This window comes from Paenibacillus sp. FSL K6-1330 (assembly GCF_037976825.1).
GTDB lineage: Bacteria > Bacillota > Bacilli > Paenibacillales > Paenibacillaceae > Paenibacillus_AQ.
Window position 1 is genome coordinate 7,255,369 of the sequence record NZ_CP150269.1, and the last position, 57,671, is coordinate 7,313,039.

43 protein-coding genes (2 of these 43 only partly in view) are annotated in these 57,671 nt (G+C 48.9%); 23 read left to right on the forward strand and 20 right to left on the reverse strand.

The annotated features are described in order from the left end of the window. The 4 genes from NYE54_RS33090 to NYE54_RS33105 form a co-directional block, all read left to right on the forward strand. Positions 1-1,047 carry the 3' portion of a DUF418 domain-containing protein gene (locus NYE54_RS33090; RefSeq protein ID WP_339268959.1) on the forward strand. Its footprint begins 90 nt before the window's first position, so the window shows 1,047 of its 1,137 coding nt (coding positions 91-1,137); the start codon falls outside the window, past its left edge; its stop codon occupies positions 1,045-1,047. 19 nt (positions 1,048-1,066) lie between these two features. Further along, a complete protein-coding gene (locus NYE54_RS33095; protein WP_339268961.1) occupies positions 1,067-2,188 on the forward strand; it encodes a sensor histidine kinase in 1,122 nt (373 codons plus the stop codon). Next, entirely contained in the window at positions 2,185-2,790 is a 606-nt protein-coding gene (locus NYE54_RS33100) for a response regulator transcription factor (RefSeq protein WP_339268963.1), read from the forward strand. Before NYE54_RS33095 ends, NYE54_RS33100 begins: the two co-directional genes overlap by 4 nt. A 205-nt stretch (positions 2,791-2,995) precedes the next feature. Beyond that, positions 2,996-3,373, forward strand: a complete 378-nt coding sequence (locus NYE54_RS33105) for a hypothetical protein (RefSeq protein WP_339268965.1) — start codon at positions 2,996-2,998, stop codon at positions 3,371-3,373. 103 nt (positions 3,374-3,476) lie between these two features. Here NYE54_RS33105 and NYE54_RS33110 read toward each other — a convergent pair whose 3' ends face one another. Beyond that, positions 3,477-4,100: a class D sortase gene (locus NYE54_RS33110; RefSeq protein ID WP_339268966.1), complete on the reverse strand. Its 624-nt coding sequence runs from the start codon at positions 4,098-4,100 to the stop codon at positions 3,477-3,479. A gap of 565 nt (positions 4,101-4,665) precedes the next feature. Between NYE54_RS33110 and NYE54_RS33115 the strand changes: the two genes are divergently transcribed. The 4 genes from NYE54_RS33115 to NYE54_RS33130 all read left to right on the forward strand — a co-directional run bounded on the left by NYE54_RS33115 (position 4,666) and on the right by NYE54_RS33130 (position 15,343). After that, positions 4,666-9,078 carry an isopeptide-forming domain-containing fimbrial protein gene (locus NYE54_RS33115; protein WP_339268968.1) on the forward strand — a complete coding sequence of 1,471 codons (4,413 nt, stop codon included), beginning with the start codon at positions 4,666-4,668 and terminating at the stop codon, positions 9,076-9,078. A gap of 201 nt (positions 9,079-9,279) precedes the next feature. Then, positions 9,280-10,785, forward strand: a complete 1,506-nt coding sequence (locus NYE54_RS33120; protein WP_339268970.1) for an acetylhydrolase — start codon at positions 9,280-9,282, stop codon at positions 10,783-10,785. Between the two features lie 271 nt (positions 10,786-11,056). Then, positions 11,057-14,479: an S-layer homology domain-containing protein gene (locus NYE54_RS33125; RefSeq protein ID WP_339268972.1), complete on the forward strand. Its 3,423-nt coding sequence runs from the start codon at positions 11,057-11,059 to the stop codon at positions 14,477-14,479. A 168-nt stretch (positions 14,480-14,647) separates the two neighbouring features. After that, positions 14,648-15,343 carry an aquaporin gene (locus NYE54_RS33130; RefSeq protein WP_339268974.1) on the forward strand — a complete coding sequence of 232 codons (696 nt, stop codon included), beginning with the start codon at positions 14,648-14,650 and terminating at the stop codon, positions 15,341-15,343. Between the two features lie 114 nt (positions 15,344-15,457). Here NYE54_RS33130 and NYE54_RS33135 read toward each other — a convergent pair whose 3' ends face one another. Next, positions 15,458-17,617, reverse strand: coding sequence for a serine hydrolase domain-containing protein (locus NYE54_RS33135; protein ID WP_339268976.1), 2,160 nt, complete (start codon positions 17,615-17,617; stop codon positions 15,458-15,460). A gap of 291 nt (positions 17,618-17,908) precedes the next feature. Between NYE54_RS33135 and NYE54_RS33140 the strand changes: the two genes are divergently transcribed. Continuing rightward, a complete protein-coding gene (locus NYE54_RS33140) occupies positions 17,909-19,702 on the forward strand; it encodes a hybrid sensor histidine kinase/response regulator transcription factor (protein ID WP_339268978.1) in 1,794 nt (597 codons plus the stop codon). 108 nt (positions 19,703-19,810) lie between these two features. Here the strand turns inward: NYE54_RS33140 and NYE54_RS33145 are convergent, their stop codons facing one another. The 7 genes from NYE54_RS33145 to NYE54_RS33175 all read right to left on the reverse strand — a co-directional run bounded on the left by NYE54_RS33145 (position 19,811) and on the right by NYE54_RS33175 (position 33,429). Then, positions 19,811-22,948: an ATP-binding protein gene (locus tag NYE54_RS33145; RefSeq protein ID WP_339268979.1), complete on the reverse strand. Its 3,138-nt coding sequence runs from the start codon at positions 22,946-22,948 to the stop codon at positions 19,811-19,813. A 362-nt stretch (positions 22,949-23,310) separates the two neighbouring features. After that, on the reverse strand, positions 23,311-26,091 hold the full coding sequence (locus tag NYE54_RS33150; protein WP_339268981.1) for a discoidin domain-containing protein: 2,781 nt from the start codon (positions 26,089-26,091) through the stop codon (positions 23,311-23,313). A 94-nt stretch (positions 26,092-26,185) separates the two neighbouring features. Further along, complete coding sequence (locus NYE54_RS33155) at positions 26,186-27,706, reverse strand: ABC transporter substrate-binding protein (RefSeq protein WP_339268983.1); 1,521 nt, start codon at positions 27,704-27,706, stop codon at positions 26,186-26,188. A 128-nt stretch (positions 27,707-27,834) separates the two neighbouring features. Further along, positions 27,835-28,782 carry a carbohydrate ABC transporter permease gene (locus tag NYE54_RS33160; protein ID WP_076323682.1) on the reverse strand — a complete coding sequence of 316 codons (948 nt, stop codon included), beginning with the start codon at positions 28,780-28,782 and terminating at the stop codon, positions 27,835-27,837. 21 nt (positions 28,783-28,803) lie between these two features. After that, a complete protein-coding gene (locus tag NYE54_RS33165; protein WP_098749518.1) occupies positions 28,804-29,733 on the reverse strand; it encodes a sugar ABC transporter permease in 930 nt (309 codons plus the stop codon). A gap of 250 nt (positions 29,734-29,983) precedes the next feature. Further along, complete coding sequence (locus NYE54_RS33170; RefSeq protein ID WP_339268985.1) at positions 29,984-31,531, reverse strand: response regulator transcription factor; 1,548 nt, start codon at positions 31,529-31,531, stop codon at positions 29,984-29,986. Further along, positions 31,528-33,429, reverse strand: coding sequence for a sensor histidine kinase (locus NYE54_RS33175; protein WP_339268987.1), 1,902 nt, complete (start codon positions 33,427-33,429; stop codon positions 31,528-31,530). Before NYE54_RS33175 ends, NYE54_RS33170 begins: the two co-directional genes overlap by 4 nt. A gap of 322 nt (positions 33,430-33,751) precedes the next feature. Between NYE54_RS33175 and NYE54_RS33180 the strand changes: the two genes are divergently transcribed. Together NYE54_RS33180 and NYE54_RS33185 are read left to right on the forward strand one after the other, a co-directional pair. After that, entirely contained in the window at positions 33,752-34,825 is a 1,074-nt protein-coding gene (locus NYE54_RS33180) for a hypothetical protein (protein ID WP_339268989.1), read from the forward strand. A gap of 233 nt (positions 34,826-35,058) precedes the next feature. After that, entirely contained in the window at positions 35,059-37,692 is a 2,634-nt protein-coding gene (locus NYE54_RS33185) for a family 16 glycosylhydrolase (protein ID WP_339268990.1), read from the forward strand. Positions 37,693-37,891: 199 nt separating this feature from the next. Here NYE54_RS33185 and NYE54_RS33190 read toward each other — a convergent pair whose 3' ends face one another. After that, positions 37,892-38,407 (reverse strand): hypothetical protein, encoded by a 516-nt coding sequence (locus NYE54_RS33190; protein ID WP_339268991.1) that lies wholly within the window; start codon positions 38,405-38,407, stop codon positions 37,892-37,894. Between the two features lie 392 nt (positions 38,408-38,799). On the opposite strand from NYE54_RS33190, the gene NYE54_RS33195 reads away from it, so the two are divergent. The 8 genes from NYE54_RS33195 (at position 38,800) to NYE54_RS33230 (ending at position 46,142) form a co-directional block, all read left to right on the forward strand. Then, on the forward strand, positions 38,800-40,251 hold the full coding sequence (locus NYE54_RS33195) for a helix-turn-helix domain-containing protein (protein WP_339268992.1): 1,452 nt from the start codon (positions 38,800-38,802) through the stop codon (positions 40,249-40,251). Positions 40,252-40,386: 135 nt separating this feature from the next. Then, positions 40,387-41,097, forward strand: coding sequence for a purine-nucleoside phosphorylase (deoD, locus tag NYE54_RS33200; protein ID WP_339268994.1), 711 nt, complete (start codon positions 40,387-40,389; stop codon positions 41,095-41,097). Positions 41,098-41,148: 51 nt separating this feature from the next. Next, positions 41,149-41,748, forward strand: a complete 600-nt coding sequence (locus NYE54_RS33205) for an ECF transporter S component (RefSeq protein ID WP_015738050.1) — start codon at positions 41,149-41,151, stop codon at positions 41,746-41,748. 44 nt (positions 41,749-41,792) lie between these two features. Continuing rightward, positions 41,793-42,542: an energy-coupling factor transporter transmembrane component T gene (locus tag NYE54_RS33210; protein WP_076323673.1), complete on the forward strand. Its 750-nt coding sequence runs from the start codon at positions 41,793-41,795 to the stop codon at positions 42,540-42,542. Further along, a complete protein-coding gene (locus NYE54_RS33215) occupies positions 42,539-43,399 on the forward strand; it encodes an ABC transporter ATP-binding protein (protein WP_339268996.1) in 861 nt (286 codons plus the stop codon). Before NYE54_RS33210 ends, NYE54_RS33215 begins: the two co-directional genes overlap by 4 nt. Continuing rightward, positions 43,396-44,202 (forward strand): ABC transporter ATP-binding protein, encoded by an 807-nt coding sequence (locus tag NYE54_RS33220; RefSeq protein WP_339268998.1) that lies wholly within the window; start codon positions 43,396-43,398, stop codon positions 44,200-44,202. The genes NYE54_RS33215 and NYE54_RS33220 overlap by 4 nt, the downstream gene beginning before the upstream one ends. 23 nt (positions 44,203-44,225) lie before the next feature. Then, positions 44,226-45,179 (forward strand): nucleoside hydrolase, encoded by a 954-nt coding sequence (locus NYE54_RS33225; protein ID WP_339268999.1) that lies wholly within the window; start codon positions 44,226-44,228, stop codon positions 45,177-45,179. Between the two features lie 27 nt (positions 45,180-45,206). Beyond that, positions 45,207-46,142: a nucleoside hydrolase gene (locus tag NYE54_RS33230; RefSeq protein ID WP_339269000.1), complete on the forward strand. Its 936-nt coding sequence runs from the start codon at positions 45,207-45,209 to the stop codon at positions 46,140-46,142. Between the two features lie 42 nt (positions 46,143-46,184). Here NYE54_RS33230 and NYE54_RS33235 read toward each other — a convergent pair whose 3' ends face one another. The 7 genes from NYE54_RS33235 to NYE54_RS33265 form a co-directional block, all read right to left on the reverse strand. After that, positions 46,185-46,784 (reverse strand): uracil-DNA glycosylase, encoded by a 600-nt coding sequence (locus tag NYE54_RS33235; protein WP_339269002.1) that lies wholly within the window; start codon positions 46,782-46,784, stop codon positions 46,185-46,187. A gap of 326 nt (positions 46,785-47,110) precedes the next feature. Beyond that, positions 47,111-48,856, reverse strand: coding sequence for a S8 family serine peptidase (locus NYE54_RS33240; protein ID WP_339269004.1), 1,746 nt, complete (start codon positions 48,854-48,856; stop codon positions 47,111-47,113). A 503-nt stretch (positions 48,857-49,359) separates the two neighbouring features. Beyond that, positions 49,360-50,136: an AAC(3) family N-acetyltransferase gene (locus NYE54_RS33245; protein ID WP_339269006.1), complete on the reverse strand. Its 777-nt coding sequence runs from the start codon at positions 50,134-50,136 to the stop codon at positions 49,360-49,362. A gap of 788 nt (positions 50,137-50,924) precedes the next feature. Next, positions 50,925-51,266 (reverse strand): helix-turn-helix transcriptional regulator, encoded by a 342-nt coding sequence (locus NYE54_RS33250; RefSeq protein WP_339269008.1) that lies wholly within the window; start codon positions 51,264-51,266, stop codon positions 50,925-50,927. Between the two features lie 28 nt (positions 51,267-51,294). Further along, the gene (locus NYE54_RS33255; RefSeq protein ID WP_100541269.1) at positions 51,295-51,873 is read right to left on the reverse strand and encodes a TMEM175 family protein; all 579 of its coding nucleotides are present in this window, start codon (positions 51,871-51,873) and stop codon (positions 51,295-51,297) included. A 290-nt stretch (positions 51,874-52,163) separates the two neighbouring features. Beyond that, positions 52,164-52,313, reverse strand: a complete 150-nt coding sequence (locus NYE54_RS33260; RefSeq protein ID WP_339269011.1) for a hypothetical protein — start codon at positions 52,311-52,313, stop codon at positions 52,164-52,166. A gap of 147 nt (positions 52,314-52,460) precedes the next feature. Beyond that, positions 52,461-52,823: a winged helix-turn-helix transcriptional regulator gene (locus tag NYE54_RS33265; RefSeq protein WP_076323660.1), complete on the reverse strand. Its 363-nt coding sequence runs from the start codon at positions 52,821-52,823 to the stop codon at positions 52,461-52,463. Positions 52,824-52,968: 145 nt separating this feature from the next. Between NYE54_RS33265 and NYE54_RS33270 the strand changes: the two genes are divergently transcribed. After that, a complete protein-coding gene (locus NYE54_RS33270; RefSeq protein ID WP_339269013.1) occupies positions 52,969-53,322 on the forward strand; it encodes a DoxX family protein in 354 nt (117 codons plus the stop codon). 69 nt (positions 53,323-53,391) lie between these two features. Here the strand turns inward: NYE54_RS33270 and NYE54_RS33275 are convergent, their stop codons facing one another. After that, on the reverse strand, positions 53,392-53,853 hold the full coding sequence (locus tag NYE54_RS33275; protein WP_339269015.1) for a GDSL-type esterase/lipase family protein: 462 nt from the start codon (positions 53,851-53,853) through the stop codon (positions 53,392-53,394). 25 nt (positions 53,854-53,878) lie between these two features. Here NYE54_RS33275 and NYE54_RS33280 point away from each other — a divergent pair, with 25 nt between their 5' ends. Further along, a complete protein-coding gene (locus tag NYE54_RS33280; protein WP_339273749.1) occupies positions 53,879-54,154 on the forward strand; it encodes a helix-turn-helix domain-containing protein in 276 nt (91 codons plus the stop codon). A gap of 177 nt (positions 54,155-54,331) precedes the next feature. Here the strand turns inward: NYE54_RS33280 and NYE54_RS33285 are convergent, their stop codons facing one another. Next, entirely contained in the window at positions 54,332-54,877 is a 546-nt protein-coding gene (locus NYE54_RS33285; protein ID WP_339269017.1) for a hypothetical protein, read from the reverse strand. Between the two features lie 309 nt (positions 54,878-55,186). Here NYE54_RS33285 and NYE54_RS33290 point away from each other — a divergent pair, with 309 nt between their 5' ends. Next, entirely contained in the window at positions 55,187-55,708 is a 522-nt protein-coding gene (locus NYE54_RS33290) for a cupin domain-containing protein (RefSeq protein WP_339269018.1), read from the forward strand. 646 nt (positions 55,709-56,354) lie between these two features. Here NYE54_RS33290 and NYE54_RS33295 read toward each other — a convergent pair. Next, positions 56,355-57,275 (reverse strand): alpha/beta fold hydrolase, encoded by a 921-nt coding sequence (locus NYE54_RS33295; protein WP_339269020.1) that lies wholly within the window; start codon positions 57,273-57,275, stop codon positions 56,355-56,357. Between the two features lie 356 nt (positions 57,276-57,631). Here NYE54_RS33295 and NYE54_RS33300 point away from each other — a divergent pair, with 356 nt between their 5' ends. Next, positions 57,632-57,671, forward strand: partial view of a MarR family transcriptional regulator gene (locus NYE54_RS33300; protein ID WP_339269022.1) — the start only. 401 nt of this gene lie beyond the right edge of the window; 40 of the gene's 441 nt are visible here — the first part of the coding sequence; the start codon lies at positions 57,632-57,634; its stop codon lies off the right edge, out of view.

Consider the following 57,671-nt stretch of genomic DNA (forward strand, 5'->3'; position numbering starts at 1 on the left):
GCACATGCGGGGGACCTCAACTACATTACAACATTTGATCATTCCGGTTGGTGGGGAGCGAATGACTTACTTCGAATGATCGTCTTATTCCTGGTGAATGGGAAGCTGCTCGGACTGCTGACAATCATGTTTGGTGTCGGCTTGGAAATGAAGTATCGGCAGGCCAAGCGCAAGGGAAAGCCGTGGCCGGGTGTTTATTTATGGGCCGTCCTGTTTCTGGTCCTCGAAGGCCTGCTGCATTTTATATTGGTCATGGAGTATGACATCTTAATGAGCTATGGAGTTACCGCAATCATTGCAGCCTTCATCGTAAAGGGTGGCGACCGGCTCATCGCCCGCACGATGAACGTGATCGGCAGCGTCTTCGCCATTGCAATTCTGGCCCTCGCGGCACTGATGCTGGCAAGCGGCGCAAGCGTATCGCTGGGCAGTTTTGGCGATGTCGTTGCTCTCTATCAAGAAGGCACTTGGGTGGAGCAAGTTCAATATCGGCTGGCGAACTTCCTTCCGCTGCGAATGGAGGCCATCCTCGTGATTCCGACCAATGTGTTTCTGTTCCTGCTGGGGGTTCGCTTCATGCGGGCAGGGGTATTCTCCCCGGATGAGAACGGCAAAAAGCTGCGGAGTACACTATTTAAGCTTGGGATATATGTCGGTGTGCCGCTCAACTTGCTCATTTTTATCCCCGGCGGCGCTTTCGATCTACCGGTGCGCTATTTATTCGCCCCGCTGATGTCCATGGGGTATATAGCAATCATGGCGAGAATGATACAATATACGAAATGGGAATGGCTATGGCGCCGTCTGGAGAACGTCGGAAAAATGTCGCTAAGCTGCTATGTGCTCCAGAACATCCTCGCATCCGCTGTTTTTTACGGCTGGGGGTTGGGGCTTGCCGGCAAGCTGAATTCAGCGGCCATTATCGCCATCTGGCTGGTAATCTCCGCATTTCTGCTGGGCATGTCGTCCCTATGGCTCCGCGGCTTCAAGCTGGGACCCATGGAGACCATCCGCAAACAGGCGGTAGGTTTCTTCGAATCAAGATAGCCAAAGTTGGGGGCTTGATATGTTCTATAAGTTGTACCCGAGGGATCAGATCAAAAGTTATTTGCTCATCGATATCGTACTGACCGTATTCTTATGCTACCGGGTGTTTCGTTCGGATACGGCGCTGGGACTGTGGGGCAGCCTTTTGCTGCTCCTGCTGTTCCTTGTTTCGTTCTATGTCGCGCTGTGGCGCCGGGGCGGCTGGCTACTGGCTGCCGTGCTGACGGGCCTGTTCGCGGTAGGCGTACTCGGGGTGTATACGGGGCCGAGCACCATGCTGTTCGGGATCATTTTTGCCGACTTGCTGGGCCGGTCCAAGTCCAAGGTGCATATCGCCATCGGCTGTGCAGCCATTGCCCTATCATTCCTGCTCGTGTTCGTTTTCCGAAAGGAACCGCTGCTCGAAACGTCCAATGCCATTTACCTTCCGGTCATGATCATTCAGTCGGTATATCCGATCGTCATCTACATTAAGGAGAAAGCGAAAAGCCTGCAGGGGGAGCTGGATGAAGCCAACGAGCAGATCGCAAAGTATATCCAGCAGGAGGAGCGACAGCGAATCGCTAGGGATCTCCACGATACCTTGGGACAGACCCTCATGATGATCAAAATGAAGAGCGAGCTGGCGAAGAAATGGGTGGATAAGGATGCTGCCCAAGCCAAGCGAGAGCTAAGCGAGATTCTGGATACCACCCGAACCGCCCTGAAGCAAGTGAGGGAGCTGGTATCCGATATGAAGTTCATCTCTCTGGCAAGCGAGCTGGAGCATGCGGCCAAGCTGCTGCATACGGCGGGAATTTCGCTGAGTATCGAGAATCCGGAGAAGCCCCCGCTGTTATCCAGCGTAGAGGAAACGATGCTTGCGCTTTGTGTCCGGGAAGCCATGACCAATATCATCAAGCATAGCCCGGCCAAGCGGTGCACCATTAGGCTGGAAACGAAGGAACATGCCTTCGGAATCTACATCGCGGATGATGGCGTGGGGCCGGCAGGGAACAGCGACGGAAACGGCATCCCGTCGATCATGGAGCGGATGAAGACGCTGGGCGGCTCTTTCGCCATCGCCCCTTCGCCTGAGGGAGGCACCAGGGTATCCTTAAATCTCCCCCTTCGCCGACATGAAAAGGAGGACGCTTCATGATTCGAATCGTCATTGCGGAAGATCAAAAAATGCTTCGCGGCGCATTCGCCTCACTGCTTAATTTCGAAGATGACATCGAGGTCGTGGCCGAGGTGCCTGACGGGCAGCAAGCCTGGGACGCGATCCAGCAGCATCAGCCGGACGTGTGCCTGCTCGATATCGAGATGCCTCATATCAGCGGCCTGGAATTGGCCGAGTCCATACGTCAAGCAGCTCTGCCCTGCAAAATCATGATCGTTACGACCTTCGCGCGCCCGGGTTATTTGCAAAAAGCGATGGATGCGCAGGTGGAGGGCTATCTGTTAAAGGACGAGCCGATCGATTTCTTGATCGCAGCCATCCGGCGGGTCATGAAGGGCGAGCGGGTTGTGAGCACCGATCTAGCGGCCGCACTATTCATGAAGGAAGAGAATCCGCTCAGCGAACGGGAAATCGAAATGCTTCGCTTAACCAAGGAAGGCATGACCACCGGCGAGATCAGCAATGCCCTATTCCTGACGAGAGGAACTGTTCGCAACTACCTCTCCTCAGCCATACAGAAGCTTGCGGCCGAATCCCGGCAGCAGGCCGTGGCAATCGCCGAGGATAAAGGATGGCTGTAAACATCCTCGGACACAGCGCCCCTTGTTTATGACTTTAAGGAGGAGATCGAAATGAAAGCTTTGGCCCAAACGACAACCAGCATTCCATGGTAGCGGTTGACGACCGCCTATGGAAGAGGAACGGACATTCCGCGGCTCATGGAAACCGGGAAGTATGAGGAATTGGCCAACCTGATCGAGCACCAAGGGACCCTCGCCGTGGGCCTTGCTTATACTCCTGCGGAAGCTTGCCAAGCGGACACCAGCTCAGGTCTCCTCGGAGGAAGTTGAGCTGTACTTGGCCGTAGCCTCTGCTATAACCGTGGAGTATATGGAATCGCAGCATACGATGGAGACGATGGACAAGCTGCTGGACTTAAGGTACTTATGGCCGGAGAACGAGGAAGAAGATGAATCGCGATGGGAGGAAGAGACGCCGCCTGGCTATGAGTCGGAGGTCTTTATCAGCTATTATTACTTCAGTTATGTGCTGCTAAGGGAGGCGATGCCTCTTTTCACCGCGATGATGAACGGTAACGATAAGCTTGCTCCTGCCATTGCTGAGCTGCTGCTCCTGCTTGAACCCGAAGGTGCTGGTGAGTAGCGTTGTGCATGTTCAGCGAAAAGCTCGAAGGGTCGAAAAGTATACATTCTTTAGATGCTAAAACAACGCAGCCTCATAAGCTGCGTTGTTTTTGTATCCCAATCTATCCATGATCACCGACCGGGTAAGCATAGAAAATATAACGCTCCGGCGCATTTCCCACATAGCGAAACGGATAGCAAGTCGAAATGACCAGCACCTCGGTTCCCATAGAACGAATAACCGATGTATCGTCTTTATCTACGATATCCGTGCTTTGAATCTCATATTCAAATGTACCATAAGGCAGTTTTACGATAAAACGATCCCCTACCGACAACTTGTCGAAATTTCGAAATACTGTGTCCCGATGTCCAGACAGTAAGATCTGCTCATTATCCATCGGAAAAGCGGTACCGCTGTAATGTCCGACGCCTCTCTCGAGCATCTCTTCATCCGTACCTTCGATGATCGGAAGTTCTGCTTCCAGCTTGGGGATTTGAAGCATTCCGATCACATCATTCGGTTTCGGATCAAACTTGGATTTGTCTATTAAGTGATCCTGATAGGATACAGGATCCGCACGTTGTTCATTCGAATAATCTGTTGTGTCTGACTGACCAATCAGCTTATTGGCTTCCGCCATAGCTTCCTTTAAGTTTGCCTGATGTTCGACATATTGAATGACAGCGAAAGTCACGATCCCCATACCGGCAAGCAGCAAGAGTATACCTGCTATTCTTCGCATGTTCTCTCCTTCCAATCTGCTTTAATATGTCAGTCGGCGACTGCCGGTTAGACAATAGCCAACTAGAGTTCTTTGGATTAACTATATTTTTACAATGATATCTTACTGTTTCTTATTCTTAAAATCCAGCTGAAGGCTATACTTCTCCAACATAATAAGCCAAAAGTAATGTATCCCCCTAGTGGTAATCCACCCCTCTGTTCTATGGATTTGCTTCACCTGAGCCTATATTAGGTTTAGGCTGAGACCAACCACTGCCCCCCACTGGCAAAGTAATTCCAACGTTATCAATTGAAACCGTCCGGAGACCAACTACCTATAAAGACAGCCTGTTTTAGCATGACATCTTTGTAGTTTTTTGTCGAATAAAGTATGGGCCAAACGTCCATTTTTTGCTGGTTATATATGGTACTCCGGGAATATTGTCGATAAATGGTTGCTAGCTTATACTTGACGGGAAATTGTATAAATTTGGAGATAAAAGGAGTGGTGCCGGAAACAGGAGATGAGCATATCGCACTAAAGCTCCGGTGATTCGAAACATAACGATTGGAGGGAGACAAAATTGCATTCTATCCGCTCGGCAGCAAGAAAGAACATACTTAAACAGTTTTTCATTCAATTTTCCGTCTTTTTGGTTATCCTTGGCGGGTTACAGCCTGGTTTGACAATACCGGTTCAGGCTGCAGGAGGAATAACCATCAATGATACCGACTCCTATGCGACGGTCAGAGATAGTAACAACTCTCTGTTCATTTATCAGTTTGATGGACAATCGCCATCGGGTAACCCAACAGGATCCATCACCATCAATGGCATTTTTGACGGGATAGGTTTGGATAGAAAAAACGGTGTTTTTTATGGTCTTAAGCCCAGTACCGGAGAAATCCATAAAATTATGCCCGATGGAACGAGTATCCTGGCCGCAACGAACAACGGGTGGATAGTAGTCGGTGCTGGAGGAGTAAGCCCTGACGGTACGAAATTCACGTTCAATGTTCAGAGAACCGTCTCGGGAGTAACCGAACGTGAGATTCGGAATCTGGATTTGAATACATTGAATATATCTACGCTTACAAGTTTAGATACAGATATACGTGATCTCGTATATGATCAGGAAGGATCTATCTATTATATTCGAGCCGGCGACGAAGCCTTTGTCAGAATGAATCCTGAAACGTCGGAGAATCAGGTCCTTGGTAAATTCCAACTGGCGGACGGTTCCAACCCCATTACATGGGGAAGCGGTATCAGTATGCTGTCGGATGGAAAATTACTGATTTCGGATGCTTACGGAACTTTGTATGTAGGCAATCCGGAAAACAATTTACTGACTTTGGTGGGGCAGGTCCCGGGAATTAATATGCTTTGGGATCTTGCTTCAGGAGCATATCCTACATATGCACCGAAGCTGAATGTTGAAAAATCGATCGACGGTTCAGATAAAAGCAGTGAGATCAATCCGGGGCAATCCTTTTCGTACACGCTGAAAGTGACGAATAACGGAAATGTCTCCGCAAGCGGCACCGTATTGAAGGATGTGCTCCCAGAGGGTACGGAGTATATTCCGGACAGCACGACGTTGAATGCCGAAGAGGTCGCGGATCTAAACGGAACGAGCCCTTTGTTTGCCAATGAAGGGATGCTCGTTAAGTCTCCTGGCAGGTCGGCCATAGATGGTTCCTTATTTGTTGGAGAGGACGAGGCTGCCATTGTGACGTTTCAGGTGAAGGCAAAAGATGATGCGATTGCCGGCACCAAGATCACGAATACGGCCACCGTGTCTTCAAATGAGACGGGAACCGTTAAATCCAATGAGGTCGTATCGACGGTTACGTCGGGGTCAATTCCTCCAGCTGTGTGTCCTGCTCCAGTAGCCATGATTAACGGCAGCTTTGAAGAAGGCGCTGTCAAAGGAACTGCTGTTAATGGGTCGGGACTCTACTATTATGAATCCGAAGTGCCCGGCTGGAAGACGACGGATGATGCTAACGGTTATCCAGTCATTGAGATATGGGATTGGGCACGGAATGCTCCTTCAAATGTCAAGAGCTGGCCAGCCCCACCTGATGGGGGGAAGTGGGCAGAATTAAATGCTTTTGACAATGGTATGCTGTACCAGGATGTGAAGACAACGCCTGGACAAACCATCTATTGGCGTTTATCCCATATGGGGCGGTACGGGGTCGACACCATGCAGCTTCGCATCGGTGCGGCAACGGCTAACCCTTACGATACCAAAGTTCAACAACAAATCACGGATGGAAACACCGCTTGGGGAACCTATACGGGCACTTACACGGTCCCGGCAGGACAAACGGTAACCCGCTTCGGTTTTGAAGCCGTTAGTACAGCTGGCGGAAACATAGGAGCAGGCAACTTCATCGATGACATCTTCCTTGGAACGACGCCATGCGTGACGGCCAACAAGACTGCATCTCCGCAGGAAGTCAATGCCGGTGATGAAGTAACCTATGAGATTCAGATCAAGAACGAAGGCGGAGACATTGCCGCCGATGCAAGCGTGACGGATCTGATTCCGGAAAGCACGGAATACGTTCCGGGTTCCATGAAATTAATTCAAGGCTCGGCCACTAAGGACCTGACGGATGCAGACGATACCGATGAAGGTTACTTCGACGGTAGCAAGGTCAGCATTCAATTAGGAAACCTCGCGAATAAGAGCCAATTGGCAAATGGCGTGACCGTGCAATTTAAAGTTAAGGTTTTAGCGAGCTCCGCCAATCAGCAAATTAATAACAAGGCACAAATTAGCTATAACAACTTACTAACAGGCGATACGGAAAACAAGGAATCGAACGAAACCACAACACCGGTCCGTTTCAATCCGCCTGTTCTGGAGTCCAACAAAACGGCCGTCCTTCAAACCAAGGCTGCCGGAAACACGGACCCTGACCATCCTGAAGTCGGCGATACGCTTCGGTACACCATTCAGGCACGGAACACGGTCGATAACAGCTTCGTCAGCAGTCTTGTTATCTCAGACGATATACCGGCTGGGCTTCAATATGTGTCGGGCAGCTTGAAGGTAGACGGCTCTTCAGTAACGGATGCCGCAGGAGATGCTGACGGCGGTCTTTATACCGATGGCCAGGTAATCGGCCTATTGGGGGATATCACGGATACGGCTTGGCACACGCTTGAATTCGATGCGATTATCGAGTCTGGACAAGCCGGAAAAAATATCCGCAACATCGCTGTCGCTGGCGGCGAGAATGTCAACACGCCGAGCCAAGCCGAGGAAGTCGTTCAGGTCTACCCACGCCATCCGGTTCTGGAATCAGAGAAGTTCGCAACGAACCTCGAAGCTGGCAAGGCCACGTTCGAGGTCGGTGATACGGTTGCCTACACGATTCAGACGAGAACGGTGACAAGCGACACATATATATCGAATTTGAAGATTACGGATACCTTGCCGGAAGGGCTGGAATACGTACCGGGAACTTTAAAGGTAGACGGCACTTCCGTCACCGATAATGAAGGCGACGATAACGGCCATTACGTAACCGGCGCCGTTTACGGCGGATTTGGCGACATCCGGGATATGGATTGGCATAAGCTTGAATTTAATGCCGTTATCCAAACCGGACAAGCCGGCGAAGACATACGAAATATTGCATCGGTCAGCGGTGACAATATCCAAGTTCCGAGCACGCCGGAAGAAGAAATTAAGGTCTATCCGCGCAAACCGGTCATCGTTTCGGAGAAGTCCGCAACGAACCTCGAAGCGGGCAAGGATACGTTTGAAGTCGGCGATACCGCTATCTATTCGATACGGACAAGAACGGTAATAGGCGATACGTATATGGCCAACCTGGTCATCTCCGATACGCTGCCGGCAGGCTTGGAATATATTCCGGGCAGCTTGAAGGTAGACGGCGTTTCCGTCACCGATGACAAGGATAGCGACAAAGGCCAATATGCTTCCGGTCAGGTCGTTGGTCACGTTGGAGATGTATGGGATACGAAATGGCATACGCTAGAGTTCCGGGCGAAGATCGTAGCAAACGCCGGAGAGTCGATCCGAAATACGGGAGAGATTACCGGGGATAACATCGATCAGCCGAGCAGGCCAACGGATGAGATTGTGGTTGAGAACGGTGGAACTCCGCCGGTGGACCCACCTGTCGATCCGCCGGTCACGCCTCCAGTGAATCCACCGGTAGATCCAGATCCACCAGTCACACCACCTGTAACACCACCGACTCCGCCTTCCCCAGTCATCGAGTCACGGAAGACGTCGAAGGATACCAATGGCAGAAGCATCGCGGTCGGCGATACGATGGAGTATACGATTTCCGCACGGAATACCATTTCCGGCAGCCATGTATCAAACCTCGTAATTGCTGACATCCTTCCGGAAGGGCTGGCGTATGTAGCAGGCAGCCTGAAGGTGGACGGTGTCTCCGTCACCGATAACGCAGATGGAGACAAAGGCCAATATGTTGGCGGCAAAGTCAGCGGGAACTTCGGACGGATTACAGATACCGAATGGCATACGATCGAGTTCAAGGCAACCGTCAAGGCGGGACAAGCCGGTAAAATGATCGAAAACATCGGTGAAGTCACGGGAGATAACGTGGCAAGACCAGAGAAGCCGTCGGATGCCATCGTAGTTTCGGACGATGAGGGCGATAACAATACGAACCCGGGTGGAACGGGAGATTCCGACGGAGATTCGAATGAAGACCCGAACGGAAATTCGAACGAAGACTCGGATGAAGATTCCAACGGGGATTCGAACACCGGGGCACAAACACCAGACGATCATAACGATTCAACATTAGGCGAATCGGATGCGGCTCCACAAGACCCGGCTCAATCTGGAGATCAGGCAACGAATGAGCCTGAAGGAAATAAATTACCGAATACGGCTACAAATATGTATAGCTACATGGTAGCGGGATGCATCATCCTGCTTGCAGGATTACTTTTGTTGAGAAGAAGAAAGGTATAGCATAACAACAGCTGCCCCCCAAGTGAATGAACTTGGGGGGGCAGTTGTTTTATTGACGGAATTCCCTTAAACGAGCTGAATCATTCATCCTCTACTCGAACGACTACCCCATATTTAAACCATTTTTAAACGGCACTGGCCGTTCGTTTTAACCTTGATCCGTTACGATAAAAGAAAATGGAGCAACAAGGGAGAGAACGTATGCGAGTATTGGAAATGTTGTTGGTCACATCTTGCGTTTTGGTGCTGATGGTCTCACTGTTCCGTAACACAATCAACCGGAAGATAGGGACTATAGCCGGCATCGCTTGCGGTTCACTGTTGGCCGCTCAACTGCTGTTTGAAGGCTATAGGTGGCAGATGATCCCAGTCTATATCGTCGCCGCATTGCTTGTCGCCCTCCTCTTATTTAGGCGAAGTAAGATCACGAAACCGCTGCGTTTCATGATATTAGCCCTATCTATTGTTTTGCTGGGCGTATCGGTTGCCTTATCGGTGCTGCTGCCCGTCTTTCATTTACCTAAGCCCTCAGGTGGGTTCAGTGTAGGGACGGAAACGTTCCATTTTATCGATGCCGACCGGGAAGAAACGTTTACCGAGCAGAAGGGCGACAAGCGAGAGCTGGTCGTTCAGGTATGGTACCCTGCCGCGGCGTCTGGTCGAAGCGGAGAGAAGAATACGGTGTTCCCTAAAGATAGAGGGCTGTTCCATACCTATATGCAAGCTTATTCCGGATATCTGGGCCTTCCCGCTCCCGCCCTCGACTACTGGAAATACAGCCGGGCCAATTCATCTATCCATACCGATTTACATCCGGCGATTAATCCGTATCCAATGGTACTGCTGTCACACGGCATGGGGGTCGGCAGAATTTTGCATACGTCGCAGGCTGAACATCTTGCCAGCCACGGTTATATCGTATTCGCCATCGATCACACTTATAGTACCGTTGTGACCGCTTTTCCAGATAAACGTGTGACCGGTTTCCTTACGGAACAGTCTCAGGATCGGTTATTTGAGGACAGCCGGGCCATTTTACATGTATGGAACGAGGATATCACCTTCGTCGTGGATCAGTTGGAGAAGCTGCATTCCGGTGCCGTCGCCAGCAAATTCAAGGGAATGCTGGATATGGACAACATCGGCATGATGGGTCATTCCTTCGGTGGGGCAGCAGCTTTTGAAGCCGTTTATTCCAACCCGCGAATCAAAGCCGGCGTGAATATGGACGGTACATTGTTCATAACGGAGAACCGGGATGCCATGAAAAAACCGTTTATGTTCATGAAATCGGAAGAGTTTACGAATATAAACGAGAAGCAGGCGAAGTACCGCAAAACCCCAGCCACGGATGCCGAGCTCAAGGAGCTCCGGTTAACACGTGAACAATTCGACAACATTCTGGCGAATCGGGAATTGGAGCTGAAACTGATGGACCGCCTATCGCAACAAGGACAAGGACGGACCATTTATATCGAAGGAACGGGACATTATAACTTCACTGATCTTCAGCTGTACTCTCCGCTCATCGGACTAACCGGCATGACAAGAAGCATTAATGGAACAAGGGGTGCAGAAATCGTCAATCGCTATCTTTTGGAGTTTTTTAACCAGCATTTACGCGGAACCGAGAGTAAGCTTCTGGCTGGTCCTACTGAAGACTACCCGGAAGTGAAGTATCCGAACTCGGTTTATCAAGGAGAATAAATGGAAAGAGAAACGTCCTTCGAATAACGGAGGGCGTTTCTTTATGGGTTTAGCTTTTAAACAACCGTCTTCCCCACCCATCATTCGTCCGAATTTTCAATTATGTGAGCAATTCATGCAAAATGCAACAGCCGATGTAGAGTTCTTGTAGAGATTTGCGTGATACAATTCCATCAAATTCAACCCTACCATATAGAGGAGCAATAACAACCGAGTAAAGACTATTAATTCCTTTAATAGGTTAGAGATCAGAACAGAGAGGATGGGAAATTTGATCAAGCTTTTCAAGAAAAAACAGGCAGCGTTATTCCTGAGCAGTATCCTGGTCATTGGTGGTTTACCAGCAGGATTAGCTCCGAATGTAGTGAGTGCTGCTGAACCACAGGAGGCTTTAATCACCACATCTAACGGTAACACCAGTTATGATCTGATTAACGGGAAAACGACTCCCCCCGTTATTGTAGATTCAGCAGTTACGGTTCAAGAATCCGTCTACACGAAAAACTTGAATGCCGCTACAGTGGTTATTGAAAATTTTGTAGCTGGGGATAAATTGGAGGTATCTCCATCAAGCGGTATAACAGGTAACTACAATTCTACCAATGGTATCCTTACATTAAAGGGTGCAGCTTCGGTTGAAGACTATAAAAAGGTATTGTCTAGCGTTACCTTTTCGACAACCTCCAGCGTGACAACAGCAAGAACGATTCAGTTTACGCTCGGTGATGCTCTTCCTTATGAAGCTAACGGACATTTTTATAAATATGTTGATAAAAAAGCGTCAATTACTTGGGATGTGGCAAAGGCTGATGCCGAGAGCAGCGAATATTTTGGACGGGAAGGGTATTTGGTCACTATAACCAACGATCAAGAAAATACCTTTGTAAAGGAAAAAACATTAGGTATCGGTTGGCTTGGTGCAAAAGATATCGAGCGGGATGCAAGCACACCTAAAAAAAATGGTGACTGGCGCTGGGTAACGGGGCCGGAAGGCTTGGAGAACGGCGGACAAGGCACGAAATTCTATCAAGGTTATACAGGCAGCGGAAAAGACCTTTTGTATACCAACTGGGATGCTGGCGAGCCAAATGACCATAGTGGAACAGAATTCGTCGCCCATATTTTTGGACCCGGAAATAAAGCGGGTAAATGGAACGATTACTCTCCAACCAATCCTTCAGTAACTGGATACATTGTAGAGTACGGCGGCATGCCAGACGACAACAATGTTGTTATCAGTGCCGAGAAGACCCTTTCTTTTGTGAATGTTACCGAGCTTACAAAAGCAAAAGCGGTAGCCGAACAATTAAACAAAGAGGACTATGCTGAGAAAGAATGGCTTGAATTTGAAAAAGCTTTGGAAGCTGCCAATACGGTCCTTAAAGATCAAAGTAAAACCCAAGACGAGGTAGACGCAGCCCTAAAAGCGCTGAAAGAGGCGCAAGAGCAGCTCAAACCCCGTGTTACAATCACGGAGCCGAGCGGCGATACCGTATATGTAGCCAAGCCTGAATTCAAGGGTGAAGTCGTTAAGGGTGCAACCGTCACCGCAGCTGTTTATGATAAAGCCGGCAACCTTATCGGTACTCCTCAGGTCAAAGTGAATCCGGATGGTACATGGAGTTTTGCACCTGATCAAGAGCTGCCTGATGGCGACTATGTGGTTGAAGTGACTGCTGAAAAGGACGGCAAGACAAGCACGGACAAGAAAAATGTGACGGTAGATACCACAAAACCGAATGTACAGATCACTGAACCAAGCGGTGAGAAAGTCAACGTGGCCAAACCGGAATTTAAAGGTGTAGCTGACAAGGATGCAAAGGTCACCGTTGAATTGACAGATGAGAGCGGCAATGTAGTTGAGCGCCGCGAAGTGGAAGTCGACAGTAATGGAAATTGGAGCTTCACTCCGTCCGCTGATTTAACGGACGGTAAATACACAGTCAATGTAACGGCAGAGAAAAACGGCAAAGTGTCCACGGACACCAAGAACGTTGTGGTAGACGCAACAGACGAATCACAGCTGTCGGGCCTTGAACTAAAGCGTGGAGATGGAACACCGATTGCGATCTCTCCAGCTTTTAACGGGGCAGTAACCAATTATCAGGCTTCCGTGACCCATGATGTATACAATACAACCGTAACGCTGGCGACATATGATCCGAACGCCACAATCGAAATCTCGCTTAATGGCGGAGCATGGCAAGGAATTCCTAACGGCTCTGCAAGTGATGAATTGCCGTTAGCATTCGGCACCAATACGATTGTTGTAAAGGTAACGGATTCCCAGGGAAATGTGACGGAATATACGCTGACCATCACCAGAGGGTCCAATGACAATAACAACAACAATAATAATAATGGAGGCAACAGCGGAGGTAGCACATCGCCTTCTACACCTCCTTCTACGCCGCCTGCGACTACACCACCCCCAACCGACCCTGGCGTGAATACGTCCGTGAACGGTAACGACGGTGGGTTCGCCACAGGGAAGACAACCACTTCTGAAGGTAACAAGCAAACTTCTGTACAGGTAAACAGAGATAAGCTTGGAAACATATTATCGAATGGAACAGGTCAGAAGCTGTCCATTCAATCTCCGAATGATGGAAATATGCAGGTTGATGGTTTAACGGCTGCGGACATTCGTTTGTTAGCTGATAAGGGAGCAAGCCTTGACATCGGGAATCCGTTAGCTATCTACCCGGTGCCTAGCAAACAATTGGACTTGAATTCAGTGTCCAGGCAGCTGGGCAATGCGGCACTCAACGATATCGCAGTTCATATCGACATTAAGCGCTCTTCGGAGACTTTGAGAAACAATGCCAAGAACAAAGCAACATCGGCGGGCTACCAGCTGCTGGTTGATCCGGTCGACTTGGAAATGACATTTAGCCAAAATGGTAAAACCGTAAAACCCGGGCAATTGAACGGATACGCTCCAAAATATATCGCTCTGCCAGAAGGTATCGACCCGAATCGTATTACGACAGGCGTTGTAGTCAATCCGGATGGCTCGGTATTTCATCTGCCAACCGTAGTTACTAAGATCGGGGATCGTTACTACGCGCAGATTCATGATTTGCGCAGCAGTGGTTCGTACTCGGTTATCTGGAATCCGCAGGATTTCGATGATGTGAGAACTCACTGGGCGCAAACGGAAGTGAACAACATCTCTGCTCGCCTTGACCTCCAAGGGAATGGTGGCAATACGTTCGCTCCGAATCGAAATGTAACCCGGGCTGAATTTGCGGAGATTGTTGTATTGGGTCTTGGACTGATGCGTCAGGAAGAGCCAAAAACAACATTTGACGACGTCACGGCAACCGCCTGGTACCGCAATGCGATCTCGATTGCCAGTGAATTCGGCATCGTACTCGGTTATAACGACGGCGCGTTCCGTGGGAACCAGACGATTACAAGAGAAGAAGGAATGGCGATGATCGCTCGAGGTTATCAATTGATCAAGCCAGGCCATGCAATTAGCGAAACAGAAATTAGCAGACTGCTCGCAGGCTATGAAGATGCGTCCCAAGTAGCAAGATGGGCCCGACCTTCCGTAGCAACCTTGCTGTCAGCAGATATTGTCCAAGGAAGTGGAGATAAGGGGGTAACTCCGAAATCCACGATGACGCGGGCTGAGACGGTAGCCTTGATGCAGCGTCTGTTGCAAGTTACCCATTTAATCGATTAAATCAATAAGTATGAGTCAATGACCCGCATGAGGCACTTTTGGAAAAAGTGATCGCTTGCGGGTCATTTTTTGTTGGATAATCCAACATCCTCCTACACTATGTTCAGTTTTTGTCTATTTACCTCATTTATAATGAGAATCGATTTTAAATTATTTAGGAGGTAGATTATGAACGCGTCATTCAAAAAATACGCTGCCGAATTCATTGGAACCTTGGTGCTGGTTCTGTTCGGCTGCGGCAGTGCCGCTACGGCGGGAGGAGAGCTCGGCAATTTGGGAATCGCATTGGCATTCGGGCTGTCTATCGTGGCGATGGCCTACGTCATCGGTCCGATTTCAGGATGTCATATCAATCCGGCGGTTTCACTTGCCATGCTAATTAGACGTAAGCTAACGGGTGCCGACTTCATCGGGTACGTTGTTTCGCAAATCGCCGGTGCGATTGCGGGCGCCGCTATTCTTTACGCCATCATTGCCTCCGCGGGCATGCCCACGACGGGGCTCGGTCAGAATGGCTTCGGCCCTGGGTACGGGATCGGGATTTCAACCGCTATGGCATTCGTTGTCGAAATCATTTTAACCTTCGTATTTATTTACACGATTCTGGGCGTAACCTCTACGGAGAGCAACGGAAATGTAACCGGCCTTGTGATCGGACTGACACTCGCTTTCGTACATATTTTAGGCATAGCCTTAACGGGAACATCCGTTAACCCTGCAAGAAGTCTGGGACCGGCACTTCTGCTTGGCGGGCAGGCGTTATCCCAAGTGTGGGTGTTTCTTATCGCTCCGCTTGCCGGCTCAGCGCTGGCCGTTGCTGTATACCAGCTGCTGAACAGCAAGCCTAAGGGGAAACAAGTGTAACATGTTGAGCATAAGTGGCGCCTTTCATGCGTTCCCAATTCCATGAATAGACGGCAACACGACAAGAAAGCCGGCATCGGCCCTCGAATAAAGGGCGCGATGTCGGCTTTTAACTTAACGTCCAAACTCCTTATTGAATATTTTATCGTGAGCCTCCGCGACTTCCGGGGCTACCGAGTTGATGGCTGTTACTAAAATATGCTTTCCTCCTACAGGTCCGAAGGCTCTCGTCTCAAATCCGAAAGTTCCGCCAGCATGCCCCCAATAGGATTGCCCGTCCGATGTTTTTCCTTCATAAATCCCTAGGCCGAATTTACCGATAGGTGAATCTACTGCCGTGAACATCTGGTCCATCATCTCTTGATTCAGAAGCTCGCCGCCCAACAGCGCACTGAAGAAAGTGGTCAGATCCTTGACTGTTGAAACCATGTCACCGGCAGCATTTGCCCATGATTGATTCATTTCAGTCAAATCATACATATGACCCGATCTGTCCATATTATATCCTCTGGCATGCTTACCTGGAATATAGGAGCTGTTTTCCATGACGAATGTCTCCGTCAGCCCGAGCGGTTCGATGAACCGTTTCCTGATCTGCTCCGCATAGGTATCCCCGGTGACCTTCTGAATAATTTGACCGGCTAGCAATGTATTAGTGTTGGAATAGTTCCAGCCTTTCCCTGGCGCATATACAGGCGGCTTTGCAAGTGCCAAGTGGAGGAGTTCGTTAACGGAATAATAACGGAATGGATTTTGAGGCAAAGTCATGTCTCGCATATCATCATCTGTATAGCTCGCAATTCCGCTTGTATGGTTCAACAACTGACGAATCGTAATTTGGTTGCCGTCATACCCGTTACCCTTTACGACCCCCGGTAGCCATTGTTCTACCGAATCATCCAAATTTAATTGTTTCTCCTCAGCCAACTGCAATACAACGGCAGCGGTGAACGTCTTCGTGATGCTTCCAATACGGAAGGAAAAATCCGGTTCTACCCGGCTTGGTACTTCGTAACTGGCTGTACCTGTAGCGTAGGACCAGCGTTGCCCATCCTGCAGCCCACCAGCCACGACACTTGGGACGCGTTTACTTGTTACCACTTCGTCCATGACGCGTTTGACATCTTCCCTATGTTTACTTTTCTTTTCCTTTTCCGTGAGTTCTTTTTTGGCTTCTACTGCGAATTCCGACGCTAAAATATTGTTGATATGTTTCTCCACGTCTCCCAGTACATTAATATTAATCGAGATCACATGTTCACCGTCTTCCGTTCCGCCAGCAAAGTTGGTAAATCCAGGAATACCTCCGCCATGTCCCCATACGCCAGTGCCGTTAGGCAGCTTTGTTTGATGTATGCCAAGTCCATACGGCCCAAATGGAGAATCGGCTGTGCTGGTCAGCATCTCCTTCTTCATCTCCGGTGTCAACAGCTTGCCGCCAAGTAAGGCATGGAAAAACGTCGTCATATCTTCCCCTGTCGAGATCATCTCCCCGGCGGCATTAGTAAACGATGGGTTAAGTAGCGTAATATCTACTAATTTATCTCCCGTGTCCAGGTAGCCGCGAGCATTTTTTTTCGGAATATCCGCTGAACTGCCGGGGAGGAACGTTTCTTTAAGTTGAAGCGGTTCAATAATTCTTTTCTTAATCTGCTCCGTATACGTTTCCCCGGTGACCTTCTGGATAATGAGCCCCATAATAACCGTATTCGTGTTTGAATATGACCAGCCTGTTACGGGCTTTAGCTCCAAGGCGCGGGCAATCAACTGTTCGGCTGTATAATTCTCGCCTGGATTTGCGAGTAATTGAGTCCTGAGCTCGGGAGTCAAATAGTCTGGAAGTCCGCTTGTATGATTCAACAATTGGCGAATCTTAATCTTACTTCCGTCATACCCATTGCCGTGTAGAAGTCCCGGAAGCCATTTCTCCACCGTATCATCAAGGCTTAGCTTCTTTTCGCCAGCAAGCTGCAAGGCAACCGTAGCAACAAACGTCTTCGTTGTACTTCCAATCCGGAAAGCAGAGTCGGCGTCCACCTTATGGTTCCTTTCGATATTCGCTTCACCGGAGGCATAAGACCAGCTCGCCGTTCCTTTCTTTACGGTAACAATAACGCCCGGAATATGGTCGGCATTGGCAGCTTTATCGATTGCTTGTTGGGTTGGTGTCTTAACTGCCGCATGTACAGTTCCATAAGCCGGGAATACCAGTGTACCCGCCAACATGGCAGTTAAAGTTAGCGCAGCTCCTTTTTGCGTGGTGAATGATTTCATAATGCATCGCTCCTATGATTTTGGAATGTTGTGTTGCTTTACTCCTTCACCCTACCTCCGAAGTTGTTAAATCGGACAGTGATAAAACCGCCAAGCTTTGGATGACACCATACTTGGACCTGTCACATATCCCGTATGACAAAGTGTCAACGGTTCATGTGACGTGCTGGCTGCAGCCAAGTTCTATCAACCTCCTCCATTGCTTGACTGATCGAGATGTTATGGTGCATGATAGGTCTGAATTATTTGGAAATTGGTTTGCAAATATATACAAGCAGGTGTGCATAATCCGTGTTCTCCATAATGAAAAAATGGTTCTGGTATGATGGGTTACTTGTGGCCCTACGAACGCTGTGGCTGGTTATTATCGTAAGCACTGCTTTTGTCAATCCGTCATTGATCGATGCGCCGGTTGGGGCTGTACTTTCGCTTGCTTTAGCCGTTTACCTCATTCCGCTAACGGTACGCTACAAAAAAGAAGAACGGTATCTTGCAGTCGAAGTCGCAACAGCGGGCTTGTTCCATCTCTATTTAGCCTACGCAGCGCCGGAATTGTTATGGTCTTTCGTTCTATTCGTGATGATTATCAGCTTGACGAGCAGTCGAAAAAGCTCTGTGTGGACAGGAATCCTCTGTGGAATCATATTCCCGATCTTGAACGGTTGGATTGCTGATCGCCTCCCGTACGAGTTTATCGTTAACTGCAGCCTTGGATTTGCCATCGGCTTCGCGTTTAATATATTAATTCAGTCCCATAAGCAATCCCGAATTATTCAAGAACAGAAGCTGCTGCTGGAGCAGCATATTAAGCGGATCGAGGAGCTTACGCTGATGGAGGAGCGCAGCCGGCTGTCACATGAGCTGCATGACACAATCGGCCATTCGCTTACGTCGCTCATCGTCGGCGTTGAATCACTCCGATCATCCGTACCGGATTCGCAAATCGAGAGAATTGATTCGCTTGTCGGTATCGCACAGCACAGTCTGGAGGATATCCGAAAGCATCTACACAAGCTCTCTCATACCACGTTAAGCCATTCGTTAAGTGAATCGCTGTGGCAGTTAAGCGATTCGTTTATGAAATCGACAGGCATAACCGTCCATTTCCGTGTGATCGGAAGTGAGACTCTCGTTATACAAAAAATAAACTTTAGTCTATATCGCTGCCTTCAAGAGTCTCTAACCAACGCCGTTCGGCACGGCCAGGCGAGCGTGATAACCGTTCAGCTGCATTTCGATAGTCAGCAGCTTCGATTACAGATCGAAGATAACGGCATTGGAATGGATAACATCCAATTCGGATTTGGGCTCCATGGGATGAAGGAACGCCTTGAATTATTTAACGGCACGCTGTCCGTCCATTCCGGGTCTGGGCAAGGAACTATCGTCATATGTAACATTCCGCTGCAGACAGAGCCTGTACATGACACGATCCGCCTGCTGATCGTTGATGACCAGGCGATCATCACGGACAGCTTAAAGCATAATTTGGAACAGCATGCCGAGTTTATCGTCGTGGGTAAGGCTGGGGACGGACGGGAAGCATTGGAGCATTGTGAGCGAACCCAACCGGATATCGTGTTAATGGATATTCGAATGCAGGGAATGGGCGGACTTGAAGCTTTACTTGAGATGAAACAGCGATGGCCTAATATGAAGGTTGTGCTCATGACAACGTTTGAGGATTCCTTGCAGGCAGCAACTGCATTGGAGCACGGGGCGGAAGGCTACATCCTGAAGTCGATTCATCCGCGGGAAATGAAGGAGGCCTTGAAACTTATTTATAACGGAGGAACCTGGATCGACCAATCGGTCGCCGCACAAGTATTCGAAGAGATGAAGCGTCAACGTGAGCAGCTGGAACGAATCGGCTCAAGTCAGGAAAACTACCCGTACGGGCTTACGAAACGCGAGATGGAGATTCTGGAGAATCTATCGAGCGGACTGCGCTACAAGTCGATCGCCGCCAAGCTATTTTTATCGGAGGGTACGATCCGCAACTACTGCTCGATTCTCTACTCCAAGCTAGGTGTCAACAACCGGGAAGAAGCCATACAAATGGCGCGATCCGAGAATATCGTGTAGGCACTATTTGAGATAAAGTTCACCGGTGCAGAAACCCCGGTAACGAAAAAAAAGCCGCAGCTTCAATACCTTCAATGCTGCGGCTTTTTTTAGCATATAAAAATGCATTTACTTCGTTTCGCTGAGCACGTAAAAAGTTACCTTGGTCCCCTTACCTAATGTGCTTTTTATTTGGAGCCCTGTTCCGAAGTGCCGCTTTAAGCGCTGATGCGTATTGATCAGGCCGACTCCTGAGCTACGGTCTGCTTTCCTTTCCAATATCCGTTGCAATTGAACTTCGTCCATTCCGATCCCATTGTCTTGAACCGTTATCTCTGTAAGCGTGTCATGGACAGAAATTCGAATATGTATTTCCCCTCCGCGAGTGCGCTTCATAATGCCATGTCTTATGGCATTTTCAACCAAAGGCTGGATCGAGAGGAAAGGAACTTTTAACTCTTCGCAGTCATCCACCTCCCAAACGACCTGTAGCCGCTCATCAAACCGGACCTTTTCGATGTATAGATATGAGCGCACTAGACTTAACTCCTCTTTGATCGAAACAAGTCCATCCGTATCTTGGAATCTAAATTTATACCTCAAAAAATTGCTGAACTCATCAAGCAAATGACGCATCTTGTCCAAATTAATGTCACTTAGAGCGGTTACGGCGCTTAATGCATTGAATAAGAAATGAGGTTGGATTTGCGCTTGCAGCCATGCCGCCTCCAATCGCAATTGTTCTCGTACCGTTTGTTTAATCGTCGTCAGCGCTTCAATCCGCGATCTGATTTCTAATGCTTCCACCGGCTTTGTCACATAATCGTTTGCTCCTGCGACAAAACCGCTTTGGATATCCTTCGGCTGGCTTCTTGCGGTAAGGAGCAGCACTGGGAGCTCGGTAAGTGTATACCGCTCTCGAATTCTTCGTGTCAGCTCATATCCCGACATCTGCGGCATCATAATATCGGTGATGACCAGATCCCATTCCTTCGTGTCCAGCATAGCCAATGCTTCCTTACCGCTCGTTGCCATCGTTACATCATAATCGTCAGGCTGGAGTATGGCTTCGAGCACTTGCAGATTAACAGGATCATCATCCACAATTAATAAGAGCGGACGATCACGATTCATTGCAATAAAGGTTGTTTGTTTTTCCGCTGACGGAATGTCCTCTTTTTCCAGAACAATTGAGGCTGTTTCCTGAGTCGACACTGCCTGTAATGTTATGGGTTCGAATGAGTCGGCAACATCTTCTTCCTCCTCTGCATTCAAACCCGCTAGCTTTAACGAAAATGTAAATTTCGAGCCTTCTCCTAAAACAGAGGACACCTCTAACGTACCTTGATGAAGTTCAATGAGCTGCTTGCTTATACTTAAGCCTAACCCAAAGCCGCCTTCAATCATGGTCTCACTCGCCCTGGCTTGCTCGTACGGAAGGAATAAGCGTTTCAGCATGTCCTCATCCATGCCGATCCCGGTATCAGCAATAACAACATACGCTCTTCCGTCCTCTGCCAGAGCCTGAATTGAAATGATACCTTCATTCGTATACTTCACGGCATTATGAAGCAAATTGAAAACGATTTGAATCACCCGGTTCTCATCCGCAATGACCGGTGGAAAATCCTCAGGAATTTGATTTACAATGTTGACAGACTTCACCTCTGCATTAAATTGCAGCATATCAATGACTCCCGTTATGATCGGCTGAATCGATATGACTTTTTTCTGCAAACGTGGGTTGCCTTCCCGCAGACTCATCACATCAATCAAATCATTTAATATAAGTGTTAGCCGACGTCCTACGGATAGTACCGTTTCGAGCTCCTTGACACTTCGATCCTGTAACAAATGTCCTTCCCTGTTCAAAACGGACTGTGACATGTTAAGGATGCTATGAAGCGGATTTTTAAATTCATGAGACGTATTCGCCAAAAATTGATCTTTATGGTCATTCACTCTTTGCAAGGTTGCGGCAATCTCCTTGGTGTTAGCATGCATGTTGAAATACCCCTTAAACCATACGGCGGCCAAGCATCCCATCGAAAAAATCAGATCAAACGGATAATGGGCAACGCTCAAAGCGCTTTCCCGCAAGATTAGCGCCCAAAGGAAATGATGGACCAGCGCAAGCATGGAGAAAAGTAGTAACAGATGGTCTTTGATACCCCTGATTACCTTTTTTACGATGGCAATGATCGTGATGATTGCTGTGGTAAAGCCCAATAGAAAATAAACTGGGAAGAGCATGATCACCTGAGGTGGAGCCAAGAACAAGGTCAAGCCGGCAGTCCCAATAATCATCACATTATAAACAGGATAAACCCTGCTCCAATAAGGGAGTTCGCGATGAGTGGTACATTCCAGCAACGCATAGCATCCAATCATGAACGCCGCATTGGACAGCCGAAAATCCCAATCGCTGCCGATGTAGAATAATTGATGGAACAACTTCTCATCCGTACTCAATACACTCGAAAGGGTTACGCACAAGGTCAGCAAAGAAAAATAAAGCAGCCTCTTTTCCCTATTTCCCAGTAAAAATAAAATAAGCGCATAAACCGAATGCATCAAAAATAGGATAGCTCCCAGCGTCTGCATGGAAACGGAGAGTTTCATTTCTTTCCCAATGGCTGCTTCCGAACCGAATTTAATGGACCTGGCAATGCCGCCGCTCCGACTATCCACATAATTTGCCGCCTGAATCACCATTTCGATGACGCCGTTGTCGTCTGCCGTAAAGCTTGCAGAATAAGGCAGGTTCTTCGCCGTATATTCATCCTTCGTTTCCGCTACCCGACCGGATTTGGCAAGCAACCGGCCATTTACGTATACTTCGGATGAAGTACGCACGTTGGATACACGAATACTATAATTCATGTCGTTCTCCGGATTTACAAGAATACGCAGTCGATAGGTCCCAAATCCATAGGAAGTTGACTCTTCACCATGCAGAGCCTCATTCCATCCTCCCGGAACCGAAATCAGTCTGGGCTCCAGCTCCCCTGATACATCCTGCCCGCTATCATCCAGCAACCAGTGCGAGGGATAAAACTCCCACTGACCATCAAGCAAGAGAATGCCGCCATTTTCAGCATTCCAATCACGCAAATCCAATTGCCCATTCGTAATGGACACCTGCTCTTGATGAGGCAACAATTCCATCCACAACATGCGCAGGCTCGATAGAATGACTAACAATATCCCTATTAACAAGATCATATGACTCTTTTTCATTTGGTATTTTGGTGAGTCGTTTGCCAAGAAGTATTCCTCTCCTAATCCATTCTAATATAGGCACTGCTCCATCATTTACGGTTCCAAATAGATATGAAAGAACAACCATTGACGACTTCAATGCCATCAATGGTTGTTTGCGTTGCTTCATTATATATCGACCAAGATGGTCAATCTCAGCAGCCTTGCAATCAGTGCTCTTACGGCCCGCGTCAATTGCGCAACATCCAAATCGTGTCCTACATCAGGTTAACAACCCTATCTATACAAAATCTATACACGCTGGCCTAGAGCCTTAACGGCGATTCTATGAAAGGAGCCAAACTGTATAGACAACCAAAAAAGAGCGTTCCCCCACTCAAGGGAAACGCTCTTTCTCGTAATCCGAATTATTTCAAGCCCAGTACCTCAAAATCATAAATCCGCGCTGCCGTATCCCCGCCTTGTGTTGACTTCTCTACTTGAAGACGCACGTACTGTGCGGAGGTCAGTTCGATGGCATGGCGGCTGACCGCTTTCGTATTGTCTTTGACCGATACCGCATCCTTCCATTCCTTGCCGTCCGAGCTTACCTGAATGGAGAATGCCCGCGTATTGAACGCGGCCGGCTCGCCTCCGGCTTCCGCATGCTTGATCACGAATTCGCTGATCTTAAACTCGGCTCCCAAGTCCACCGTCATCGAATGAGGCCCGTCTCCGACAGCACACCATTTGGTAGCCGTATTACCGTCCACCGCAAATTGAGGTGCTTCCTTCTCATTCACGAAGCTGGATGCTGACGTTTTCTTGCCAAGGGCAAGGTTGCCAACGCCATTCTCTGCTTCCCGTGTAACTGTGATGAGCTTCTTCCGGACCAAGTCCTCGCCAACGCTATTTTTAGCGGTCAGCGTCACTTCGTACGTTCCTTCCTCCGGATACGTCACTTTAGGATTCTGCTCCGTGCTGGACGCTGGCTGTCCACCCGGGAAGCTCCAGCTCCAGGACTCCGTCACTTCCGAGGAAAGATCCGTGAATTGTACCGTTTCTCCCGGTGCGATCAGTGTTTTATCCGCCTCGAAGGCTGCAACCGGCTTCGGATATTCCGGCCAGTCAAAGCTTACCGACGATGCTTTTCCTTGTTCGTAATGACGGTTTACCGGAATCACGACCATTTTGGTTGACTGCTCTTTCAGCTTCCGCTTCATTTCCGGCACGTAATACACAGTATTCCCCGTCATGCCCATCAACTCGTACTTGCCGTCCGGATGAACCCGGTACACCTGGTAGTACATCACGTCCTCAGCCTGTTTCGGTGCCTTCCAAGACAACCGCGCATCACCATATATTCCGTCACGGAAATCGTTCTCGATGACCTGCAGACCGGTCACCTGATGCGGCTTCTTCGCCTGATCGTTCACCCGCGTAACGGCCAGTTTGCCGATATTGGCCCGATAACCCGCTATGTCCGCGGCAGATTCGAATTGAAGCGAGATTCCCACGATCGTGCGGTCTTTATACTTGTTCAGCTTGACGCTTCCCTGCTTCCAATCCTGATCCGCGCCCGTGGCGGTCCACTTGCCAGGCTCGAAAAATTCATACTTATCCGGCGCATCGGAGAATGCCAAACCGATCTTTACCTTGGCGTCCTTCGCATTGTCCGCATAGACAAGCGATACTTCCGTCGTCGCTTCAACCGGGATATTCGCCTTATACAGCTTGATATGAGTAGATGAGCCTTTGCTTACGTCACCCGCCACCTGAAGCGAGCTGCCTCCGTAGTAGGATTTGCTAAAATCAAATCCAGGCTTGAGGGCTTCACCCTTGCCGCTTAGTTCCGTGATCCAGCGCCAGGTCGGCAAAATATCCTGCAGGCTCCGGTTGCTCCAGTCGCTACTCCGCATCACTTTGCCGTCCACTGCAAACATATGGCCGTTGCCGGTATTGAAATGGGTGACAAATTCGGAGTCAGTGAGCACGGTCTGGGCAACCACATCATTCGCAATCCCTCTCCAGCCAAGCGGATCGGTCCCTTCAGGCTGCGAGGTATGGGCCGGATTCATTCCAGGTCCCACCCAGAAAACCTGCTCCTTTTTCATATACTCCTCATGGGTTTCGGAGCTGTTAAACGCCCAATCCGGACGGTAAATGCCAAGGGAGGTTGTAGCTTTCTTGCCTTCCGGGAACACAACCGGCCAATTGAATTTGCCCTCGTAGCCGTTCGCCTCCACATCGATGCCAGCATATAGATCATACGGGCTTCGACCAAGCTCCGCCGCTTTAGCCGGAGAATTTAAGAACGGCGTGATGTAATCGTATTTGCCGTTCTTCTCATCCTTGTGCTGCCAGCGGAAATCGATAAACATATTGTCGGAAACCCGCTGATTTCCCGCCTGGAAGAACATCTCGTTCTTATCCGTCAAGGCCCCCTGCCACTTCACCGGTCCCTCCTTGATCATGGAATCGTACCAGATCACTTCCATGCCCGGCGCTTTTTTCTGCTGAAGATACGTTAAAAATTCAGCCATTTTGGCGGCATCCTCTGGCGTTCCTCCCTGAGTTTCCTGATTGATAAACCAGCCGTCAAATCCGTAATACGTTGCAACCTCAATCAGTTTGTCTGCCACGGGGAAGGATCCGTCCTCCCGCTGCTTTAACAGATCATGCAGCCATTGGATCTTGCCTCCATGCTCTGTTTGCGGTAAGAAAACGGTTCCAAAAACAGGTACACCATTCTTGTGAGCCGCATCGATCACATCGGCGCTTGGCGGAACGATCAATCCTTCCCCTGCCGAGCCGCCCCACATCACCAGCTTGTCGATATACTGCCAGTTACTGAACGTATAGGTATGGAACTTCTCCGAGCCTTGGGAGGGCGCTCCGCTTGTGCTTGGATACATGGAAGCAATCGATAAAACCTTCACTTCCTCCTTGGCATTGCGGTTTACCTTATTGCCCTGGATACGCTGATCTTCCAGCTTCACCGTTCCCCGGTTAAAAAGCGCATCCTTATCCTTAGACGGCGACCATTCCAGCAGCGTGTTCGGATACCAGTATGACGAGTGAGGCTGTGCTGCTTCTGCTTCTCCAGCAAAACCCGTCAGGGACGCGGCCAGCACTGCCGTGCTCATCCATACCGTCATTCTGCGTTTCCACTGGGCTTTCGTTAAATAATCCGGTTTGATTCGTTTCAATGGAACAACCTCCTATGTTTATGATTTCTAGATATGACAGAGAGAAACGGCCATGAAGATCAGCCGTTTCTACCCCTCATACCCTTTTTATGGATTACTTGTTTTGAGCTTTCCACTCATCAAACTGCTTTTGAGCTTCAGCGATAACTTTGTCAATTCCGGCATCCTGGAACTTTTGTTTTGCTTTTGGCAAGTATTCTTCAGGATCGATGGAGCCGGTATACAGTGCAGGAATAAATTCCTTCGCTACGTTCGTGATAGCCGCAACTTCCGTTTTTACCGGAGCCGTATCAAAGTTAAAGCCAAACGTAGGAGCTACTACAGCGGAGCTGTTAAATTTCTCGAATGCTTCCCACTTGTCCTTAGGCTCACCTTCATGAAGGTACGTCAGGAACATATTGCCGAGCGCAAATCCAGGCATAGCATAACTCTCTTGCATAGCAGGCATATCCTCGATGTACGGCTCTTCAAGCTTCTTGTAGTGCGTTCCTTCCAAACCGTATTGAATCATATTCCGGAGTTTCACATCTGTGTTAAGCAGGTTCAAGAACATCATCGCCCGCTCCGGATTTTTGGAGTAAGAAGAAATCGCCATCATTGAGCCTGCTGCGGAGCTGGTGTAAATGACAGGATCATGCATCGGTCTCGTCACAATGTCATATTTCGCGTTTCTGGACCAGCCGAGCTCTGCGTATGGCTGGGTAATCTCGCGGTCCACGAGCCATTTGCCGGTTTTGATGTTATCAATGCCATCCAGCGTCGCTACGTCCTCGCGCACATAACCCGCTTTATAGTATTTGCGCATCGTGGTCAGAGCCGATTTCAGTTCAGGTGAATCCAACAGGTTCACAAATTTAAAGTCTTTGGTGTCAAGGTACATACCGATCGGAATTTCATCACCAAGCGGGAAATCAACCGGCAAGTACGGCTTAAAGCCTTTCGGTACAGCAAGCGGTGTAATATCTGCAGGCTCGCTCTCTTTAATCGTTTTCAGAAGCGGCTCGAGATCCTCAAGCGTCGTTACATTGGAAATGTCCAGGTTGTACTTATCCAGATACTTCTTATTGAAGCGCCATACAAACTGTTGTGCCAATTCCTTGTTGGCCGGGATGCCATAGTTCACGCCGTTGACCTTCGTTCCTTCCAAGAAACGAGGATCCAGCGTTTCCTTAATGCCTTTTCCATATTGATCAAGCAGGTCATTCAGCGGCTTAAACGCGCCCTTGGCTGCATTTGGGAGATAATCGAACGCCCATGAGCTAGTGAAGGCGATATCGTAATTCTCGCCGGAGCTTGTAATAACCTGCATCCGCTGGCTGTAATCGCCCCAGTCGATCATACTAATCTCGATCGTTGCATTGATTTTTTCCGTCAGATATTTATTGATCTCCTCTTGAACCACGGGAAGATCCTTCTGGTTCGGCCCGATCATGTACATTTTCAGTTTGACCGGATCCAGCTTGGATACATCGACTGTACCGTCGCTTTGAACGGCTGCCCCTTCCTTCGAGGGTTCGCTCGACTTAGTGCCTTCCTTGCTGCCACAAGCCGACAATACGACCGTCAGCAGAAGCACAAGAGCAAGGGACAGTATAGAAACCTTTTTCTTAAACATGTGTTTTTCCCCCTGTATCACTTAATGGTTAACGCTATATTGACACCGCTTACACACATGAGACATCAAAGCCGGATTTCTCCGGCAGTGTGCGATGCGGGTACAACCTTATGAAATTATGCTTGAAATTATCCTTTAACCGAGCCTACGGTCAGGCCCTGGACAAAATATCGTTGGAAGAACGGATACGCCATAACAATCGGCAGTGTCGCCAATACGACCATCGCCATCCTCACCGTCTCTGTCGGCAGGCCAGCTGCTGCATCGAATGAACCGATATTTTGCGCATTCTGCGTCAGAAAGTCCATGTTCTTCTCGATCTTCATGAGCATGAACTGCAGCGGAGGCGTTGCCTGCGGATTGTTATAATACAGCAAGGCATTAAACCAGTCGTTCCAGTACCCTAAAGAGCTGAACAAACCAATTGTGGCAATCCCCGGCAGCGAGACCGGCATCACGATTCGGATAAAGGTCAGAAATTCGCCGGCGCCATCGATTTTGGCGGACTCAATAATTTCATCCGGAATCGTCGTTTGGAAAAAGGTCCTCATGACAATGATGGAGAACGCACTCAAGGATAAAGGAAATATCAACGCCCAGATTGTGTTTTGCAGATGCAGAAACTGGGTCATCACGATATAACCAGGTACCATACCACCTGAGAACAGCATGGTAAAGAATGCAAGGAAGCTGAAAAAGCCTCTAAATTCAAAGTTTCGACGGGACAATGCATAGGCATAAGTCGTAACCAAAGCCAGACTTACCAGCGTCCCCAGTACCGTGACCAGGAGCGTTAAGCTGAATGAGGATAGCAATTCGCCTCCCGTTTCGAAAATATATTCATACGCTGCCGTACTGAACTGACTCGGCAGCAGCCTAAAACCTTCCAAGACCAGCGTCTGTTCGTCCGTCAGGGAAATAATAATAACAAATAGAAACGGAAAGATACAGGAAAACGAGAAAATGCCGATCACGATATTGAAAATCGTATTCCACAATGGGGAGATGGCGTTGTAGTCTCTCTTCTTTGAACGCTTTGCCGGCGGATTCGCGGTTTGCGTGGATAGCTGCGGCATTATAGGTACACCTCCCTCGGATTAGAAGATCGCATGATCTTTTTCAATTTTACGAACGATATAGTTAGCGACCAGAATCAGAATCAATCCTACAAGCGATTGGTACAAGCCCGCCGCCGTACTCATTCCGATATCTCCCATATTGATGAGTCCACGGTAAACGAAGGTATCGATAACATTCGTGACCGGATACAAGGCGCCCGAATCCTTCGGAAGCTGATAGAACAATCCGAAATCGGAACGGAAGATGCCCCCGATTGCCAATATGGTCAGTATGATCATCAGCGGTTTCAACAGCGGAATCGTTATGTATCGCACCTGCTTCCACTTGGTGGCTCCGTCGATGACAGCCGCTTCATAATAAGACTTGTCGATCCCTGTAATAGCGGCCAGGTAAATCACGCTGTTGTAGCCCACGCCTTTCCAGATGCCGACAAAAACGAGAATGAAGGGCCAATACTTCGCTTCCGAATACCAACTGATCGGATCTCCTCCGAAATAGGTAATGATTTGATTCAGCGTCCCTTTGTCCACACTCAGGAAGGTGAACGCAAAGTAACTGATAATAACCCACGACAAAAAATGCGGCAAAAACATGCCGGTTTGATATACCTTGGCCGTCCGCTTGTTGACAAGCTCGCTTAGCATGATCGCAAAGCCCACTGCAAAGACCAGACCCAGGATGATAAAAGCCAGGTTGTATAGGATTGTATTCCTCGTAATGATATAGGCATCATTGGTTGTAAACAGATACTCGAAGTTTTTGAACCCTACCCATTCGCTGTTGAACACGCTGGCGAAAAAGCCGTCCGGACTTATACGGAAGTCCTTAAAAGCGAGAACGGTGCCGAACATAGGCAAGTAAGCAAAGATAAGAAACCAGATGGTTCCGGGCAGTATCATCAGCAGCATAAACCGGTTGCGTATTACCTTTTTGATGAACCCCGACATGAGCACTCCTCCTCTTCCCTGTTAAATACAAGTGATGCGACTGTTGTAGAAGATCCCCCATGATCTTTGTCGATGCGGCTATTCTATCACTCGCCCTTTAACTACTATCATTGTGCCAAGTAAGCGCTATCGCGCTCAAGTTGAAAAATACTAGAACGGGATGGATAAATTAAAGAATCCTCCAAAAACAGCAAAGAACAGGCCAAAAGGTTATCCACCCTGAGCCTGTCGCTAATGGTTTACTGCTCATTTAGATCCGATACATGGACCTCATTTCGGTTGGAGATACGCCCGTATATTTTTTGAACTGCCTGTAAAAGTACGAGCTGTCCGTATAACCTACGCTGAACGCAATATCCGCCGTCTTCTGATCCGTATGTAAGAGGAGCTGCGTTGCTTTCTCGATGCGGTACTGATTCAAATAATCCGAGAAGCTTGCGCCGACCTCCTGTTGAAAAAGCTGCCCCAAATAATTCGGATGCATCTGCAGCCGCTGACTGAGCGTCTTCAGAGAAAGCTCTTCCGGATAATGATGCTGCACCTGTTCCACAAGAAACGAGACATGCAGGCTATAGCCCTGATCCGCTTCCTGCAGGCGCGCGAGACTGCGCTCGACGATACGCCATACATGATTTCGGAGACCCTGGAGCGTATTAATCCGGTGCATTGGGGTAAATATCTCGCTGTAATCGGGGTTTTTCTCCATATCCTTCGCCGCGATCATCAGTTGGACTGCCGCATTCAAGCAGGTTCCCCGGGGTACGGTCTGCTCCCCACTGCCATCGCCGAGAACGGACTCGATATAAGCCTGCAAGGAGGGAACGTCTCCTTCAATCAGCAGCTTTGCGAACGTGTCGGGACGAGCGGACGAAGAAGCCTGAACGGTCTCCGGTTCCACAGGCGGACTGTAAAGGGTCATGTCATCTCCAGCAATCAGGCAGACGTTGAAATGGCCCTTCGCTTTCCTGTAGCTCTCCTGAATATCTTTGAAATCATTGAGTCCCGCATTCCCTTCGGAGCACCACATTCGCAAGCCAGTCAGCTCTCGCAGCTTAGCCATGGCATTTCTCATGCCCTCCCGTGCTGCATCTCTCCGTTCATTCATCGCGACCGACATCACGACGATGTCGTCATCCGCATCGGGGAAGCAAATTACCTCATGATCTCCCCCAAGCTCTTCCGAAAAAGCCCGGCAATATTCATCGGCTAGGCTGGTTAAGCGATAAAGCTGGGATACCGGGCGTTCGTCGGATATGAGCCGCAAAACATAAACCTGGTAAGACACATAATTCAGCGGAATGCCGAGAAGTTCGGCTCTTTGTTTTAATTCCGAGCTTTTAATTTCGCCGTTGACCCATCGCTGCAAAATATTGCTTCGAAGGATCTTCCAATCCTCCTCGGAGCGAAACCGTTTCAACTCCTCGCGCTCCCAATCGCCGCGGATATGCTTAATGGTGGCTTCCAGCTCCTCGATGTTGATCGGCTTCAAAATGTAATTCTGAATGCCGAGCGTGATCCCCACCTTCACATATTCAAATTCTTCGTACCCGCTCAGCACAATAAATTTGGTGCGGGGATGCATTTCTTTAACCTTCTTGATAAGCTCGAGCCCGTTCATTCTTGGCATCATAATATCCGTGATCAGCAAATCCACCGGCTCTTCCCTCAACCGCTCAAGCGCTTGTAAGCCATCGTTGGCCGAACCTGTTACGTGCAGGTCGTAATTCTGCCAATCCACAATGGTGGCCAAGCCCTGAGCAATCAAAGGCTCGTCATCAACAAAAAATACCTTCCTCATGTCGTCTCCCCCTTGCGAAGCATCGGTATTTCCATGCGAACTTCGGTTCCCTGTCCTTCCGTGCTGTTTATGGTCACTCCGTAATCATGTCCGTAGTTCAGCACGATTCGTTCATGCACGTTCATCAGCCCGATCGAACGGTAACCCTTGTCGGGAGGCTGGAGGACCTTGTCCAGCGTGCCGCGGATTTGGGTCAGCTTTTCCTCCGGTATGCCCGTTCCATTGTCCGATACGATGATCACGACCCGGTCCCCTGCCCCATGAGCTCGGACTGAAATTTTATTGTTATCTTCCAGCGGACGAAATCCGTGAACGATATAGTTCTCCACGATCGGCTGGACCAGCAGCTTGATAATGCTGACATTTTGGATTTCCGGATCCACCTCGATTTCCGTCTCCAGCCGTCCGTCATAGCGAATGCGGAACAAGTCGAGATAAACGGAACACATGTCCATTTCCTCTTCAACGGTAACCACCGTGCTTTTTTTAACCATGTTCTTGAACATGACCGACAAGCTGTATATCATTTGACCCACTTCCTTCGCCCCCACGAAATACGCCTTCATGCGAATGGATTCGAGCGTATTGTATAGAAAATGGGGGTTGATCTGGGATTGCAGGGCAACCAGCTCCGCGTTTTTTTGCTTGATTTCCGAGGTATACATTTTATCGATATATTGCTCCAAACGGTCGCCCATGTCGTTAAACCGGCGGGAAATCTGCTGAAGCTCATCTTCGCCGGACATCTGAATGCGCGTCGACAGATCCCCTTCGCCGATCCGGTTCATCGAGCGGATAATCCGCTGCACTTTTTTGGAGAACTTGCGAACGATCGTAAACGTAATCGCAAAACTGGCCGCCATAAACACAAGGGTGACCAGGATCAGTCCGGTTCTTAAACTCTCCGTGCTCTCTTCGATCAGGGATTGCGACACAATTCCCACCACCGACAGGCCCGCATTGCCGACATTTAATATGTTTACTTTGGAGGGTTCATCCAGCTCCACCCAGTCCCCGGCTTTTTCCTGCTCCAGGTGGTAGGGATAGGTTTGGCCGTAGTACTCATCCTCCGAATCGTAAATCACGGTTCCCTGTGCGTTCAATACCAAAATCCGGCCTTTTACCGAAGCACGGCTCTCCAGCCAGGATGAAATTTGCCGAGCGTCGAACTCCACATTCATCATCCCCACCCGATTCAGGGTCCACGGGTCCTTCAGCTCTCTCGAATAGGAATACGATCTTGGACTGGAACCTCCGGACGAACCCGAGGACTCGTTTTGAGGCATGGTATCCCAGCTGTGCTGCTCTCGGCGGGCGAACCAGGTCTCCCACTTGTTCTTGGAACCCGCTTCATTGTTCAACTGCTGGTTGGTCCGGCTGATATGCATGTAAAAATTGTTCGGATAACTGTAGATTGACACACTTCTGGCGCTTGATTCCTGCTCCAGATAATTTTTCAGCAAGGTATTGAAAGACCGTAAACGCTGCTCCCCTGTCCTTGTGTACAAATCCAGCCGGTATTTCAGGTAACTCTCATATTCATGGTTCAAAAAATAGATCAGCTCATCGCTCAGCGTGGCATCTCCGTAAATCTGCTGAAATATATTCTGTATCCCCTCATACTGCCGACTCAAATAAATATTCAGAACATGCGCGGATTTGAGATTCGCATCGGTCTGTTCACGGAGTATGCGCTGCGTCTGGTATTGATAAACCAGAGTTGCCGCAATCGCGAACAGCACGATCATGACGGTTGAATACAGCACAACGATTTTGTTGAACATTTTTCGCTTTAGATGATTTAAATAGAATTGGCGCAGTTTGAAAATATGAAACACACCCTGTTCTATAATGGTCACTTCGGCACCCAGTGTACACCCTTTCCGTAAACCCGGCAATTGAAATTTGCATCGTTATGAAGCTCAAAGAAATACATCGCGCCCTTTCCGAAGCCCTCCAATCCTGAACTCCGTCCATACAACCGGACAGTGAATCAATGTTTTCCTAGCGAGGCATGGCGGGCGGTGCAGGGAACGGGAAATGACATCCGTTCGACCTGACCGAACGCGTGAATGGAAATGCCAAACTATGATTTGGAATGGAACGGAATGGGACAAGTCAGCACAATACATTTATGATATCGACGAGCAGAGGAATGCCCTTCTATATGTTGAATATGTATATGGACCTAAATTATAAATGAAACCGAGGATATGAAGGATGAAACTTCAATTACTATATCATGAATATCTGAATCTAAAATTCAATAGAGGATTGCCGTCCGTTCCGTTTGACGGCTTTGAATATGGACTTCTTGAGGAAGATGGCGCTGAATTATTCTTTGTCGAACGTAAAGATGAGGCCTTTGTTGAATGGACGTACGAATTACAGCCCCGAGATCCCCATTATGTTGTGAGCCCGGACTGGAAACCTGTGCTCTCGGCTTTTTTTAACCATCTGGACATCTACGATGAACTCGTGCTCTATTACCTGTTATTTACGATCAACACGACGACGTCCATCGTAAGGACCCATCCGTTCCTTTCCATGAATGATTTTATGAAGAACTACTGCTTTTTTCAGTTGGCTCAGTTGACGGATGCCTCCGGGTTGAACGAGGAGCAGAGGCAGCAATTAAGGGACTTCTTTTTCTTTTTCTACCTGTATGCTCACCCGGTTAATGAGGAGACGCTCAACGCCTTTTCATTCAACGGGCAAGATTTGATTCATACGAAAACCAATATCCTTATGGAGCATTATTTTACTGTATATCACGATTACTATAGCGAGAATCTCGACAAGCATAGAGACGAACTGTTCATCGCTCCTCATGAAATTCATGCCTGCAAGGATCTCACACTGGAGCTGTTAAGGTCCATCGAGGGTAAATCACCCAAGCTAATCATGCCTTCCGAAGAGGGTTTAGACGTACTATTACAGCTGATCAATAACGTTGATGATTTGATTCATATGAACGCCGAGAATAAAACAACGTTATTCGGTATTATGAAAGACTTTCTCTCGGACAATCGCCTGAACCCCTATAGACAGCATTGTTTCCGTATGCTGCTCCAGAATTACGTTTGTTATATCCTTTATTTTAAGTTTGATGAAATTGACGATCTGGTCGATTACTTTAAAGGCACTCCGGTATGGTGCGAAGCGATCATCAATTACATTTTTACTGATGCCATCTTTATTCAGAAGATGATGAGGCAGAACCAGATCGATATAACCAAGTATCCGAACGTGATCGAATTCTTCAATGAGGAAGCCCGAAGGATTTACCTGTAAGCCAATGTATGGCCATCCCGCAAGGAATGGCCATAATGCGCCGTCTTCATCCCAGCTGGATCTTGATGACCGTTGCGCTCATTCATATAAACCCGAAATAATGGGGCCCAACCAAAAAAATGGTACCTATCCTTCTGATTATGAAATTCGATAGAATTAAGATGTCTCCATTGTAAGCGTTTTCCTTTATTCGCATATGCTGGGGAATTCATTTATCTTAAGGGAGGGTATTTATGAAGCGATCACAAACTTCGGAAAAGCGGTATAGGCAAAGGGTATTGAGCTTATTTTTGGCGGTCGTGATGCTGGCTAGTTTCGGCCTATTGCCGACTTCGAAGGTTCAGGCTGCTGAGACTGCTGGAACCACCATAACCTCGATGTCTTACTTTTCAGCTGCAGACGGGCCTGTCATCACCAAATCAGGGGTTGGCCAGGCAAGCTACGGTTTTGTCATGCCGATATTCAACGGAGGCTCTGCCACCTGGAATGATGTTGCCCAGGACCTGGGAGTAAAGGTGAAAGTAAATGGCAGCTGGGTCGATATCGACAGTGTCAGCAGCTTTGTCTATAACCAGAACTGGGGTCACTGGAACGACGGCGGCTTTACCGGCTATTGGTTCACGCTCTCCACAACGACCGAAATTCAACTGTACTCCAAAGCCAATGAGGTCAAGCTTGAATATTCACTAGTCTTTCAAAACATCAACAAAACAACCATTACCGCGATGACCCCGACCCAAGGACCGCAAATTACAGCAGGGTTTACGGGCGGTGCCGGCTTTACCTATCCTATTTTCAACAATGATCCGGCCATAACCTATGCGGCCGTAGCAGATGATTTGAAAGTGTATGTGAAGCCTGTAAACAGCAGCCAGTGGATCGATATCGACAACAATGCAGCCAGCGGCTGGATCTATGATCAAAATTTTGGCCAATTCACTGACGGAGGCGGCGGCTACTGGTTTAACGTAACGGAATCGATTAACGTCAAATTAGAATCAAAGACCTCTTCGGCTAACATCGTCTATACCATCTCCTTTAATGAGCCCGTAAGAAACTCTTATGTCCTTACGCCTTATGAAGGAACGACCTTTACAGCCGATGCGAGCGGCGCTATCGGCATCCCGCTACCTAAGATTGATGGGGGTGCGCCAATCGGCACGGAGCTTGGCAATTTCGTATACCAGATTAACATCAACGGGCAATGGGTGGATCTGGATAACTCAAGTCAGAGTGGATTCGTTTACTCCGCTAATGGCTACAATAACATGTCCGCTGCCAACCAGTGGGGATATTGGGCGGACCATATCTATGGCTTGTGGTTCCAGCCGATCCAGGTGGATATGCAGATCCGTATCGGCTATCCACTAAATGGACAGGCAGGTGGAAGTGTGGGCAGCAATTTCGTCAACTATACCCTGATTGGCAACCCGGATGCTCCTCGTCCGGATGTAACCGATCAGGAGGATATTCCGATCGGAACGCCAAACGACCCAGCCATCGAGGGCATGAATCTCATCTGGCAGGATGAATTTAATGGAACCGCGCTCGATCAGAGCAAATGGAATTATGAAACAGGTTACTATCTCAATGACGATCCCAATACCTGGGGTTGGGGCAATTCGGAGCTGCAGCATTATACCGATCATGCACAAAATGTTTTTGTACAGGACGGAAAACTTAATATCAAGGCCTTGAACGAGCCAAAATCCTTTCCGCAGGATCCAAGTCGGTATGCACAATACTCCTCTGGCAAGATTAACACCAAAGATCATTTTTCCCTCAAGTACGGCCGAGTGGACTTCCGGGCAAAGCTGCCTACAGGCAACGGCATCTGGCCTGCGCTCTGGATGCTTCCCCAGGATAATGTGTATGGAACATGGGCATCATCCGGTGAAATCGACGTGATGGAAGCAAAAGGACGCTTGCCAGGCTCGACGAGCGGCGCCGTACACTTTGGGGGACAATGGCCGACGAACCGGTATCTTTCCGGTGAATATCACTTCCCTGAAGGGCAAACCTTTGCCAATGACTATCATGTTTATTCCGTAGTCTGGGAAGAGGACAACATTAAATGGTATGTGGATGGCAAGTTCTTCTTTAAAGTGACCCGGGATCAATGGTATTCCGCAGCGGCGCCGAACAATCCAAATGCGCCTTTCGATCAGCCGTTCTACCTCATTATGAATCTGGCGATCGGCGGGACCTTTGATGGCGGCCGGACCCCGGATCCGTCCGATATCCCTGCAACGATGCAGGTAGACTATGTGCGTGTGTATAAAGAAGGGGAAGGCGGCGGCCAGAATCCAGGAAACGTGCCGGTTACCGGCGTAACAGTGAGTCCGACCACGACACAGGTCGAAGTCGGGCAGCGTGTTCAATTAAATGCCAGCGTGGCACCGTCCAATGCAACGAATAAGCAGGTCACCTGGTCCGTTTCCGGTTCCAGCGTCGCTTCCGTGAGTCCGAACGGTCTTGTGACCGGACTCGCTCAGGGTACAACAACCGTCACGGCGAAGACCGCTGATGGCAATAAAGCAGCCAACGCCACCATCACCGTTGTACCGGCATCATCCACCGTGATCGTCATCGGCGATGAGGTGAAGGGCCTGAAGAAGATCGGCGATGACTTGCTGTTCTATGTCAATGGCGCAACCTTTGCCGATTTACATTATAAGATCAATAATGGCGGGCAGTTAAACGTAGCCATGGCTCCAACGGGGAACGGTAACTATACCTACCCTGTCAACAACCTGAAGCATGGGGATACCGTCGAGTACTTCTTTACCTATAACCCGGGGCAAGGAGCACTGGACACCCCTTGGAAGACGTATGTTCATGGGGTCACGCAAGGAACACCGGAGTAAACCGGGTAAGCCCGGACGATCATGTAAGTGGTTGAAATACCGATGCCTGCTCCGGGTTGCAAGAGTGCAATGTGAAATAAATCAGGGCAAACAGAAGGCCGTCGACATTATCGACGGCCTTGCTTCAGTGGATCAGCTATCGTTGATTCTCCTTTAGCTGAATCAATGGTTTTAATATTTTTTGCATGTCGCTTCAATATTACGACTGTACACTCGCTGCTTTACTCGCCTGTCTGGAATGCAAGATTTTCATGGCGTATCTTGCTATAGGCTGTGCGACCAACATTTCAATCCAGAACGCTACGCCAAAGTTCCGAGGCCAGGTATGGAGGAAATTTTTTAACGGATCCAGACTTATGTGTTTGGTGCCAACCATCGGGCCAATAATGGAGAGCAACAGAGATAATACCGTTACATTTAGAACGATATTTAATAATACTCTTGCATTGAATCCATCGGTCTGTCCCACAAATTTGGGCATCACCTTACCAACGAGCGGGCCTGCGATCAGCTTTACGCATAACACGACGATGACCCACATAATAGGAATCACTTTTAGACCATCCATGTAAACTTCTTTACTAAAGCCGCGTTCCAATCCCATAATAATCGGCGCGATCGTGTTTACTGAAATAATCGATATGATCAATAAAAATAATATACCCTCTTTTCCGTTTCTAGGCAGTCTTGTCTCTACGTACTTCTGGTTTGCCATTCCCTATCATCACCCCTTCATATAAATGGTTCACCGTGTTATTTTAGCGATTTAGGAGCTTCTTCATAAGTGAACATTTTGTGAACATTCTCGCCTCGCTGATCATTCGGTCATCAAGCGTTTTACACCAACATGCCGTTCAATTTCCGATATGCCGATTGATTAAAACCCCATAGCCCATTACGATTACTTATAAGATACTTGTCCTGAGAGACATAGCTATCCTCAAAATAGAAAAAGCACATGGACTGTATACCGCGTAGAACAGGAAGCCTTCTGAACGTTTGACGCGGCTATTTATAAATACGTACATTACGTCCCATACTTAGGTCTATCAACGGTGAGAGGATCAACATCTAACCAACTCGTTCCGTAAGGGGGAGAACAGACGCATGGAAAAGGAATTCATACTGACACATAAGCTGTTGACTCTACTCGATTCTGAATATCGCTGGTTCACCCTTGCCGAGATTGAAGAGCAGATTGGCGTATCGGACAAAACGATCCGTAAAATTATCGATGAAGCCAAGCAGGAGCTTCCTCCTTCGATTCATTTTGAAATCTCGCGGGGAAAAGGCGTCATTCTCCATTACGATAAACGAAATGTCGCGATTGGCGAGGTCATCTCTTCCATGTACAGGCAGAGAACCTTCTACCAGCTGCTCGATGTGCTTTTTGCCGAGGGAGGGCGCTACTCGCTGGATGAGCTGGCCGACAAGTTGTATATGAGCTCTTCCTCGCTGAAAAAGCTGATCATCCGGCTGAACAACCATGAATTGAAGCGATACCATTTGCGCATTGCGTATTCCATGCCAGAGGTCAAAGGCAGTGAAATCAGTATTCGTTATTTCTACTGGAAATTGTTTTACGATGCCTATGAATTCTCAGGCTGGCCATTTGCCGACATAGACCAAGGTCAGATCCATGAATACATTACGGCGATCGAGTCGGAGAATGACATCGTGTATTTTCTCAACGCCAAGCGAAGCCTGTCTTTTCTGGCGGCGATCATGATCACCCGAGTGCTGCAGGGCAAATATGCGGATGTTCCCAGAGGACAATATGACTGGGAGAGCAGCATGCTTCACTCCTCTGTTGCCGCATTGGCCAGAGCGCTGGAGCAGCGGTACGCCATTCATCTGCCGCTGGACGAAATCCGGTTTCTGCAGGCCATGTTCAGCTTGGGCCAATACAATTATTATGATGATGCGAAAGTCAGCGCGATGATATCGAGGGAGAAAGCGAATCTCGTGCAAGTCGAAGAGGAAAAATATCAAATCATCAATCATTTTCTCATGCTGGCGCTTGCCGCGTTCCCTGCGATCGATATGAACGACCGGTTTATCTGGGAAATCGGAGATTTCTTTGAGAAGCTCCGGCTGGAAAATGCGCTTCCCGATCTGATCGCCATCTCGGCAAGCGGCCTGACGGAATACGTCCAAAGGGATTGCCGGCCCATGTACCAGAGCGTAAAGAGCTGCATGCTAGAGTGGAGCCAGCGCTACCCGGGCATTCAGTATAACGACTATCATCTGACGAAGCTGACGCTGTTGATCAGCTCCAGCCTGCGCTATAACAGCAAAAAGGCTTTCCTGCTGATCGGCGAGGAATTCTCCATCCGCCATTACGTCGCCAAGCTCATCAAGAATGAAATCGGTGATGAGCTAATCATCAACACCTCCATTATGGAGGGGCTTACCGATGAAATGATTCAGAAGCACGGTATCGATTTTGTGATCAGCACATTTCCCGTCGAGCTGCATACGGTGCCCGTGGTCATTATTTCAACGATACCGACCAAACGGGATTTGGAAAATATCCGCAAGGAATTAATGCAACCATGAGGCTCATGGTTGCATTTTTCCGTTAAGCTCCGTAACTTTCTGGTCTTGGTTATCCCTCCGATTCTGACTATGATGAAGGCAGATCGAGAATAAAGCGCTTTCTTAAAAGGGAGGCCAGTAAGCAGGAGGAGCAAGATGAGCATACATTTGGGAGCAAAACAGGGAGATATCGCAGAACGTGTGCTGCTGCCCGGCGATCCGCTGCGGGCGAAGTTTGTAGCAGAGCACTTTTTGGAGGAGGTATATTGTTACAACGAAGTGAGGGGCATGTACGGGTACACCGGCCTTTATAAAGGAGTTCCCGTTTCGGTCCAAGGTACGGGAATGGGCAACCCGACCATGAGCATATATGCTACGGAGCTGATTCAGGATTACGGGGTCAAAAAGCTGATCCGTATCGGTACTTGCGGCGCCATGCAAAAAGATCTTCAGGTCCGCGACATCGTACTGGCCCAAGCCGTATCCTCAGACAGCAATCTGATGGAAAAAATATTTCATGGCTGCAATTTCGCGCCAACCGCCGATTACGGCATGTTAAGCCAAGCCCATCAACTGGCTCAGGAGAAGCAGGTGAATGTCTTTGTCGGCAATATTTATAATTCCGATGAATTTTATAGGGAAACTTTGGACCGTCTTCATAAATTCATGGACTTCGGTGTGCTCGCGGTCGAGATGGAGAGTGCCGCCCTGTACACGCTGGCTGCTAAATACGGCGTCAGGGCCCTGTCCATATTGACGGTAGGCAGCCATCTGCTGACCAATGAACGTTCGTCCCATCAAGACAGCGAGAAATCCTTCCACGACATGGTCGAGGTCGCGCTTCATACCATCTTAGCGGACGAATAGTCTTCCGTAGGATTGCTTGTATTACAAACTATGCTCTAGGGGGAAAAATCAATGGGAATCAAACGCGGATTTAAATATGATTTTTCGTTGTTGGCCATTTTGTTGATCCCGATCGGGATCGCAATTAACTTTGTCGGTGCACAAATCATACTGCTGCTCAAGCTGCCGATTTACCTGAACACCATCGGGACGATTCTGACGGCCATGATCGCCGGTCCTTGGGTCGGTATGATTACGGGGGCGAGCACCAATCTTGTTGTCGGCATAACGAACCCGGTCTCGTTCGCATTTACGCCTGTACAAATGGCCGTCGGTCTGGTGGTCGGCCTGCTCTCCATGAGAGGCATGTATACGAAGCTGTGGAAAGTGATCTTGTCTTCATTCGCTGTCGTACTGACCGTTCTTATCGTGGCCTCTCCGATCCAGGTGTTGATGTTCGGCGGAGCGACCGGCAACTCTTCGGATGCCGTGGTTGCTACATTCCTGGCCTCCGGTCAGCAGATCTGGACAGCGGTATTCTCAACCAAAATCCTGGTAGAAAGCGTCGACAAAATCATCAGCAACGTCATTGCCTTTGTCATCGTGATGAAGATGTCCCCAAGATACTTGTCCAAGCTCAATTACGGTGCAGCTTTTATCAAAAAGAAATGACGTGTAGTCCATAATGGATACGCTTTCATAAAGGAGGAGTTCTTGTGAATAACGAACGGTCCTTGTTGAGCCGTCTCTATCCAACAACCAAGTTTATGATTACCATCGCTTTATGTTTGGCCGCATTTATCGTGCCCGGCTACGGGTTCAGCTACGCCGTTCTACCGATTTGCATGGTGCTGGCCTACTTCGCCGGCAGCTTTAAGGAGTTTTCCAATCTGGCGATCAAGGCTCTGCTGATGATTGTTGTGTTCATCTTTATCCTGCAGAGCTTCTTCTATCCCGGCAACGATATTCTGTGGAGCTGGAGCATCTTCTCCATCAAGCGGGAAGGATTGGAGTTCGCCCTGTTCCTAACATCCAAAATCGTAGCGGTGGCATCAGCCTTCATTCTGTTCTTCCGCATCACCAAGGTCAAGGATTTGGTCCATTCCCTGGAACAGATCGGCCTGCCGTCCAAAGTAACCTATGTCATCTTGTCCACCTTGCAGCTCATTCCGGAGATGAAAAAGCTGACCCACGTCATCATGGATGCCCAAAAAACACGAGGCGTTGAAACCGAAGGCAAGCTGCTTGTCCGCATGAAGGCCTTCCTGCCGACCCTAAGTCCGCTCATTCTCGGATCCGTGGCTAGCACGGAAGAACGGGTACTGACGCTGGAGTCGAGAGCCTTCTCGGCCAATGTCAAAAAAAGCAGCATCTACAAACTGGAGAAAACAAAGCATGACCGGCTGGTTCGAATTCTGCTGGTCGTACTGCTTGCTATCTTAATCGTCTGGAGAGTTGCGCTATGAGTATCATTACGATCAAGAATCTGTCCTATCAATATCCGATCAGCGAGTCCGATGCACTAAAGAACGTGAATGTGACGATCGAAAGAGGCAAGCTGTATGCGCTGATTGGGGCCAACGGAGGCGGAAAAACGACCCTGTGCAACGTCATTCGCGGGTTTATCCCCCACTTTTATAAGGGAGATCTGCGCGGCGAGGTGCTGATTGAAGGCAAGGATATCCGCGAATGGGAAATGGGCGAGCTCTCCCAAAAAATCGGCTATGTGTTCCAGAATCCTTTTACACAGATCAGCGGCGTGAAGGATAACGTGTTTGAAGAGATTGCATTTGGCCTTGAAAACCTGGGCATGGAGCCCGCACTTATCCGGGAGAAGGTGGATCAGGTCATCAACATGCTGGAGATCGATTATTTGCGGGACAAAAACCCGTTCGAGCTCTCCGGCGGCCAGAAGCAGCGGGTTGCGCTCGCCTCCATCATCGTCATGGAGCCGGATGTGCTGGTCATTGACGAGCCGACCTCGCAGCTTGATCCGAAGGGAACGGAAGAAGTGTTCAAGATTATCGAGCTGATGAAGAAAAAGGGGAAAACCATCATACTCGTAGAACATAAAATTGAGCTGATTGCCGAATATGCCGATGATGTTATCCTGCTGAGCGAGGGTGAAGTAGCTATGCAAGGCAGCTCGCAGAAGATTCTTACCGATGAGCGTGCCCTGGCATTCGGAGCCGCGCTTCCCCAATATTCGCTGTTCGGCCTGGACATGCGCAAACGGGGGATGGATCTCGGGAGCATACCCTTAACGGAAAAAGAAGCTCTCGAGGCCGTGAAGACATGGATGAAGAAGGGGGTTAACGCATGAGCTTTCTGACTTTGACGAATGTTTCCTTTGCCTATCCGAACGGCTACAAAGCGGTGGATGGCGTCAACATGTCCTTCCGAAAGGGGGAATCCGTTGCCATTGTCGGCCAGAACGGGGCAGGTAAAACGACCACTGTCAAGATGATGAACGGGCTGCTCAAGCCTTCCGAGGGGGATGTCGTCATCGACGGCTGGAATACGCGGGATTATACCACCGCGCAAATATCGCGGAAGGTAGGCTATGTGTTCCAGAACCCGGACGACCAGATCTTTCATAACGATGTGTACAGCGAGATTGAATTCGGCCCCCGCAAGCTCGGCCTTCCGGAGGAACAGGTCAAAGCGAATGTCATGAAAGCGGCGGAGCTGGCAGGCGTCGTTCCGTTTCTTAAGGACAATCCGTACAATTTGCCCTATTCCATGCGTAAATTCGTAACGATTGCCTCCGTCATTGCGATGGATTCCAGCGTCATCATTCTGGATGAGCCGACGGCAGGTCAGGATCTTCCGGCCATGGCACGGCTCGCCCATCTGATCGAGGCTTTAAACCAGGAAGGAAAAACCATCATCACCATCACGCATGATATGGAGTTTGTCGTGAACAACTTCCAGCGGGTCATCGTCATGGCGAACCGTCGGGTTATTGCGGATGACGATAAGCGGGCCATCTTCTGGAATCTGGATGTGCTGGAGCAGGCGATGCTGAAGCAGCCGCATATCAGCAGGCTCAGCCACTCCCTGGATATCGGCCATAACATTCTGGCGATACCGGAGCTTGCGGACGAGCTTGCCAAGCATAAATGAGGGAATAAGGGAGTGACAACGATATGGAGCAAGAGCAGGTTAAACACATCCTCTTGGATGTGGATACCGGCGTGGATGATGCCCTGGCGCTCATCTTTGCGGTAAAGTCCAATAAGCTGCATATAGAAGGCATTACAACGGTATTCGGCAATGTGGACGTGATGCAGGCGACGAAGAATACGCTCCGGGTGCTGGAATTGGCGCAGCCCCGGTACGAAATTCCCGTTGCCATGGGAGCGGATTCCCCTTTATTTCGCCCTCGCCGGGAGAACGTAACCGCCATTCATGGAGCAAACGGCCTGGCCGGATATGAACTGCCGGAGGCGCGCCAATCGCCGGTGAACGAGAGGGCATCCGATTTCATCGTGCGGAAGGTGCGGGAACAGGCGCATGACATTACGCTGGTCTTCACCGGCAGGCTGACCAATTTGGCGGTGGCGCTCGCCAAGGACCCGTCGATCGCGCAGAAAGCCAAGCTGGTGCTGATGGGAGGCGCCATCACGGTGCCGGGCAATATAACGCCTGTATCCGAAGCCAACATTCACGGCGATCCCGAAGCGGCGCACCGGGTGTTCGAATCCGGGATGCCGATTACGATGGTGGGCCTGGACGTGACCGGAAAGGCCAAGTTCGGCGAGGCTCATTATCAACAGCTTATGAGCGGCTTCACGGATGAACAGGCAGAGTTAAAAGCTTTCATGCAGCATATATTCACCTTCAGCTTTGAGGCAAGCGACCGTTTGAACGAGGGCAGATACCGGCTGATGCATGATCCGCTGGCACTGGCTGTCGTTGAGGATGCTTCCCTTGTGGAGACGGAGGATTATTACGTATATATTGAGACAAAAGGACAGATATCTTCCGGCGCAACGCTGGTCGACTTCAGACGTCCACAGTCACGGACCAATGCCTCTGTCTGCATACAGGTCCGTGAAGAGGCATTCTTGCAGCATTATATCCGAACGGTGCTGTCATAACCGTCAGAGAAAGGAGGAACATGATTGATGCATCGAATCGTATTGGATGTGGATACGGGCGTTGACGACGCTTTGGCGATTGCCTACGCTGTCCGATCCTCGGCTCTCGATATTCTAGGAATAACGACCTGTTTCGGAAACGTACCGGTGGAGGATGCGACACGAAATACGCTCCATGTATTGGAACGGCTTGGTGCAACCGGGATTCCTGTCGCCATGGGGGAAGCCGCCCCCTTGTTCCATCCCTCGATGAAGTCGTATCCCGTCCAGTTTCATGGCGAGAATGGACTCGGCAACTTGGCATTCCCCGATCCGGCAGCTAAGCCGGTCTCAACGTCGGCCGCTGCCTTTATGGTGGATCAGATCCGGCGATATCCGAAGCAGGTAACACTGATCTGCGTCGGCCCGTTGACTAATCTGGCTGCGGCCATTCTGCAGGCGCCGGAGATATCGTCGCTGGTCCGTCAGATTATCGTGATGGGCGGAGCCGTGGGCGTGTCGGGCAACCGCCGAATGCATGCGGAAGCGAATGTATGCTCCGATCCGGAAGCGGCCCAACTCGTCTTCCAATCCGGAGCTCCGGTTACGCTGGTCGGACTGGATGTGACCATGCAGACCGAGCTCAGTCTAAAGGATATTCAGCGCTGGAGAGACCTGGATTCGGATCTAACCCGCTTCTTGGCCGATGTAACTACCTACTATATCGGAGGCTACCGGGAAGCCTATGGCGACCGGACAGGCTGCGCCCTGCATGATCCGCTTGCAGTAGCCGTCGCGATCGACCCGAGCCTGGTCGAGGTTCAGCCGATGGTGCTCCAGGTGGATCTGGAAGGCATCCACTCCTATGGCAGAACCATTGCCGATCTGCGTCCGCGTTGTACCGACCAGCCGAACGTTAACGTCTGCATCGGCGTCGACGCCAAGCGGTTCCAGGAGCATTTTATGGAGACATTGATGAGATAAGCTGCAGCATTAGGAGTGAACGCCGGGTGCGTTCGCTCCTCTTTATGTTCCCCTCGCTGCTCTTTCCTCCCACTTCGCCCTCAAACCCTTCAAATCCTCGATAAAGAACCTTAGCAAATTGGGCCTTCTTCTTACCGCCAGTGGATGATAGGTAAAGCCCATCGGTGTGCCCTGGAATTCATGCCAACTCCCCCGCAGCTCCTTGACGGTGGCATTCTCCTTCTGCGGGAATAATCCTTCGACTACGACATTGCCAAAGCCAAATAGTACGAGCGGCTGCTTCTGAAGGAGCTGCGCCTGCAAATGCGGAAGACATGCCGCTCGGGTTGCAGGCTTATCGTAAGCCCGGATTGGCCGTCGCTTCAGCAAATAGGTGACGTAAACTGAGTGGATATCGATACCCGCTTCTCTCATGCCGAGTTGGAGGGTTTCCCTGGTCCCGCACAGGAACTCGTTTCCTTCCCTGTCCTCCCGGGCTCCCGGATTATCCAGGATCATCATCAGCGAGCCTTGCGGATTACCTTCCCCCCAGATGACACGATTCCGCTGTTTGCACAATTCGCAGCGTTCACAATGCTTCATATCTTCGGGCGCTCGCTCTTTTGGCAAGATGACGCAGGGATGATTCGTTTCCGTAGACATACCATTCCTTCCTTTCTGTCGCATGCAATGGTTCCATTATGCCCACCCCAAGTAAAAACTTGCCGTCGCGTATGATACGTCAAAGCCGTATTGTTTTTTAAGACTACCATCCATCTCATTATTCCTTTCACCGAAGGATGGTCCAGTAATGGTGCCCCCATCCCCTGGTACGGGCAATCATCGGTGCTTTTATCAGTTTCTATATTGGGGAAGAATTTCAGAATGGGACGTTGTATCTCTCCAACCACCGAATAAATAAAAGCGCCTTGCAGACGGATCTGCGAAGGCGCTTCTGAACATTTACTCCGGATCGATATTAAACTATATTATTTCTTCAACCATAATGCCGGTACGTTCGTTGGCTCCCAGCCCACCATCGAGGTATGTGCTTGAAGGCACTGATATGCTGCCCCACCGTAAGTCACTTCGTCCCCGATCTTATATGATACACCCGGGGCCCAAGCTGACGGCTGTGACGAATCGGAATCCGTAGTTACCGTTACAGCATTGCTTGCTGCAGACCGATTACCTGCGGCGTCTGTCGCTTTAACTGTGAACGTATAGGTTGTATTGGGTGTCAAGCCGGTGATCGTTGCCGAAGTATTCGTGACGGTGACCGCTAACGAGCTTCCTTGGTATACTTCATAAGCTGTTACGCCTACATTGTCAGTAGAAGCACCCCAGCTAAGCGATACGCTTGTGCCAGTTTTACCTGTGGTCGTTACATTGCTAGGTGCGCTCGGGGCTTGCGTATCGCTACCGCCGCCACCACCTGCCGCTAGCACAGCAGCGTGGGCATCAACAATGCCATACCCATACTGATTCGTGCTTCCGGCAGGCTGCGCCGTATTCCTGAGAATATCTCTGGCCGCAGCAGGAGTAAGACTCGGATTGACCGATCTCATTAATCCTAGTACGCCTGCCACATGAGGGGTTGCCATCGAGGTGCCGGACATGGTTGTATATTGACCGTTTGGATATGTGCTGTATATGTTCGATCCCGGAGCCATCACATCAAGACCCGTTCCATAATTCGAGAAGCTCGAACGCGTTCTGCTTGATGTAACGGAACCCACCGCAATTGAGCCGCTGTAAGCTGCCGGATAAGAGATGCTTGGAAGTCCATCATTACCGGTAGCTGCCACTACGATTGTGCCAAGGCCAACCGCTGTTTGGATCGCCTCATCCATCCCGCGATCATAGCCGCCGCCGCCCAGTGACATGTTGATGATATCAGCTCTAATATTCGCGGCGTGAAGAATACCTTGTTGAATGCCATACATCGAACCTGAGCCGCTGTCGCTAAGCACTTTAACCGGAACCAAAGTCGCGTTCTGCATGACGCCTGACACCGATCCATAGCTGGCGATCGTTCCCGCAACATGCGTGCCGTGCCCATGACGATCGATTGTGGTACTGTCTACAAAACTCCGACCCAGGCTGGTGTTCACCAGATTACTCAAGCTCGCATGGTTGCTGTCAATTCCCGTGTCAAGCACGCCAATTCGAACTGAGCTAGACCCGGTCGTAATCCCCCAGGCTTGCTGAACCCTAATCATGTCATAATGCCAACGCTGATTGTTGTGAATCGCTTGAACTGAAACATCTTCCAGAGCTGCGGTTTCAAGCGCGTACACTTTGCGATTTTCAGAGATATAGCGAACTTCGAGACCGAGGTCATCCAACGTTGTCTGCAATGCTTCTTTAGCGGAATCGATGGACTTGTAGTCATTTACAGAGTACTCGACCAAATATACCAATCCCATTTGTTTTATCGCCGCAGCCCTGACATCGGTATCTAGCTGCTGCACCGAGAAGGTGCCCATATCCTGTCCGAACAGTGAATCGGCAATAGTAAAACCGCTCTTCGTAAGGGAACCCGATTTCATCAATGTATGATCTGCGCTTTGAATCGAATTTACATCGGGCGGTTCCGCAATCGACACGACGAGTTGACCTTCAATATAATCCGTCGAGTGACCCTGAGCGGAGCTTCCAAACGATACCCCTGTAAAGAGGCCTGCCACTAAAAAAATGGCGACTAAAATCGAAATTGCATACTTCCTCATCATTAAAATCCCCTCCAAGGAACAAATATGAGCCAGTCGTCTGGTTTCTTGCTTACGACACGATGAGTTGGAGTTTGTCATGATGCTAGGAAAGTGCATTTGAAAAAATGCAAATGTATCACGGCTCCTTTTTTTGGCTATTTTTCTTGATTTCCTCGTTTTCCTTGATCCCCCCTTCTTAACATCATAAATATGGGGAGGGCGCTGAATAAATCACCCTTTTTTACCAATTAATACTTTTACATCTTTTTTTGACAAATGTAATAACTATTTTGAGTAAATTCCCATTTCATCTTGTCCGTAATGCCTTGACCTAACTGCGTGTCGTTGATCGTTGGTCTACAACTTGCCTGTGTGATGTATGGAGTCAGGAGGACGGGCCTATCGGCGAAAAAAAAGCGAAAGGAGCTAGCAGTTACCAGCCCATTTCGCCTTTTGCACTTATGTATGAAATGCTTATACCCTACACTTTACCCATTCTCACCCAATCCCTGCGGTCTTTTCGATCAATCGTTGTTGACTGAATGATACAAGGGAAGATTATCCGAGAACAAATCCGAATTGTCCTTAAGCATTTCAGTTATGATGTTCGCCACCTTAGCGGCATCACAGACCCTTACAACGGCATCGCCAAGTCGCCCTTTATGCATGGCACCTTGGCCTTCAAGCACCTCATCGACTTTCCAAAAATGCTCTGACCACGACAACCCGCAATGTCTGCGGGAAGGTACAGGAATTTCTGTTCCGTCAGGTAACACCGTGTACAGCATCTCGTGGTCATTCGTTAACCTGCCCGGTATGTCCACCCACTCTTCTACTCCATGAATAAAGGTGTTGCGCTTTAAATCGACCCCAACTAACAAGATGGTCGCCCTTCGGTCGAGCAGCTTCCCCCAGGCAGAACCTCTAGCGCATGGCGTATCGAAACGATGATCGTCATTTGTAAACGCTATAGAATCCTGGCCTAATGCCGCCACCGAATGAGTAGGGTGCAGCGAACGCACCACACCAGGCCGTTTGCGAAAAAGTTCAGGCAATATCCCGACACAGGAAGATGACTGATCTACGTAAAATTTCGGATTATCTGCATTGATGTAAGACCACGTATGAGTGGGTAACACCAGCAGCCCATCTATCATATAGGCTGTCAACGCATCCAGAACTGTGTCCGCACCACCCTCGACCGGTCCCATACTCTTCATCGAAGAATGGACCAACAACGTCCCTTTGCTGTCAATACCCAGCTGCTCTAATTGCTTCATTAAGCTTTCCATCGTGTGCATGTTCCTTCCCCTCCTCCGGCCCATTATATCAAAACTTGCTTTACTTATGGTAAGGTTCACCGCGCTGTCTGTATCGGCAAGTTTTTAATTGCCTTCATGGCGTTAGACCATACACACTTCCCCCTCAATGAATAACCTAGCGAATAGATCTACTCTCGATATTCTTCTTTCTCCCATCTTGAATGAATCGAGGTTACCATGGTAAATTCCTATACTAAAACCCAAATCCGCAAAATTACCCGCCGCTTTGGCCTGATCCCGTTGAGTTCAGACTCGATTGGGTCCCTTTACCGAAAAAACGATGTCATCCAGGTACAAACGGAAAGTGGAACCTATGCTCTAAAGCCTTTTTTTCGAAGTTTGCTCCTCCGCTCGAATACAATTCAGCAAATAAAAACAACTGCAGACTATATGCAACTCTTGATAAATAGCGGTTTTAGCTATATGCCTAAATGGCTAACGAGCAATTCCGGAACGTTATGGACTTTAAACCAAGGAAGGCCCTTTTATATGTCCCCATGGATAAAAGGAAGGAAATTAGAAAAACAAGAAGATTTTGAAGAACTTGGTTCTCACCCCCTCGCGAATTGTATCATTCAATTCTGTACAAAAACTGTACAGGTCAGGGCTTGAGTGTGATTGGAAAAAAATAAGAAAGGAGCATGCCGCAGCAGCTCCTTTCTTACTCATCACATTTTATTTTTCAACTTGATGCTTATTTTGATTAATAACAAAAGCTCGTCCCTCAAACCGTAAGCCAAATTTCGGCTGTCTAGTGATTCTCCTGCTCAACTCAACGGATCGTCCAGCATTGCGTCGATGACTTTCAATATCCTCTTTTGCTCACTTTCACTTCTGCTTCGGAGCCTGTTCACAATTTCTACGAGTGTAGACTCGCTCGCCTCTCCGCTCACAGGCTGGATATAATTAAAAAACTCCACCATCGAAAGATTGAGCGCTTTCGTAATTTTATCCAGTACCACAACGGAACATACTTTTTCAGAACGCTCCAGCTTACCAATATACGTTTCGTGTACCTCAGCCTTACTTGCAAGTTCCTCCTGGCTTAGCCCACGTAGTTTTCGGAAGTGCCGAATGCCTTCCCCTACCATCTTCATCAAATCACTCACAACGATCACCCTAAGCAAACCATAGTCGTTAGTGGCTTCTCAAGGCGTGCTCGATTCGCTTATCCGGCATGAACCAGATTACGGCAACAAGTACGAAAAAGAAGCCGGATATCCAAACACTCACATAAGCGGTCAAGGCCGCAGTCAAGTAGAGTAAAGGAGATAGTTTTCCCTTCCAATCTTTTCCTATCGCTCCGATGAATGAGGAATCGCCGGAATGCTGGTTCATAATCATGCGCTGAAGCAGCCAGTACGAGAACGCCGCTAGCAATAAAATAATCCCGTACAGCGCCGTTGGAGTGGGTGCAAAATGGCTTTCCCCCATCCAAGCTGTCGTGAACGGCACAAGGGATAGCCAGAATAAGAGCAGCAAGTTGAGCCACATCAACCGTCCATTCATCGTTCGAACCATATGCAGCAGATGATGATGATTGTTCCAGTAGATACCGACATATACGAAACTGAAAATATAACTAATAATTTTTGGTCCAAGTTCAACTAGCGCATGCCAGTCATGGCCTTCCGGCACTTTGAATTCCAGCACCATGATCGTAATAATAATGGCCAACACGCCATCGCTGAATGCTTCCATCCGATTCGCTTTCAAAGCACCTTTTCCCCTCGCTTCATATTATCCCAGGCGTCCTCTGCCATTCCTGGTTCGCTACCACTCTTTATAATTTCCATCTAAAGCGGGGAGCCATACCTATACAGTTCTTGTGATTTCAAAATGAAATTCAAATTTCTCAAATCGATTTCTGAGATCATCCTCGTGTGGGATCCACTCCGAATCACTCCATAAAGACATGCTTATGAGTTCCGACAGCTTATCTACGGCTTGTTCCGGACTCGTAATCCTTATGAAGTCTTCGAAATCTCCACTTTGAATATCCAACGCTACTCGCAGGTAGTCATCATGAAGCCGCTCTTCTTGGAGTCCGTATTCACTTCTCGTCCAAGGTTCACAAAATAAGGCTTATTCCCTGCTTCCTCCATAGCTTCAAAAATTCCATCATCTACGTTCATCTTGGAAAGATGCTCGGACATCTCAATGTACGTCTCTTATTTTCATTATAGAGATCGTTTGTCCAGAGTCTACCTACTTTTCACCTGAATTTTGGAAATGACCTTGAACGGCTCCACATCCCTCTGCAACACTTTCCAACTTTCCACAACATTATTTTTCGCCGTCACTTATGATAAGGTCCCAGATTCATTCCCTGAACGATCTACTCCGTATAGCGCATTCATGTGCTCAATATGGGCCGCACCCCAATCATTCAATGCCTGTAACACCGTACTTAAACCTTTGCCGTAATCCGAAATAGAGTATTCTACTTTCGGAGGGATTTGGTTATAAACCTCACGATGTACGATATCGTTATACTCAAGTTCTCTTAATTGTTGAGTAAGCATCTTTTTGTTTATATCTGGTATTGCTTTTTGAAGCTCGCTGAATCTCATTGTGCCGTTCGAAATAAGCTGAAGCAGAATGACTGATTTCCATTTTCCCACTAAGATATCCAAGGCTGATTCAAATTTACAATACTCTTTCATTGAACTTCCCCATTTCCCTTTGCCTGGTTAGGTAACTTTTTGTTTACTATGTTTAGATAAAGTGCCTACTTCCTTAAATCGAATACCAAAGTCTATTATACCTTTAGAGGATGTTGATAAAGTAGTCAGGAGGTTGGCACCATTCATGAATATCGCAATATGGATCATTCAAGGGCTTGCAGCACTAGGTTTTGTCTACTCAGGGTGGTTAAAGGCATTTCAGTATGAAAAAGCCAAAGAGTCTTGGGTTTGGGTAAAAGACGTTTCAAAAGAGTTCGTCGTCTTTATCGGGCTAGCAGAATTGTTCGGGGCACTTGGAATCATTCTGCCCCAAGCGTTGAATATTGCACCTGTATTGACGCCAATTGCTGCAACCGGACTTGCCGCAGTCGTTCTTTTCGGCGCCTTATACCATGTTTCACGTAAAGAATATAGAGAAATCGGCGTGAACATTGTCTTCTTCGCGTTAACAGTGCTTGTTGCGATCAGTCGTTTTTAAGCGGAAACAACATGTATAGAAGGCCATCGAAGTTTCAATATAACTAAACGCTTCTACCAATTGGCAGGCTTAAAGGTATTTCAGCAGGTTGTTTAAAATGACGGCATATCCGTTAGCAAACATATGGATCCCGTCGATGGCGTATTCCTTTTTTAAGTTACCCTCGCTATCCGTCAGTCCTTCGTTTACGTCAATAAATGTATATCCGTGCTTCACCGCAAGCTGCTCAACCGCTTGGTTGGCTTTCCGGATGGCCTCATTCGTCCGATTCTGGAACACCTCATCCATCGAAGCTCTGGGCACGAAAGGAAATTCAGCCTCGGCATTTACGGGATAATACGCCATGACGTACACCTTGCAATCCGGTAGCCTTTCAGCAATTCGAGTCAAAATTTCGTCATAGTTTGCCAGTAAGTTTTCCAATATATAATCAGGCGCGCTGATATCGTTGGTACCGATGTTGATAAAAATTTGAGAAGGCTCCAGTTCGAAAATGCATGTCTCCAGCGACGCTATCAATTCCGCCGTCACGTAGCCGGCAATGCCGCGATTATATATGCAGTATCGGTGTTCCAGCGTTTGCTGCAGCTCGTTAATCGAAAAAATTCCATCAGTGACGAGCCGATCAAATAGAATAGAATATGCAAAAACATGTCTTCTAAAAAATCGGAAAGCACTGATCTCTGAAATTGCCCTAGACTCTGGGTTTGTCAACGATGCACAATTTTGCAGTATGTTCAAGCGGGCAACTGGTATGACCCCGACAAAATATCGTGAGCAGGTTAGCGCTAATACCTCGTATAATAATAAGATTAAGAAGACCCCAACCTAAACTGGTTGGGCCTTCTTTCACCTTAATGTAACGATGTGGAGCAAGAAATAATGAGGCGTGCTCAGCGGCTGGATAAGGAAAGGATCGGCTGAAAAATAAGGACGTTAAGAGCAGCTCGCCGCCGATCACGAATAGCCCCCTTGGGTCTTCCAAAAGGGCTGTTCCTTTCTTCTTCGGTTACGGTGATTCGCTTTCTGCCGCAGCAGCTCCGGGTGGCTTCATCAAGCCTTGAACGGCGCCGAGAAACGGGCGTATGGACTTGATCATGCCGTATCCCATCCTCACGACCGGGACAAATCTTTGGATCATGCCGAACAGACGCATGCCGCCGCCTAACGCACCGCCGAGCGATCCCGCAGCAGCGCCGCCAAGCCCGCCAATGCCGCCTAATCCCCCGAACAGCGAGCCTATCATCGGCAGAAAGGCCGATACCTGGACGTCGGGCTTGCGGGAGCGGGAACGGACGGAAGGCTTGCGCGCGCCGCTTCGCCGGCTCCCGGAACGGCTGCCCGAAGCATGGGAGCCCGCTCTGCGCTGCTTAGGCCGGGAGCCTTGCTTACCGGATGAGGTGCGCGGCTGAGCTCCGGTGCTGGCCAGCGTCAAGCCACTGCTGTTGGCGTCGGTAATGTAGCCGACGTAGGTCTTTCCGCTGTGCAGGGTGATACATACCGGCCGACCCTGCAGCCGCTTGACCCGTGCGAGCACCTCTTTGGATTGTTCCATGGAAGTTCACCTCGCTCACTGGTTATGGTTCATTGTACGCTAGGGGCGGACTGCCTGCTTGTGCGAATGCAGCATGAACATAAGCCCTCCTCGCTGCGCCAACGCCTTTTTCCCCGTGTCGCCTTCATTCTCACCCAAGGATGAGTTGCTTTTATTAATTGAAATATTGATGAATCATAAGTAATAATGAGATTATGCTTAAATCAATGATGAAGGAGTTAACCATAACTTACGGTACAACTTCATGGCTGGTTACTGCTTAGTAATTTCATTGCAGCATAGTACACACATAACCGGAGGTATACATGTATGAGTAATCATGATGCAGAGTATTATATATCCAAGCTTGGGCTTGAACCCCATCCAGAGGGCGGATATTACAAAAGAACGTTTGAATCTGAGGAAAAAACTTCAGATCAAGAATTGTCCGTTTCCTTTGAAGGAACAAGATTGCTTTATACAAGCATCTACTTTTTATTAGGCTCAAATGACCTCTCCCATTTCCATCGTTTGAAATCCGATGAACTATGGTATTATCACGCGGGAGGTCCATTAACAGTACATGTTATTGATGAGAATGGAGAATATAAGGAGTTTAAATTAGGAATAAACTTGGATAAAGGAGAAGTCCCGCAAGTGTTAGTCCCAAAAAATTGTATCTTTGGTTCATCTGTTAAGGATCAAGATACCTTCTCATTAGTAGGGTGCATGGTTTCACCTGGTTTTGAGTTTCGGGACTTTGAGTTATTTACACAGGACGAGCTCTTTGCTAAATACCCACAGCATAAAGATGTCATCATGAAGTTAGCCTATGAAGTGATTCCAGTTTAGTTTTAAATAGCCAGTCGGTGATATTCTATCAGCGACTGGCTATTTAGTTTCGCATGAATATATAGAATCCGTCCTACAATATTTAATCCTACATCAACTATTTATATTGATCATCATCGCTATTTGTACGATTGTCTGACAATTATACGAGAGTGTTAGTATTGTCCTAGAAGACCTTTCTTCATGGCAGTTTTTTCGCAGCGATGAAATACAACGAGCCCAGCAATTAGATATACCAGCGAATTTAGTCCCCACCCCCTGCCCAACAAAACGTCTTTTCAAGCCTGCTGAGGGATCTTCTGAAAAAACCTGCCGCTACTTGTGGTACGGTTCATCTTAACGGCACTATCGGCTAAAATTGCGAGAGGAGCTGCCGCGGCAGCTCCTTCGTTATTTTCATTGAAATATTGAGCTAACCCTATGTGGTAACGGCTTCCTTATGCCAACATGTTAAATTCGCTTGCAGTTTAACTTAATGCGTTGGCTTCAGCCCATTTACTACCCCCATCGCTCTAATGGATTTCAGCAGCAAGAGCCCGATCTATCGCAAAGTATCCGATATTCCCCCTACATCAACGAGCATTACGTGTTGCCGCCTCGAGTATGCACTGTCGTGGTTGCCGGGTCGACACCCCCCGTCAGGCCTTTACTTGGACTCAATACGACCCAGCGGGATGGCGCTATTTTCCAGAGCCGCACGAGCTGCCGGCCAGCTGGAATCGTCGAGGTCGAGCGCATTTCGAAGGTAGGCCAACGTGAGCTGCTGAATGAGGGCGACTCGTTCGGGGCTCTCGTCCGTCGTCTCCGCGACGCTGTAACCGGGAATCCCGCCGAGCGAGTGCTCTGCCCCGAAGAGAGTGAGCAGGCTCTTGCTGCCCGAGCTCAGGAAGTACGGGTCCGTGAACCAGTCCGGCCCCCGAGTGGACAGTTGAGACTGGTCATGGTCCCCCGCTACCACGAGGGTCGGCGTGCTCATGTCCGCGAAGCTCGGGTTCATGAAGGGGAAGTGCTCTGCCGCGAACGGACTCAAGTCAGCTCCACCCTTGCCAGTCGTGGCAAGCAGCACACCCGCCTTGATCCGCGAGTCGGACATGTCCTCTCCCGGCTCGCCGTGGTTATCGAGGACTCGCGCGCCGAGCAGCATGCTCACCGTTTGGCCTCCCCAGGAGTGTCCGGCTGCGGCGATGCGGCTTCGATCGAGGCGCCCACTGAGACCGGGAACGGAAGCTTCAATAAGATCAAGCTGGTCGAGGATGCGCTTCAGGTCCTCGACTCGGAAACGCCAGATCCGTGGTGTACGGGGATCATCAGGAGGAAGGTTCAGTGTCCTCGAGTCGAGATGGGTGGGTTGAATGACGACGAAGCCGTGAGCAGCCCAGAAGTCGGCCAACGGGCCGTAGCCGTCCAACGACCAGCCATAGCCGTGCGAGAAAACAATAATAGGCAATTCACTCCCAATCGCGGGCGCAGACACTCGCACTTGCAGATCCTCACCACGGTCCGGGGCTGATAGCATGACCGGCTTCACCGAGACGACTGGAGTAGGCGCACTAACGTTGATTTTCATAATAAGTGTTTCCTTTCTTGGAAAAAGATTAGCCAAACCGTTTCTGGGAGGAAGCGGTCAAGCAGGTTCCTGAAATACCGGTACTCTTCGATCACGCGCTCGAAACTACATAACCAGGGGAGCGGGCCGCCCTCGTTCGACAACTTGCCCATCGGACCGTTCGCTTCGAGGAGCGCAAAGCGCACGGGCTCACGTGCGGCCCGCATAGAAACATTCCCCTTTTTACTTCGATGTGCGACCTTTGCATATAGCCTCAGGTTGATGTATCAACCTCAACCAACGATAACACATTGTGGTTGACGCGTCAACCATGCTATTATGTTCCTATGGATAAGAACGAACTAAACAAAGAGGAAATGCGAATATGGCATATGTGGAAAGGCTCCTTTCAGAGCA

Coding starts and splice junctions, on each gene's coding strand:
- NYE54_RS33205 (WP_015738050.1), top strand. CDS start 41,149: ATGGGAATCAAACGCGGATTTAAATATGATTTTTCGTTGTTGGCCATT.
- NYE54_RS33100 (WP_339268963.1), top strand. CDS start 2,185: ATGATTCGAATCGTCATTGCGGAAGATCAAAAAATGCTTCGCGGCGCA.
- NYE54_RS33130 (WP_339268974.1), top strand. CDS start 14,648: ATGAACGCGTCATTCAAAAAATACGCTGCCGAATTCATTGGAACCTTG.
- NYE54_RS33230 (WP_339269000.1), top strand. CDS start 45,207: ATGCATCGAATCGTATTGGATGTGGATACGGGCGTTGACGACGCTTTG.
- NYE54_RS33290 (WP_339269018.1), top strand. CDS start 55,187: ATGAGTAATCATGATGCAGAGTATTATATATCCAAGCTTGGGCTTGAA.
- NYE54_RS33195 (WP_339268992.1), top strand. CDS start 38,800: ATGGAAAAGGAATTCATACTGACACATAAGCTGTTGACTCTACTCGAT.
- NYE54_RS33265 (WP_076323660.1), bottom strand. CDS start 52,823: ATGAAAGAGTATTGTAAATTTGAATCAGCCTTGGATATCTTAGTGGGA.
- NYE54_RS33225 (WP_339268999.1), top strand. CDS start 44,226: ATGGAGCAAGAGCAGGTTAAACACATCCTCTTGGATGTGGATACCGGC.
- NYE54_RS33185 (WP_339268990.1), top strand. CDS start 35,059: ATGAAGCGATCACAAACTTCGGAAAAGCGGTATAGGCAAAGGGTATTG.
- NYE54_RS33215 (WP_339268996.1), top strand. CDS start 42,539: ATGAGTATCATTACGATCAAGAATCTGTCCTATCAATATCCGATCAGC.
- NYE54_RS33155 (WP_339268983.1), bottom strand. CDS start 27,706: ATGTTTAAGAAAAAGGTTTCTATACTGTCCCTTGCTCTTGTGCTTCTG.
- NYE54_RS33110 (WP_339268966.1), bottom strand. CDS start 4,100: ATGCGAAGAATAGCAGGTATACTCTTGCTGCTTGCCGGTATGGGGATC.
- NYE54_RS33295 (WP_339269020.1), bottom strand. CDS start 57,275: ATGAAAATCAACGTTAGTGCGCCTACTCCAGTCGTCTCGGTGAAGCCG.
- NYE54_RS33165 (WP_098749518.1), bottom strand. CDS start 29,733: ATGTCGGGGTTCATCAAAAAGGTAATACGCAACCGGTTTATGCTGCTG.
- NYE54_RS33285 (WP_339269017.1), bottom strand. CDS start 54,877: ATGGAACAATCCAAAGAGGTGCTCGCACGGGTCAAGCGGCTGCAGGGT.
- NYE54_RS33245 (WP_339269006.1), bottom strand. CDS start 50,136: ATGCACACGATGGAAAGCTTAATGAAGCAATTAGAGCAGCTGGGTATT.
- NYE54_RS33190 (WP_339268991.1), bottom strand. CDS start 38,407: ATGGCAAACCAGAAGTACGTAGAGACAAGACTGCCTAGAAACGGAAAA.
- NYE54_RS33180 (WP_339268989.1), top strand. CDS start 33,752: ATGAAACTTCAATTACTATATCATGAATATCTGAATCTAAAATTCAAT.
- deoD (WP_339268994.1), top strand. CDS start 40,387: ATGAGCATACATTTGGGAGCAAAACAGGGAGATATCGCAGAACGTGTG.
- NYE54_RS33095 (WP_339268961.1), top strand. CDS start 1,067: ATGTTCTATAAGTTGTACCCGAGGGATCAGATCAAAAGTTATTTGCTC.
- NYE54_RS33240 (WP_339269004.1), bottom strand. CDS start 48,856: ATGATGAGGAAGTATGCAATTTCGATTTTAGTCGCCATTTTTTTAGTG.
- NYE54_RS33160 (WP_076323682.1), bottom strand. CDS start 28,782: ATGCCGCAGCTATCCACGCAAACCGCGAATCCGCCGGCAAAGCGTTCA.
- NYE54_RS33135 (WP_339268976.1), bottom strand. CDS start 17,617: ATGAAATCATTCACCACGCAAAAAGGAGCTGCGCTAACTTTAACTGCC.
- NYE54_RS33170 (WP_339268985.1), bottom strand. CDS start 31,531: ATGAGGAAGGTATTTTTTGTTGATGACGAGCCTTTGATTGCTCAGGGC.
- NYE54_RS33120 (WP_339268970.1), top strand. CDS start 9,280: ATGCGAGTATTGGAAATGTTGTTGGTCACATCTTGCGTTTTGGTGCTG.
- NYE54_RS33235 (WP_339269002.1), bottom strand. CDS start 46,784: ATGTCTACGGAAACGAATCATCCCTGCGTCATCTTGCCAAAAGAGCGA.
- NYE54_RS33220 (WP_339268998.1), top strand. CDS start 43,396: ATGAGCTTTCTGACTTTGACGAATGTTTCCTTTGCCTATCCGAACGGC.
- NYE54_RS33280 (WP_339273749.1), top strand. CDS start 53,879: ATGCAGTATCGGTGTTCCAGCGTTTGCTGCAGCTCGTTAATCGAAAAA.
- NYE54_RS33260 (WP_339269011.1), bottom strand. CDS start 52,313: ATGTCCGAGCATCTTTCCAAGATGAACGTAGATGATGGAATTTTTGAA.
- NYE54_RS33270 (WP_339269013.1), top strand. CDS start 52,969: ATGAATATCGCAATATGGATCATTCAAGGGCTTGCAGCACTAGGTTTT.